Origin of the sequence: Microbacterium ginsengiterrae (assembly GCF_014205075.1) — a bacterium.
Classification (GTDB): Bacteria; Actinomycetota; Actinomycetes; order Actinomycetales; family Microbacteriaceae; genus Microbacterium; species Microbacterium ginsengiterrae.
Genome location: NZ_JACHMU010000001.1, coordinates 56336 through 114006, shown reverse-complemented (window position 1 = coordinate 114006; position 57671 = coordinate 56336). Strand labels below are relative to the sequence as shown.

55 protein-coding genes and 1 pseudogene (2 of these 56 running past the window's edge) are annotated in these 57671 nt (G+C 67.5%); 42 read left to right on the top strand and 14 right to left on the bottom strand.

Annotated elements, in window-relative coordinates; translation table 11 throughout:
• The 3 genes in view from HD600_RS00560 to HD600_RS00550 are tightly spaced (at most 43 nt apart) and all read left to right on the top strand, a layout consistent with a single transcriptional unit that may run on beyond the window.
• On the top strand, positions 1–1783 hold the 3' portion of the coding sequence (locus tag HD600_RS00560; protein WP_184280818.1) for a pyruvate carboxylase. It extends 1625 nt beyond the left edge of the window; 1783 of the gene's 3408 nt are visible here — the last part of the coding sequence; the start codon falls outside the window, past its left edge; its stop codon occupies positions 1781–1783.
• A gap of 43 nt (positions 1784–1826) precedes the next feature.
• On the top strand, positions 1827–3554 hold the full coding sequence (locus tag HD600_RS00555; protein WP_338402252.1) for a MinD/ParA family ATP-binding protein: 1728 nt from the start codon (positions 1827–1829) through the stop codon (positions 3552–3554).
• The gene (locus tag HD600_RS00550) at positions 3554–4045 is read left to right on the top strand and encodes a peptide deformylase (protein WP_144796760.1); all 492 of its coding nucleotides are present in this window, start codon (positions 3554–3556) and stop codon (positions 4043–4045) included. Before HD600_RS00555 ends, HD600_RS00550 begins: the two co-directional genes overlap by 1 nt.
• A 58-nt stretch (positions 4046–4103) precedes the next feature.
• Here HD600_RS00550 and HD600_RS00545 read toward each other — a convergent pair whose 3' ends face one another.
• Positions 4104–5930 carry an AMP-binding protein gene (locus HD600_RS00545; protein WP_184280816.1) on the bottom strand — a complete coding sequence of 609 codons (1827 nt, stop codon included), beginning with the start codon at positions 5928–5930 and terminating at the stop codon, positions 4104–4106.
• A 178-nt stretch (positions 5931–6108) separates the two neighbouring features.
• Here HD600_RS00545 and HD600_RS00540 point away from each other — a divergent pair, with 178 nt between their 5' ends.
• Both HD600_RS00540 and HD600_RS00535 read left to right on the top strand, forming a co-directional pair.
• Positions 6109–6795, top strand: coding sequence for a lysophospholipid acyltransferase family protein (locus HD600_RS00540; protein ID WP_184280814.1), 687 nt, complete (start codon positions 6109–6111; stop codon positions 6793–6795).
• A 38-nt stretch (positions 6796–6833) separates the two neighbouring features.
• Positions 6834–8168 carry a class II 3-deoxy-7-phosphoheptulonate synthase gene (locus tag HD600_RS00535; protein WP_184280812.1) on the top strand — a complete coding sequence of 445 codons (1335 nt, stop codon included), beginning with the start codon at positions 6834–6836 and terminating at the stop codon, positions 8166–8168.
• A 58-nt stretch (positions 8169–8226) separates the two neighbouring features.
• Here the strand turns inward: HD600_RS00535 and pknB are convergent, their stop codons facing one another.
• The gene (gene pknB / locus HD600_RS00530) at positions 8227–10176 is read right to left on the bottom strand and encodes a Stk1 family PASTA domain-containing Ser/Thr kinase (protein ID WP_184280810.1); all 1950 of its coding nucleotides are present in this window, start codon (positions 10174–10176) and stop codon (positions 8227–8229) included.
• A 64-nt stretch (positions 10177–10240) separates the two neighbouring features.
• The gene (locus tag HD600_RS00525; RefSeq protein ID WP_241731694.1) at positions 10241–11203 is read right to left on the bottom strand and encodes a LysM peptidoglycan-binding domain-containing protein; all 963 of its coding nucleotides are present in this window, start codon (positions 11201–11203) and stop codon (positions 10241–10243) included.
• 174 nt (positions 11204–11377) lie between these two features.
• Here HD600_RS00525 and HD600_RS00520 point away from each other — a divergent pair, with 174 nt between their 5' ends.
• Positions 11378–11725: an Rv2175c family DNA-binding protein gene (locus HD600_RS00520; protein WP_184280808.1), complete on the top strand. Its 348-nt coding sequence runs from the start codon at positions 11378–11380 to the stop codon at positions 11723–11725.
• A 3-nt stretch (positions 11726–11728) separates the two neighbouring features.
• Here the strand turns inward: HD600_RS00520 and HD600_RS00515 are convergent, their stop codons facing one another.
• Positions 11729–12817, bottom strand: coding sequence for a polyprenyl synthetase family protein (locus HD600_RS00515; RefSeq protein ID WP_184280805.1), 1089 nt, complete (start codon positions 12815–12817; stop codon positions 11729–11731).
• An 87-nt stretch (positions 12818–12904) separates the two neighbouring features.
• On the opposite strand from HD600_RS00515, the gene HD600_RS00510 reads away from it, so the two are divergent.
• The 19 genes from HD600_RS00510 (at position 12905) to HD600_RS00420 (ending at position 31168) form a co-directional block, all read left to right on the top strand.
• Positions 12905–13294, top strand: coding sequence for a DUF3040 domain-containing protein (locus HD600_RS00510; RefSeq protein WP_184280803.1), 390 nt, complete (start codon positions 12905–12907; stop codon positions 13292–13294).
• 249 nt (positions 13295–13543) lie between these two features.
• Positions 13544–13975, top strand: coding sequence for a division/cell wall cluster transcriptional repressor MraZ (mraZ, locus tag HD600_RS00505; RefSeq protein ID WP_144796742.1), 432 nt, complete (start codon positions 13544–13546; stop codon positions 13973–13975).
• Positions 13976–14075: 100 nt separating this feature from the next.
• Entirely contained in the window at positions 14076–15014 is a 939-nt protein-coding gene (gene rsmH, locus HD600_RS00500) for a 16S rRNA (cytosine(1402)-N(4))-methyltransferase RsmH (RefSeq protein ID WP_184284577.1), read from the top strand.
• Positions 15011–15589 (top strand): cell division protein FtsL, encoded by a 579-nt coding sequence (ftsL, locus tag HD600_RS00495; protein WP_241731693.1) that lies wholly within the window; start codon positions 15011–15013, stop codon positions 15587–15589. Before rsmH ends, ftsL begins: the two co-directional genes overlap by 4 nt.
• A 17-nt stretch (positions 15590–15606) precedes the next feature.
• Positions 15607–17385: a peptidoglycan D,D-transpeptidase FtsI family protein gene (locus HD600_RS00490; protein ID WP_184280801.1), complete on the top strand. Its 1779-nt coding sequence runs from the start codon at positions 15607–15609 to the stop codon at positions 17383–17385.
• 28 nt (positions 17386–17413) lie between these two features.
• Positions 17414–18826 (top strand): UDP-N-acetylmuramoyl-tripeptide--D-alanyl-D-alanine ligase, encoded by a 1413-nt coding sequence (locus HD600_RS00485; protein WP_184280799.1) that lies wholly within the window; start codon positions 17414–17416, stop codon positions 18824–18826.
• Complete coding sequence (mraY, locus tag HD600_RS00480; protein ID WP_144796736.1) at positions 18823–19932, top strand: phospho-N-acetylmuramoyl-pentapeptide-transferase; 1110 nt, start codon at positions 18823–18825, stop codon at positions 19930–19932. Before HD600_RS00485 ends, mraY begins: the two co-directional genes overlap by 4 nt.
• Positions 19929–21458, top strand: a complete 1530-nt coding sequence (murD, locus tag HD600_RS00475) for a UDP-N-acetylmuramoyl-L-alanine--D-glutamate ligase (RefSeq protein WP_184284573.1) — start codon at positions 19929–19931, stop codon at positions 21456–21458. The genes mraY and murD overlap by 4 nt, the downstream gene beginning before the upstream one ends.
• On the top strand, positions 21427–22605 hold the full coding sequence (gene ftsW / locus HD600_RS00470; protein WP_144796732.1) for a putative lipid II flippase FtsW: 1179 nt from the start codon (positions 21427–21429) through the stop codon (positions 22603–22605). Before murD ends, ftsW begins: the two co-directional genes overlap by 32 nt.
• On the top strand, positions 22602–23681 hold the full coding sequence (locus HD600_RS00465; protein ID WP_184280797.1) for a glycosyltransferase: 1080 nt from the start codon (positions 22602–22604) through the stop codon (positions 23679–23681). The genes ftsW and HD600_RS00465 overlap by 4 nt, the downstream gene beginning before the upstream one ends.
• Positions 23682–23707: 26 nt before the next feature.
• Positions 23708–25120, top strand: coding sequence for a UDP-N-acetylmuramate--L-alanine ligase (murC, locus tag HD600_RS00460; protein WP_184280795.1), 1413 nt, complete (start codon positions 23708–23710; stop codon positions 25118–25120).
• A 3-nt stretch (positions 25121–25123) separates the two neighbouring features.
• The gene (locus HD600_RS00455) at positions 25124–26035 is read left to right on the top strand and encodes a cell division protein FtsQ/DivIB (RefSeq protein ID WP_184280792.1); all 912 of its coding nucleotides are present in this window, start codon (positions 25124–25126) and stop codon (positions 26033–26035) included.
• Positions 26036–26275: 240 nt separating this feature from the next.
• Positions 26276–27430 (top strand): cell division protein FtsZ, encoded by a 1155-nt coding sequence (gene ftsZ / locus HD600_RS00450; RefSeq protein WP_184280789.1) that lies wholly within the window; start codon positions 26276–26278, stop codon positions 27428–27430.
• A gap of 8 nt (positions 27431–27438) precedes the next feature.
• Positions 27439–28119 carry a YggS family pyridoxal phosphate-dependent enzyme gene (locus HD600_RS00445; protein ID WP_184280787.1) on the top strand — a complete coding sequence of 227 codons (681 nt, stop codon included), beginning with the start codon at positions 27439–27441 and terminating at the stop codon, positions 28117–28119.
• Between the two features lie 40 nt (positions 28120–28159).
• A complete protein-coding gene (locus tag HD600_RS00440) occupies positions 28160–28642 on the top strand; it encodes a cell division protein SepF (protein ID WP_184284571.1) in 483 nt (160 codons plus the stop codon).
• Between the two features lie 3 nt (positions 28643–28645).
• Positions 28646–28945 (top strand): YggT family protein, encoded by a 300-nt coding sequence (locus HD600_RS00435; protein ID WP_144796720.1) that lies wholly within the window; start codon positions 28646–28648, stop codon positions 28943–28945.
• 106 nt (positions 28946–29051) lie between these two features.
• Positions 29052–29666, top strand: a complete 615-nt coding sequence (locus tag HD600_RS00430; protein WP_184280785.1) for a DivIVA domain-containing protein — start codon at positions 29052–29054, stop codon at positions 29664–29666.
• 9 nt (positions 29667–29675) lie between these two features.
• A complete protein-coding gene (gene lspA, locus HD600_RS00425; protein ID WP_422120164.1) occupies positions 29676–30245 on the top strand; it encodes a signal peptidase II in 570 nt (189 codons plus the stop codon).
• A 2-nt stretch (positions 30246–30247) separates the two neighbouring features.
• The gene (locus HD600_RS00420) at positions 30248–31168 is read left to right on the top strand and encodes an RluA family pseudouridine synthase (RefSeq protein ID WP_184280783.1); all 921 of its coding nucleotides are present in this window, start codon (positions 30248–30250) and stop codon (positions 31166–31168) included.
• A 7-nt stretch (positions 31169–31175) separates the two neighbouring features.
• On the opposite strand, the gene HD600_RS00415 is transcribed toward HD600_RS00420, so the two are convergent.
• On the bottom strand, positions 31176–31775 hold the full coding sequence (locus HD600_RS00415) for a TetR/AcrR family transcriptional regulator (protein ID WP_144796713.1): 600 nt from the start codon (positions 31773–31775) through the stop codon (positions 31176–31178).
• Between the two features lie 108 nt (positions 31776–31883).
• On the opposite strand from HD600_RS00415, the gene HD600_RS00410 reads away from it, so the two are divergent.
• From HD600_RS00410 to HD600_RS00370, 9 genes and pseudogenes are all read left to right on the top strand, one after another.
• The gene (locus tag HD600_RS00410; RefSeq protein ID WP_184280781.1) at positions 31884–32480 is read left to right on the top strand and encodes a DUF6230 family protein; all 597 of its coding nucleotides are present in this window, start codon (positions 31884–31886) and stop codon (positions 32478–32480) included.
• A complete protein-coding gene (locus tag HD600_RS14755) occupies positions 32471–32944 on the top strand; it encodes a DUF6114 domain-containing protein (RefSeq protein ID WP_338402251.1) in 474 nt (157 codons plus the stop codon). Before HD600_RS00410 ends, HD600_RS14755 begins: the two co-directional genes overlap by 10 nt.
• Positions 32941–33693 carry a hypothetical protein gene (locus HD600_RS00400; RefSeq protein WP_184280779.1) on the top strand — a complete coding sequence of 251 codons (753 nt, stop codon included), beginning with the start codon at positions 32941–32943 and terminating at the stop codon, positions 33691–33693. The genes HD600_RS14755 and HD600_RS00400 overlap by 4 nt, the downstream gene beginning before the upstream one ends.
• A gap of 94 nt (positions 33694–33787) precedes the next feature.
• Positions 33788–33943: pseudogene (locus HD600_RS00395) on the top strand (GNAT family N-acetyltransferase); the annotation flags it as partial.
• A gap of 42 nt (positions 33944–33985) precedes the next feature.
• Entirely contained in the window at positions 33986–37504 is a 3519-nt protein-coding gene (dnaE, locus tag HD600_RS00390; RefSeq protein ID WP_184280777.1) for a DNA polymerase III subunit alpha, read from the top strand.
• An 11-nt stretch (positions 37505–37515) separates the two neighbouring features.
• Positions 37516–38520, top strand: coding sequence for a hypothetical protein (locus HD600_RS00385; protein WP_144796705.1), 1005 nt, complete (start codon positions 37516–37518; stop codon positions 38518–38520).
• 1 nt (position 38521) lies between these two features.
• Positions 38522–39850, top strand: coding sequence for a histidinol dehydrogenase (gene hisD, locus HD600_RS00380; protein WP_184280775.1), 1329 nt, complete (start codon positions 38522–38524; stop codon positions 39848–39850).
• Positions 39851–39854: 4 nt separating this feature from the next.
• Positions 39855–40331, top strand: coding sequence for a transcriptional regulator NrdR (gene nrdR / locus HD600_RS00375; protein ID WP_144796701.1), 477 nt, complete (start codon positions 39855–39857; stop codon positions 40329–40331).
• Between the two features lie 10 nt (positions 40332–40341).
• A complete protein-coding gene (locus HD600_RS00370; protein ID WP_184280773.1) occupies positions 40342–41367 on the top strand; it encodes a quinone-dependent dihydroorotate dehydrogenase in 1026 nt (341 codons plus the stop codon).
• Positions 41368–41385: 18 nt separating this feature from the next.
• Here HD600_RS00370 and HD600_RS00365 read toward each other — a convergent pair whose 3' ends face one another.
• Entirely contained in the window at positions 41386–41949 is a 564-nt protein-coding gene (locus HD600_RS00365; protein WP_144796697.1) for a DUF3043 domain-containing protein, read from the bottom strand.
• A 47-nt stretch (positions 41950–41996) separates the two neighbouring features.
• On the opposite strand from HD600_RS00365, the gene HD600_RS00360 reads away from it, so the two are divergent.
• The 5 genes from HD600_RS00360 (at position 41997) to HD600_RS00340 (ending at position 47045) form a co-directional block, all read left to right on the top strand.
• Positions 41997–43406 (top strand): dipeptidase, encoded by a 1410-nt coding sequence (locus HD600_RS00360; protein ID WP_184280770.1) that lies wholly within the window; start codon positions 41997–41999, stop codon positions 43404–43406.
• A 78-nt stretch (positions 43407–43484) separates the two neighbouring features.
• The gene (gene erpA, locus HD600_RS00355) at positions 43485–43847 is read left to right on the top strand and encodes an iron-sulfur cluster insertion protein ErpA (protein WP_184280768.1); all 363 of its coding nucleotides are present in this window, start codon (positions 43485–43487) and stop codon (positions 43845–43847) included.
• Positions 43848–43943: 96 nt separating this feature from the next.
• Positions 43944–44852 carry an aa3-type cytochrome oxidase subunit II gene (ctaC, locus tag HD600_RS00350; RefSeq protein WP_184280766.1) on the top strand — a complete coding sequence of 303 codons (909 nt, stop codon included), beginning with the start codon at positions 43944–43946 and terminating at the stop codon, positions 44850–44852.
• 6 nt (positions 44853–44858) lie between these two features.
• The gene (ctaD, locus tag HD600_RS00345; RefSeq protein WP_144796689.1) at positions 44859–46607 is read left to right on the top strand and encodes an aa3-type cytochrome oxidase subunit I; all 1749 of its coding nucleotides are present in this window, start codon (positions 44859–44861) and stop codon (positions 46605–46607) included.
• Positions 46608–46610: 3 nt separating this feature from the next.
• Positions 46611–47045: a cytochrome c oxidase subunit 4 gene (locus HD600_RS00340; protein WP_144796687.1), complete on the top strand. Its 435-nt coding sequence runs from the start codon at positions 46611–46613 to the stop codon at positions 47043–47045.
• 303 nt (positions 47046–47348) lie between these two features.
• Here the strand turns inward: HD600_RS00340 and HD600_RS00335 are convergent, their stop codons facing one another.
• From HD600_RS00335 to ctaE, 5 genes are all read right to left on the bottom strand, one after another.
• Positions 47349–47768, bottom strand: a complete 420-nt coding sequence (locus HD600_RS00335; RefSeq protein WP_144796686.1) for a rhodanese-like domain-containing protein — start codon at positions 47766–47768, stop codon at positions 47349–47351.
• Between the two features lie 116 nt (positions 47769–47884).
• Entirely contained in the window at positions 47885–49729 is a 1845-nt protein-coding gene (gene qcrB / locus HD600_RS00330) for a cytochrome bc1 complex cytochrome b subunit (RefSeq protein ID WP_184280764.1), read from the bottom strand.
• Positions 49726–50802, bottom strand: coding sequence for a cytochrome bc1 complex Rieske iron-sulfur subunit (gene qcrA, locus HD600_RS00325; protein WP_184280762.1), 1077 nt, complete (start codon positions 50800–50802; stop codon positions 49726–49728). The genes qcrB and qcrA overlap by 4 nt, the downstream gene beginning before the upstream one ends.
• A 35-nt stretch (positions 50803–50837) precedes the next feature.
• Positions 50838–51641, bottom strand: a complete 804-nt coding sequence (gene qcrC / locus HD600_RS00320; RefSeq protein WP_144796680.1) for a cytochrome bc1 complex diheme cytochrome c subunit — start codon at positions 51639–51641, stop codon at positions 50838–50840.
• A 20-nt stretch (positions 51642–51661) separates the two neighbouring features.
• Positions 51662–52357 (bottom strand): aa3-type cytochrome oxidase subunit III, encoded by a 696-nt coding sequence (gene ctaE, locus HD600_RS00315; RefSeq protein WP_144796678.1) that lies wholly within the window; start codon positions 52355–52357, stop codon positions 51662–51664.
• A 137-nt stretch (positions 52358–52494) separates the two neighbouring features.
• Here ctaE and trpD point away from each other — a divergent pair, with 137 nt between their 5' ends.
• Both trpD and HD600_RS00305 read left to right on the top strand, forming a co-directional pair.
• Complete coding sequence (gene trpD / locus HD600_RS00310; RefSeq protein WP_144797133.1) at positions 52495–53559, top strand: anthranilate phosphoribosyltransferase; 1065 nt, start codon at positions 52495–52497, stop codon at positions 53557–53559.
• Between the two features lie 6 nt (positions 53560–53565).
• Positions 53566–54552, top strand: coding sequence for a PHP domain-containing protein (locus tag HD600_RS00305; RefSeq protein WP_184280760.1), 987 nt, complete (start codon positions 53566–53568; stop codon positions 54550–54552).
• Positions 54553–54575: 23 nt separating this feature from the next.
• Here HD600_RS00305 and HD600_RS00300 read toward each other — a convergent pair whose 3' ends face one another.
• Genes HD600_RS00300 through HD600_RS00290 form a run of 3 tightly spaced genes read right to left on the bottom strand, consistent with a single transcriptional unit; the run spans position 54576 to position 56919 of the window.
• Entirely contained in the window at positions 54576–55496 is a 921-nt protein-coding gene (locus tag HD600_RS00300; RefSeq protein ID WP_184280758.1) for a 5'-3' exonuclease, read from the bottom strand.
• A 47-nt stretch (positions 55497–55543) separates the two neighbouring features.
• The gene (locus HD600_RS00295; RefSeq protein ID WP_184280756.1) at positions 55544–56377 is read right to left on the bottom strand and encodes a PKD domain-containing protein; all 834 of its coding nucleotides are present in this window, start codon (positions 56375–56377) and stop codon (positions 55544–55546) included.
• On the bottom strand, positions 56371–56919 hold the full coding sequence (locus tag HD600_RS00290) for a hypothetical protein (RefSeq protein ID WP_184280755.1): 549 nt from the start codon (positions 56917–56919) through the stop codon (positions 56371–56373). The genes HD600_RS00295 and HD600_RS00290 overlap by 7 nt, the downstream gene beginning before the upstream one ends.
• 211 nt (positions 56920–57130) lie before the next feature.
• Between HD600_RS00290 and rpsA the strand changes: the two genes are divergently transcribed.
• A protein-coding gene (gene rpsA, locus HD600_RS00285) for a 30S ribosomal protein S1 (protein WP_144796668.1) crosses the window boundary here: on the top strand, positions 57131–57671 show its 5' portion. It continues 923 nt past the right edge of the window; 541 of the gene's 1464 nt are visible here — the first part of the coding sequence; the start codon lies at positions 57131–57133; its stop codon lies beyond the right edge, outside the window.

Below are 57671 nucleotides of genomic sequence, written 5' to 3'. Positions count from 1 at the left end.
GCTGCTGGCGACGCGGGTCCGAACCCGCGACCTCGTCGCCGCGGCTCCCTACCTCGCCCGCCTGACGCCCGGCCTCCTCTCCGTCGAGGCATGGGGCGGGGCGACCTACGACGTCGCCCTGCGATTCCTCGGTGAGGACCCGTGGGAGCGGCTCGACAAGCTGCGTGCGGCGCTGCCGAACATCAACATCCAGATGCTGCTGCGGGGGCGCAACACCGTCGGATACACCCCGTATCCGACGGCGGTCACCGATGCGTTCGTGAACGAGGCCGCCGCCAGCGGCGTCGACATCTTCCGCATCTTCGACGCGCTCAACGACATCACGCAGATGCGCCCCGCGATCGACGCCGTCCGCGCGACGGGCACCTCGGTCGCCGAGGTCGCCCTCTGCTACACGGGCGACCTGCTCGATCCCGCCGAGGACCTGTACACGCTGGACTACTACCTGCGTCTGGCCGAGCAGATCGTCGACGCGGGCGCTCACATCCTCGCGATCAAGGACATGGCGGGTCTGTTGCGGCCCGCCGCCGCCGCGAAGCTCGTCACGGCCCTGCGCGAGCGGTTTGACCTTCCGGTCCACCTGCACACGCATGACACCCCGGGCGGCCAGCTGGCGACCCTGCTCGCGGCGAGTGCCGCAGGCGTCGACGCCGTGGATGCGGCATCCGCGCCGTTGTCCGGCACGACGAGCCAGCCGTCCCTCTCCTCGCTCGTGGCAGCGCTCGCGCACACCGAGCGCGACAGCGGCATCGACCTCGGAGGAGTCTCCGACCTCGAGCCGTACTGGGAGGCCGTGCGCAACCAGTACGCGCCGTTCGAATCCGGGCTTCCCGGTCCCACGGGCCGTGTCTACCATCACGAGATCCCCGGCGGTCAGCTGTCGAACCTGCGTCAGCAGGCGAAGGCGCTCGGGCTCGCCGGCGACTTCGAACTCATCGAGGACATGTACGCTGCGGCGGATCGCATTCTCGGGCGGGTGCCGAAGGTGACGCCGTCGTCCAAGGTCGTCGGCGACCTCGCCCTGCATCTGGCAGCGGTGAAGGCGGATCCGGCGGACTTCGAGGCGAACCCGGAGAAGTACGACGTGCCCGACTCCGTGGTGAGCTTCATGGCGGGGGAGCTCGGCGATCTGCCGGGGGGATGGCCGGAGCCGTTCCGGTCGAAGGTGCTGGCCGGGCGTCAGGTGCGCCCAGGACTCACCGAGATCTCCGCGGACGACGAGAAGGCTCTCGCCGGATCCCGCACGGAGCGGCGCGACCGCCTGAACACCCTGCTGTTCCCCGCTCCGACGCGGGAGTTCGCTCAGCAGCGCGAACTGTTCGGTGACCTTTCGGTTCTCGACACGGCCGACTACCTCTACGGACTCGTGCAGGGTCAGGAGCACCTCGTCGAGATCGATCGCGGCGTGCAGCTCTACGTCGGGCTGGAGGCGATCGGTGAGGCGGACGAGCGCGGCATGCGCACGGTCATGACCACGCTGAACGGGCAGCTCCGGCCGGTGTTCGTGCGTGATCGCTCGGTCGCTGTGGATGCGCACGAGGTCGAGAAGGCCGACACGTCCAAGCCCGGTCAGGTGGCTGCGCCGTTCTCCGGTGTCGTCACCCTCAAGGTCGAGGTCGGGGCCTCCGTCCGCGCCGGCGAACCGGTCGCGTCCATCGAGGCGATGAAGATGGAAGCGGCCATCACAGCGCCGGTCGGCGGCGTCGTCGAGCGCCTGGCGATCGGTGGCACGCAGCAGGTCGACGCCGGAGACCTTTTGGTCGTGATCACTCCGGAGAAGTAATCTTGTGCGGGCGACACGCTCGCACAGGCTTGGAGTGACAGAAGTGACATCGAAGAACAATCGCGACGACGCCGAGGGCGACGACCTCGGCGTCCTCGACGAATCCGCCTCCCTCGACACGACCTCGTTGGGCGTGCTCGGGCAGACGGCGCAGGTGGCCGTGGTGATGCCCGGGCGCGACGAGGACGACGACCTGACGGAGGATGCCGTCGTCGACGGTGAGATCCCGGCGGCGAGCTTCGAGATCCTGCTCGAGAGCGGTAAGAACCTCGTCGTGGAGCCGTCGCAGTCGGACGCAGAGGAACCAGAGGACGTCGCGCACGTCGAGGAACCAGAGGATGCCGACGGCACCGAGCAGCAGGATGCTGCGGAGGACGACAGCGCCGCGGTCGATGCGGATGTCGTGGACGACGCCGAACCCATCGTGGAGTCCGCTCCAGTCGTGCCCGCCGCACCCGCGGCCAAGGCCGAGCCGGCGGAACCCGCCGCGAAGGCCGAGCCTGCCAAGCCTGCGGTGAAGGCCGAGCCTGCGAAGCCTGCGGTGAAGGCCGAGCCCGCGAAGTCCGCCGTGAAGACGGAGCCTGCCACGCCGGCCGTGAAGGCTGAGCCGGCCGCGAAGGCTGAGCCCGCCGTGAAGGCCGAACCCGTCGCGAAGACCGACGCCGCCGTGCCGGCCCAGGCGATCGCGAAGAAACCGGCGGCGCCGGCTGCGGAGCAGACAGCATCCGCAGCATCCGCACCCGCCGCATCCGCGAGCACGCCCGATCGCCCGGCCGAACTGACGCTCGCGTCGAAGCGACTGGACGACCAGCGCGGCCAGTCCTCCAGGGAGACCGCCGATCTGCTCACGGCCGATCGCCTGCTCACCCCGAGCCCGCTGACCAAGCCGGAGCCGGAGGGCACCTGGAGTCACCTGCTCTACACGGTCTCCGGACGCCGCATCAACATCGGCGACGGCCGCAAGGCACGGGAGCGCAAGGCGCTCACCGCGCGGATCGCCAGCCCGCTGGGTGGGAGCGCGCGCTTCGTGCCGATCCTGTCGCGCAAGGGTGGCGTCGGCAAGACCACCATCACCGCGCTGCTCGGAATGGCCCTCGCGGACGCCCGTGAGGACCGCGTGATCGCCGTCGACGCGAACCCCGACCGCGGGACGCTCGCCGACCGCATCGTCCGTTCGCAATCGGGCAAGTCGGTGCGGGACCTCGTGCGCATCCACGACGAGGTGAAGGGCTATCACGACATCTCCGCGATCGTGGCGCGCGATTCCACGCGCCTCGACGTGCTGGCATCCGACACCGATCCGCGCATCGCCGACGCGTTCAGCGATGAGGACTACCGCAACGTCGCCGATGTCGCGGCGCACTACTACTCCCTCGTGCTCACCGACACCGGCACCGGCATCGTGCACTCCGTGATGGATGCGACGCTGGATCTCGCCGATCAGATCGTCATCGTCTCCGGACTCAGCGTCGACGAGGCGCGGCTGGCATCCGAGACCCTCACGTGGCTGGAGGCGAACGGTCACGAGGACAAGGTGCGCAACGCCGTCATCGTCCTCAACCAGTCCACCCCCGGCAGCCCGCTCGTGCGCCTCAACGAGCTGGAGGCGCACTTCAAGACCCGCGCGAAGAACGTCGTGCGGATGCCGTACGACCCGCAGATCGCGGGAGGCGGTGCGATCGTCTTCGCCAACCTGCAACCCGAGACGCGCACCGCGGCTCGCGAGCTCGCTGCGCTCCTCATCGAGGGCCTTCGGGCGAGGTCCGCCTGATGACCGCTCGCGAGATCCGGATCTTCGGGGACCCCGTGCTCCGAACCGTGTGCGCTCCGATCGACGAGATCGACGACGGCGTGCGGTCCCTCGTGGCCGACCTCATCGACAGCGTGAAACTGCCAGGTCGGGCGGGCGTCGCCGCGCCGCAGATCGGCGTGGCGGTGCGCGCGTTCAGCTACAACATCGACGGTGACGTCGGCTACGTGCTCAATCCCGTGCTGACCGAGGTGCGCGGAGATCCCGTGCCGACGGGGGAGGGATGCCTGTCCGTCCCGAATCTGTGGCACGACGCCCTTCGTCACCCCTGGGCCCGCGTCGAGGGCATCGATCTCGACGGCAATCCCGTCGTCCTCGAGGGGGAGGGGCTGCTCGCCCAGGCCCTCCAGCACGAGACGGATCATCTCGACGGCAAGCTGTATCTGTCGCGTCTGACACCGGAGGATCGCAAGATCGCGATGCGCCAGGTACGCGAGAGCGACTGGTTCTGACACAGAAGAGGCCCCCTGCACTCGGTGCAGGGGGCCTCTTCTGTGTCAGCGTTCGGGCTCAGCCGATCGCGACGTTGGTCGTCTGAACCGGCTCGTCGTAGATCGCGGAGATCTCACCGGCGAAGTCCGACACGATCACGTTGCGCTTGATCGACATCTTCGGCGTGAGGTGTCCGCTCGCCTCGGTCCACTCCGTGCTGAGGATGGTGAACTTTCGGATCGACTCCGCACGCGAGACGTTCTTATTGGCGATGTCGATGGCGCGTTGCACCTCGGCGCGGACCGCGTCGTTCTTCGCGGCATCCGCCAGGGACATGTCCGCCGGGAGGCCGTTGTTGCCCAGCCACGTGGGGAGCATCTCGGGATCCAGCGTCACGAGCGCGGAGATGAACGGCTTCTGATCTCCGACGACGACGACCTGGCCGACGATCGGGTTGGCGCGGATCGGGTCCTCGAGCGCTGCAGGGGCGACGTTCTTGCCGCCGGCGGTGACGATGATCTCCTTCTTGCGGCCGGTGACGGTGAGGAAGCCCTCGGCATCGAAGCTGCCGATGTCGCCGGTGCGGAACCAGCCGTCGTCGAACGCCTCGGCGGTGGCCTCCGGGTTGTTCCAGTATTCCTTGAAGACGTTGACGCCCTTGACCTCGATCTCGCCGTCCTCGGCGAGGCGGACGCCGACGCCGGGGAGCGCGGGGCCCACGGTGCCGATCTTGGACTTGTCGGCGAGGTTCACGGTGGCCGGCGCGGTCGTCTCTGTGAGGCCGTAGCCCTCGAGGATCACGACACCGAGGCTGTGGAAGAAGTGGCCGAGGCGCGCACCGAGCGGCGCGGAACCCGACACGGCGTACGAGATGTTGCCGCCCATCGCCGCGCGCAGCTTGCTGTAGACGAGCTTGTCGAACAGCGCGAACTTGATCTTCAGCCCGAACGGGATCTTCTCGCCGTCCTGGAGGAGTCTCGAGTGCTCGATCGCCGCTGCGGCGGCGGCGCGGAAGATCTTGCCCTTGCCGCCGCTCTCCGCCTTCTGCTCTGCGGAGTTGTAGACCTTCTCGAAGACACGGGGGACGGCGAGGAGGAAGGTGGGCTTGAACGACCCGAGCGCGGGGAGCAGCTGCTTGGTGTCCGGCTGGTGGCCGGTGCGCACTCCCGCGTGGACGTTGAGGATCGAGATGAAGCGTGCGAAGACGTGAGCCGTGGTGATGAACAGCACGGTGGAGGCGCCCGGCGTCTCGACGACGGCGTTGAGGGCCTTCGCGGAGTTGCGGGAGAGCTCGACGAAGTTGCTGTGGGTGAGCACGCAGCCCTTCGGGCGGCCGGTGGAGCCGGACGTGTAGATGAGCGTCGCGATGTCCGAGCCGACCGCGAGGTTGCGGCGACGGTCGATCTCGGCGTCCTCGACCTCGACGCCCGCCGCGGTGAGGGTGTCGATCGCACCGAGGTGCATCTGCCAGACCTCGCGGACGAGGGGAAGGTCGCCGCGGACCTCGTCCACCTTGGCGAAGTGATCGGCCGATTCGACCATCAGGGCGATCGCGCCGGAGTCCTCCATGATCCACTGGATCTGGGCGGGGGAGCTGGTCTCGTAGATCGGCACCATGACCGCGCCGGCGTAGAACAGTGCGAAGTCGATCAGCGACCACTCGTACGTGGTGCGGGCGAGGAATCCCACCTTGTCCCCGGGCTGGATGCCTGCGGCGACGAAGCCCTTCGCGAGTGCGATGACCGCGGTCTGGAAGTCGGCGGCGGTGATGTCGCGCCAGCCCTCGCCGTCGGGAACGGAGAAGAGAGGGCGGTTCGGTGTCGCCTCGACGCGCTTCACCAGCAGATCGCTGATGTTCGCCTCGGGGTCTGCGGGGACGACGGCGGGGACTTCGAATTGGACCACGGCAACTCCTTCGGTACCGGTCGGGCACGGCTTTCCCCGAGTCTAGGGCACAACCTCGCTCGGACTCGGCGATTTTGGTATCCAGTAGCGTATCAAGTGACACTCAGTCGCATGCGCCGCCGAGCGGTCGTCGAGCCGCGATCGAGAGATCGCGGGGCCGGGGATAGACTTCCTGACGATGTTCTACTGGCTGATGAAGTACGTGGTGGTCGGCCCCATCGTCAAGGCGGTCTTCCGCCCCTGGATCGTGGGGCGCGGCAACGTGCCCCGCAACGGTGCGGCGATCCTGGCGAGCAACCACCTCTCGGTCTCCGACTCCATCTTCCTTCCGCTGCTCATCGACCGGCCGATGAGCTTCCTCGCCAAGAGCGACTACTTCACCGGACGCGGCCTCAAGGGGTGGGCGACGAAGAACTTCATGAAGGCCACCGGTCAGATCCCCATCGACCGCTCAGGCGGCAAGGCGTCGGAGGCATCCCTCAACACCGGGCTCCAGGTGCTGGGACGAGGGGACCTGCTCGGTATCTACCCCGAGGGCACCCGGAGCCCCGACGGCAAGCTCTACCGCGGACGCACGGGCATCGCCCGGATGGCACTCGAGGCCAAGGTCCCTGTGATCCCCGTCATCATGGTCGAGACCGACACCGCCATGCCGATCGGCCGCACCATCCCTCGCGTCGTGCGCGTCGGCATCGTGATCGGCGAGCCGCTCGACTTCTCCCGGTACGCCGGCATGGAGAACGACAGGTACATCCTTCGTTCGGTCACGGACGAGATCATGGTAGCCCTGCACCGGCTCGGTCAGCAGCAGTACGACGACGTGTACGCATCCTCCGTCAAGGAGCGGATGCCGCGCTCCGCGTGACGGTCCTGGGGGAGCCCGCATCCCAGTAAGCTGAGGGCATGCCACAGCAGCACGATCTCGACACCTGGCGCGATCTCCCGATCAAGCAGCAGCCCTCCTGGCCGGACGCCGAGCGCGTGTCCGACATCTCCCGCCAGATCGCCACGCTGCCGCCGCTGGTCTTCGCCGGCGAGGTCGACAACCTCCGCGACCGACTCGCCCGTGCGGCCTCGGGCGGGGCGTTCCTCCTGCAGGGCGGCGACTGTGCCGAGACGTTCGCCGGTGCGACCGCCGAACAGATCCGCAACCGCATCAAGACCGTGCTGCAGATGGCGGTCGTCCTCACCTACGGCGCATCCATGCCCGTCGTGAAGATGGGCCGCATGGCGGGACAGTTCGCCAAGCCCCGCTCCAGCGACACCGAGACCCGGGGCGACGTCACCCTCCCCGCGTACCGCGGCGACATCGTCAACGGCTACGACTTCACCGAGGGCTCGCGCCAGGCGGACCCAGGGCGCCTGCTGCAGGGGTATCACACGGCGGCGTCGACGCTGAACCTCATCCGTGCGTTCACGCAGGGCGGGTTCGCCGACCTCCGCGAGGTGCACTCCTGGAACAAGGGCTTCGCCCAGAACCCGGCCAACCAGCGCTACGAGCGCATGGCTGCCGAGATCGACCGCGCGATCAAGTTCATGGAGGCCGCCGGCGCTGACTTCGACGAGCTCAAGCGCGTCGAGTTCTTCACGGGCCATGAGGGCCTGCTGATGGACTACGAGAGCCCGATGACGCGCATCGACTCCCGGACGGACACCCCGTACAACACCTCGGCGCACTTCCTGTGGATCGGCGAGCGCACGCGCGACCTCGACGGCGCGCACGTCGACTACTTCTCGAAGATCCGCAACCCCATCGGGGTCAAGCTCGGTCCGACGACGACTCCTGAGACGGCACTCGCCCTCATCGACAAGCTCGACCCGAACCGCGAGCCGGGGCGGCTCACCTTCATCACCCGTATGGGCGCCGGAAAGATCCGCGACGCCCTCCCGCCGCTGCTCGAGGCCGTCCGCGACTCGGGCGCGACGCCGCTGTGGGTCACGGACCCCATGCACGGCAACGGCATCACCACGCCCACCGGATACAAGACGCGTCGCTTCGACGACGTCGTCGACGAGGTGCGCGGGTTCTTCGAGGCGCACCGCGCCGTCGGCACCTTCCCCGGCGGCATCCACGTCGAGCTCACCGGTGATGACGTCACCGAGTGCCTCGGCGGATCGGAGCAGATCGATGAGCAGGGACTCGCGACCCGCTACGAGAGCCTCTGCGACCCCCGCCTCAACCACATGCAGAGCCTGGAGCTGGCCTTCCTCGTCGCCGAGGAGCTCGAGAAGCGCTGACGCGCAACGACCGAGAATGCATGAACCGCCCTTCCGGATTCCGGGAGGGCGGTTCTGGTCACAGGCCGCTGCTGCGGATGAGCAGGGTCACTTCGCTTCCGGCGCGGCGCATCGCGCCGGCGGACGGGTCGGTGCCCGACACCTCGGTGAGCGCGTTCGGGAACGGCGTCCAGAGCACGTTCCAGGTCGGTTCGAACCCGGCATCCCGCAGGGCCTGGGCCGCCTCGTCGCGGGTCATCCCGGCGACCGACGGCACCTCGAACAGCTGCGGCCCCAGCGAGACGACAAGGGTCATGGTGTCCCCGGGGCGCCAGTTGCCGCCGCCGTCCCGCTCGCCGGTCCGGATCACCCGACCCTGGTCGACGTCGTTGTTGTACTCCTCGATGGTGTTCGTGTCGATCTGCTTCTCGCCGAGGGCGTTGGCGGCTTCGCTCGCCGTCATGCCGACGACATCGGGCAGACCGCCGAGCGAGACGACGAGGTTCACCGAATCGGCCTCGAACGCGTCGCATCCCTCGCCGCAGGCGATGGCGTCGCCGCCTCCGCGCGGGACGACGTCGGCATTGATGACGATGCCGACGTCCGCGCCCGAGTACAGCAACAGGTCGTCGTCGGACACCGTGAGGCCGAGCTCGGCGAGATAGGCGCGTGCATCGTCAGCGGTCCTGCCGTTGAGTGCCTCGATGCTGCGTGGCGCAGGGCCGCTGGAGACGAACACGGTCACCTCGGTACCGCCGTCGAGTCGTTCCCCCTCCGCGGGGTCGGTACGGATCGTGAGCCCAGGCTCGATCTCCACGGAGCTCTCTTCCGCGCGCACGGGCACGAAGCCCTCTTCCGACAGTGCGGCAGCGGCCTGATCGTAATCGAGCCCGGCGACGGCGGGAACGGCCACCAGCGAACCGGGTCCTGAGCCGAACCACCACCCGACGCCGCCCGCCAGCACGGCGAGCAGCAGGACGAGAGCGAGCAGGAACGCACCGCGCGCCCGTCGCTTCGACGTCTTCCTGCGCAGCAGGGTGGCGTTGTCGATCGGCTGCTGTGCGGCGGTCTCATCGGCCGGCTCATCCGCGACCATCGTCGCCGGCATGACCTTGGTCAGGTCTCCGGAGTCCGAATGGGTGCGCATGGGCACCGTCATCTTCGACGTCGAGGCGGGGGAGATGCCGAGCTGCCGCTCCACCTCGCGCAGCCGGTCGAGCATCTGCTGCGCGTCGTCGGGTCGGTCATCGGGCGACTTCTCGGTCGACCACAGCACGAGCTCATCGAGCTGCTCCGGGACACCGGGATTGCGGACGCTGGGACGGGGCACGGATTCGGTCGCGTGCTGGAACGCGATCTGCATGGGCTGCTCGCCCTTGTAGGGCTGCTCGCCGACGAGCATCTCGTAGAGCATGATGCCCAGCGCGTAGATGTCGCTGCGCGCATCGGCGGTGCCACGGGTGACCAGTTCGGGGGCGAGATAGGCGATGGTGCCGAGGAGCTGCTGTCCGGTGGCGGTGTTCGCCGTGGTGGCCCTGGCCAGGCCGAAGTCACCGATCTTGATGCGTCCGTCCTCGGCGAGCAGCACGTTCTCCGGCTTGACGTCGCGATGGACGATCCCTGCTTTGTGCGCGGCGGCGAGGCCGGAGAGGATCGCGTCCATGATCGAGATCGTCTGCGGGACGGACAGGCGCTTCTGCTCGCGCAGGAGTTCGCGCAGTGTGATCCCCGGGAGGTACTCCATGACCAGGTAGGCCAGTTCGCCGTCCTGACCCTGATCGAACACGTTGACGACGTGCGGATCGGCGAGGCGGGCGGCGGCGCGGGCCTCCTGGATGAAGCGGCTCTGGAACACCGAGTCGTCGCTGAGGTGCCCGTGCATGACCTTCAGCGCGATGCGTCGCTCGAGTCGGAGATCCGTGGCGACGTAGACCGTGGCCATGCCGCCGCGTGCGATTCGTGCACGTACGCGGTACCGGCCGTCGACAAGCCGCCCGATGAGGGGGTCGGCCTGCTGATTGGTCGTCACGTACAGATTCTATGGAGAAGTGGGGCGGAGCCCCGGGAACGCCTCACCCTTTGGGCGGGGCTTGTCAGCCGTAGAGTGCGATCCATTCCTGCGCCGCAGACTCCCACGCCGCGTAACGCTCCGGGTGTGCGGAGATCTGCACTGCCTGCGCGGCATCCGCGAAGGACATGCTCTCCCAGCCGGGGACGTCGAGAAGCCCCCGGGTGGTCGTGCCGTCGGGATTTGACGCCCCGAGGAAGAAGGAACGGATGCTGTGGCCGCGGTCCATGATCTGGTCGGGCGTGCCCCAGCCGGTGCTCGGGCGCTGCTGGAACAGGCCGAGCGAGTCACGGTCACCCCAGTCGAGGTTGCGCAACCAGGACTCCACCATGGCGGTTCCCAGCGCGATCATGATGCCGCGGTCCGCGACGCCGAGCTCGCGCCCGATGCGGATGATGAGCGTCGCGTTCTCCGCCTGCGGGGCGTTGAGAGCGGTCGACGGCGCGGTCTCGGATGCTGCGGGTGCGGGTGCGGGTGCGGGTGCGGGTGCGGCATCGGCGATGGCGAGGCTCTGGCCCGGGTAGATGATCGACTGACGGTCGAGCCCGTTCGCGGCCAGGAGCGCATCCACGGTCGTGCCGTGCTTCTGGGCGATCGCGAAGACCGTGTCTCCGGCGACGACCGTGTGCGAGGTCGAGGCGGCTGGTGCTGCGGTCTGCGGCGCCGGGGTCGGGGCCGTGGTCGACGGCGCGAGCGCGATGGTCTGACCGGGGTAGATCACCGAACGCCATCCGAGACCGTTCCACGCCAGGACATCCGCGGTCGGCAGCCCGAAGCGCTCGGCGATCGCCGACACGGTGTCGCCGGACTGCACCGTGTAGGTCGTGGGGGCCGTCACCGCGGGGGTCACGCGGGTCGCCGACGGGGGAGTGGCCGCCTTTCCCGTCCTGGTGGGGACAGGGGCGGTGTCCGAGGTCGCGGCCGCCGGTGCGGGGACCGCGCTCAGGGATCCGGCGAGTACTCCGACGATGGCTGCCGGCGCACTCATCCTGGCGTACCGTGATCGGTTCTGCATTGCGGTGAGTCGCAAGGTGTTCCCCCTTTTCGGACCCCTGCAACGCTGACACGGATGTAAACACGTGTCAACCAGAGTGACTGATGTGACGGAAGTGAATCACAGCCACGATGTGCGTACGAAGAGCGGAGGTGAGATCATCGAGTCGTGTCTGATGCAGGAGAAGCCCCCGCCCTCGAATGGCTGACCACCCCCGATCTCGTCGAGGTCCTCGGCGAACCGCTCGGACGGGTCCGCCGGCTCATCGCCGAGCAGTACCTGGTCGGGTCCACGCGCAACGGTGCGTTCGCCGTGCCGAGCGTGTTCATCGTCGACGGTCATCCGTTGGCGTCGCTGCGCGGCACGATCATCGTGCTCGCGGATGCCGGGTTCACCGACGACGAGATCATCGACTGGCTCCTCACCGAAGAAGAGGAACTGGGGCGCACCCCCATCGCCGCCCTCCTCGACGGACACAAGAGCTCCGTGCGCCGCGTGGCGCGCACCCTCGCCTGAGGCTCAGGCCGTTCGCACCGTCGCCGCCCTGGCGAGGTCGCGCAGGTCGCTGACGGACGCGTTGTCCAGACGCGCACCGACGAGTGCGCGATCGGCCTCCGCGGCATACGCGGTGATCATCTCCTCGACCCTCTCCAGCGCTCCGGATCCCGCGATCGTCGCCTGCAGGGCGGCCACCTGATCCTTGTCCAGCTGCGGGTCGCCGAGCATCTCGTCGATGAGGCGGCGCGCCGAGGCGTCGAGGCGCTCCCTCGTGAGAGCGATCAGCACGGTCCGCTTGCCCTCCCGCAGGTCGTCACCGGCGGGCTTTCCCGTCACCGACTCGTCGCCGAAGACACCCAGCACGTCATCGCGCAGCTGGAACGCCATCCCGATCGGGAGTCCGAAGGCGCGCAGGGCGGCGCTCTGGTCGGCGTCCGCGCCGGCGAACGCCGCGCCGAGGGCCAGTGGTTGCTCGATGCTGTACCTGGCCGCCTTCAGTGAGACCACGCGGAGCGCTCGCTGGGCGTGCTCGTCATCCGGGCTGACCTTCCACGCCGACTCCTCCGCGATGTCGAGGAACTGACCGACCGTCACGTCCCGTCGCATGCGGGCGTAGACGGAGCGCACCTGGGCGGCGAACGGGTGTCCGGCCAGCGCCTGCTCCAGCAGGTCGTCGCTCCACGAGATCAACAGGTCGCCGAGCAGGATCGCCGAGGACCGGCCGAACGCCTCGGGGTCGCCCGCCCATGTCTGCCCCACGTGGCGCTGCTGGAGAGCGCGATGGGCTGCGGGGCGGCCGCGGCGGGTGTCGGAGTTGTCGATGAGATCGTCATGCACGAGCGCGGCGGACTGGAAGATCTCGAGCGACGCGCACAGGTCCCACAGCGGGTCCGTCTCGGTCGCGCCGCGATCCGCGAAGCGGGCGACGGCGCGCCATCCGGAGTGACAGAAACGCGCGCGCAGCCGCTTGCCGCCCTGCAGGGTCTCGTCGGCCGCATCGAGGAAGAGCGCGGCGTCGGGGCCGTACTCCGCCGACTCCGTCCGCAGGCCGTCGAAGAAGCGATCCAGACGGGTGGCGACCGCCTGCTGGACTTGGGTGGAGAGGGGCACGATAATCAGCTTAGGTTCTCAGCGGAACCCTAGCCTCGAAGATGCCGCGGGGCGTAAACTGAAGACACTCGAACCGAGGGGGGCGTCATGCCACTGTCCGAACAGGAGCAGCGTCTGCTCGATGAGATGGAACGCCATCTCCTCCACAACGACGCCGACATCGTCAGTGCGCCGTCAGGCGATCGCGTCATCAGCTATCGCAACCTCGTATACGGAGCCGTACTGCTGCTGGTCGGCATCGGTGCGCTCGTCGCAGGTGTCGCCGCCGGCGGTCAGCTCGGTCCGATCGTGAGCATCATCGTCGGCGTGATCGGTTTCGCCGCCATGCTCACCGGCGTGATCCTCGCCGCGACGCCGACCCGCCGCAGTGGTCCGCCCAGCCCGGCAAAGGGCGCGACGCCCCGAACGCCGCAGAGTTCCTCCTCCTTCATGGACCGCATGAACGATCGATGGGATCGCCGCCAAGACGGTCGCTGACCCTCTCCGCCTTTCAGGCCCGGATGCATGTGCATCCGGGCCTTTTCTGTGTCCGGCGACGTCCTCCACTGATGCTCCACTGTCCTCCACCGGCGTTTAGCACCCTCGAGCCGCATGATCACGCGGGAGTCGTCGTCCTGTCGTCCGAAGTGCGGCATTCTTTTCCCGATTGCTCGTAGGAAAGTGGAGGAAAGTGGAGTAAAGTGGGGGCACACCTCGATCGGGCCGGAATGGAGGGGGTGATGGCCGATGTTGTTGGGAACGCACTCCCCGAAACTGGACGACAAAGGTCGCGTCATCCTGCCGGCCAAGTTTCGCGAGGACCTCGGCGGCGGCATCGTCGTCACGCGCGGTCAGGAGCGCTGCCTCTACGTGTTCAGCACGGCGGAGTTCGAAGCGATGCATGAGCGGATCCGGCAAGCGCCGCTCAGCAACAAGCAGGCCCGCGACTTCCTGCGCATGTTCCTCTCCGGGGCGAGCGCGGAGATGCCTGACAGCCAGAACCGCATCACCATCCCCGCTCATCTCCGGCAGTATGCAGGGCTCGAGAAGGAGCTCGTCGTCACCGGCGTCGGCGCGCACGCCGAGATCTGGGATGCCGCGGCATGGAACGACTACCTCGCAGCAGGCGAGGAGACCTACTCCGATCTCGAGCAGGAGGTGATCCCGGGACTCTTCTGACCTCGGCTGTGATGCCCCGCCGCTCCCGCCCCGACACACTTCCCCGGTGCCGGGTCGAGAAGCGGAGGGGGATCAGGGCCGATGGTCTCCCGACACGATGATGAACCTCCGCGACATCCACACCCCGGTTCTGCTCGAACGCTGCGTCGAGCTGATGGCTCCTGCCCTCACCGCCGATGGCGCCGTCGTCGTCGATGCGACGCTCGGCATGGGCGGTCACTCCGAGGCGCTGCTCGAACGGTTCCCGAACATCCGTCTGGTCGGCCTCGACCGTGACACCGACGCACTGCGCATCGCAGGGGAGCGGTTGGCCCGCTTCTCCGACCGCACCACCTTCATCCACACCGTCTACAACGAGATCGGCCGATACGTCCAGGACGCCTCGGCCATCCTCATGGACCTCGGTGTCTCCTCCCTCCAGCTGGACGAGGCGGACCGGGGCTTCGCGTACTCCAAGGACGCACCGCTGGACATGCGCATGGACCAGACCGACGGGATCACCGCGGCAGAGGTCCTGGCGACCTACAGCGAGGGAAACCTGCGCCGCATCTTCGAGCGCTACGGCGAGGAGAAACTCGCCGCACGATACGCGCGCTTCATCGTCCAGGCACGTGCGGACAAGCCCTTCGTGCGCTCTCAGGATCTCGTCGACGTGCTGCAGGCGGCCACTCCGGCGGCGGCTCAGCGCACCGGCCACCCGGCCAAGCGGGTGTTCCAGGCGCTGCGCATCGAGGTCAACGCCGAGCTGAGCGTTCTCGCCGACGCGATCCCCGCAGCCATGGACGCCCTCGCCGTCGGCGGCCGCATCGTCGTCATGAGCTACCAGTCCCTGGAGGACCGGCTCGTCAAGCAGGCGTTCGCCGCGGCATCCGCGTCCACGGCGCCCGCAGGACTCCCCGTCGAACTGCCGGAGCACGCCCCCCGGTTCCGCACCCTGACCAAGGGGGCCGAGATGGCCGGCGAGGAAGAGAAGGCGCGCAACCCGCGTGCGATCCCGGTGCGTCTGCGCGCCGCAGAGCGAGTGAGGAAGGCAGCATGAGCAGCGCCACCGCCGCAGCGATGCGGCCGAGCATCCAGCCGGAGAAGAGCACCCCTCCCCGGACCGAGCGGCCTCTCCGGCCGGTCACGGCTCCTGCGCCGCGCCGTCGCCCGAAGCTCGCCTACGCGCTGATCGCCCTCGGCGGCGCGGCAACGATCGCCGTCGCGCAGATCGGTCTCTCCCTGGCCATCACGCACGACTCGTTCGTCCTCGCCGATCTCACGTCGCAGCAGCGCGAGCTGAACCTGCAGACCAGTGCGCTGCAGGACGACCTCGCCGGGATCGCCTCGCCTCAGTTGCTCGCGACGAAGGCAGCGGATCTCGGAATGGTCGTCGCGGGCTCCGCGTCCTACCTCCGGCTCAGTGACGCGGCGATCCTCGGTGCGAACAAAGAAGCCGACGGGCGCTCGACGATCGACCCGACCGGAAGCGGTGCGGTGCAGAACGCACTCCTCACAGACGAGGAGGCCGCAGCAGCCGCACAGGAGAACGTGGGCGACAGGGCCGGAGGGGCGCGAGGCCCCGATCTCCCGCCGCCCATCACAGACGGGCTGCCGAGCCCGACCACCCGCTGACAGACACGGAGAGCAGCATGACGACACGAGCAACGCGCGGCCCGCGCCGCCGAACCGTCGTCGCCCTCGCGGTGATCCTCGCCGTCCTCTCCGCCTTCGTCGTCCGACTCGTCGACATCCAGGTGGTCAGCGCCAACGAGCACGTCGAGGACTCGCTTCACGTGGGAAACCTGGGAAGCACCGAGACCATCCACGGCGACCGCGGATCGATCGTCGATGCGAACGGCATCACCCTCGCCTCCAGCGTCAAGGTCTACGACGCCCAGCTGAGCCCGAGCCTGATCATGCAGCTCGAGAGCGACGAGGACCGTCCGCCGAAGGTCTCGTGGCACGAGGCCGCCGAAAGGATCGCGGAGATCGTCGGACAGGACGCCGACAAGCTTCGCGCGGCTGTCGCCGCCAATCTCGAGGAGAACCCTCACTCGCAGTACTACCAACTCGCGAACGGACTGAGCACCGAGAAGTATCTTGAACTGCGCGATCTCGGCCTCGTGTACCTCGCCGCGAAGCCACGCGAGACTCGGGTCTATCCGAACGGTGCCGTCGCCGGAAACGTCGTCGGGTATGTCGACAACGCCGGTGAGGGGCAGGCCGGCGTCGAGCAGATGAACGCCGAGTGCCTCGCGCCGACGAGCGGGGAGCGCACCTACCTCCGCGGCAAGGACGGGGTCGTCATCCCCGGGAGCGAACGGACGGTGGATGCCGTCGACGGCGGCACGGTCCAGCTGACGATCAACAGCGATCTGCAGTGGTACCTCCAGCAGATGATCGCCGAGGAGGCGCAGAAGCAGGCGGCGAAGGCGGGAACGGTCACGGTCGTCGAGGTGGCGACGGGCAAGATCCGCGCGGCCGCGGAATGGCCGTCCCTCGACCCCAACGACCTGGACGCATCATCGCCCGACGACTGGGGGACGCGCGTGTTCGGCACGACATTCGAACCGGGCTCGACGTTCAAGGCCATCACTGCGGCGGCCGCGCTGGACACCGGCGCCGTGGACATGAAGACCACCATCTCCGCCGCCGGCCGGGAGACCTTCCCCAATGGAGCCGTCATCAACGACCCCTTCCGGCACGACACCTATCAGTACACGATCGCCGGGGCGCTCATCGACTCGTCCAACGTCGCGCTGTCCAAGATCGGAACCACGATCGATTCGCAGACGCGCTTCGAGTACATGCAGAAGTTCGGGGTCGGCGACAAGACGATCTCCTTCCCCCGCGAAGAGGGCGGTGTCGTCCACGCGCCCGAGAACTGGGACAGCCAGACGCTGTACGCCACGACGTTCGGTCAGGCGTTCACGGTGACGGCGCCCCAGGTGGCCGGCGCGTACCAGGCGATCGCCAACGGAGGAGAGAAGATCGATCTCTCCCTGCTGGAGTCGTGCACGACCGGAGAGGGCGACGTGGTGACGCCACCCGCACCGCACCGGGAACAGATCATCTCCGAGAAGACCGCCGCTGAGGTGACGCGGATGCTGGAGAACGTGTCGGTGCAGGGCGGTCTGAGCCAGCAGATCGAAGTCCCGGGTTACCGGGTGGCGACCAAGACCGGTACCGCACAGAAGGCCGACGGCGGCGGATACATCGCCGGGAAGTACTTCACCAGCATGGTCGGCTTCGCGCCGGTCGATGACCCGCAGTACGTCGTGGTGGTAACTCTGGACGAGCCGACTAAGGTTGTATCGTCCGCAGCGACAGCTCCTGCTTTCCAGAAGGCGATGACCCAGGTCCTGAAGACCTACCGCGTCTCGCCGTCCACCACCCCGATGGACGAGCTGCTCCCGAAGTACAACTAGCCGGCGTTCCGCCGCGCATGGAGATGTCATGATCGCTCTGTCGTTCGCCGAGATCGCCGCCGTCACCGGTGGTGATCTGCGTGTCGCCGGTACCGACACCGCCCAGACCGTCGCCGACGGCGTCGTGGACACCGACTCGCGGAACATGCGCGCAGGAGGGATCTTCGTCGCCAAACCCGGCGCGGAGACCGACGGCCACCGGTTCGTCGGCGCAGCGGTCGAAGCGGGTGCCGTCCTCGCGATCGTCGAGCACGTCGTCGACGCTCCGGTGTCGCAGATCGTCGTGCCGGATGCCGTCGCCGCTCTCGGTGCACTGGCCAGAGCGGTCGTCGCCAAGGTCAGAGCAGCGGGCGACCTGAAGATCGTCGGCATCACCGGCTCCAACGGCAAGACGACGACGAAGAACCTTCTGCACCGCGTCCTGCAGGAAGAGGGAGAGACGGTCGCGCCGATCAATTCCTACAACAACGAAGTCGGCGCTCCCGTCACGATGCTCCGCGTCACCGAGAGCACCCGCTACCTCGTCAGCGAGTTCGGCGCAGCGGGACCGGGGAGCATCGCACACCTCGCCGGCCTCGTCGAGCCCGACGTCGCCGTGGTCCTCATGGTGGGGCTGGCGCACGCCGGAGGGTTCGGAGGCATCGAGGCGACGGCGAAGGCGAAGGCTGAGCTGATCGCCGCCGCACGGCCAGGGGGAACAGCCATCCTCAACGCCGACGACCCCCGCGTCTGGGCGATGAGGGAGATCGCGCACGACCGCGGGATGAACGTCATCGGTTTCGGCCAGGGCGCGGATGCCGAGGTGCGCGCATCCGGCATCCAGGTCGCCGCCGACGGCACCAGAGCGACCATCACGGTCGCAGGCGAATCGTTCCCGCTCCATCTGCAGGTCCTCGGCGCCCACCACATCTCCAACGCACTGGCCGCGATCGCCGCTGCGCGCGTGCTCGGTGTGCCGGCGGAGGTGGCGATCGCGCGCATCGAGACCGTCGAGGTCGCCGAACGATGGCGGATGCAGCCGATGGGCAGCGACCGCGTGCGCATCATCAACGACGCCTACAACGCGAGCCCCGATTCGATGGCCGCAGCCCTGCGCACGCTCGCGCAGATCACCGGTCCCGATGAGCGCACCGTCGCCGTCCTCGGCGCGATGAGCGAACTCGGCGACAGTGCGGGGGAGGAGCACGACCGCATCGGACTGCTCGCCGTCCGACTCAACATCCGGCGGATCGTCGTCGTCGGCCCTGAGGCGCGGAGGCTGTACCTCGCCGCCGTGGGTGAAGGGTCGTGGGACAGCGAAGCGGTCCACCTGCCCGATCAGGAGGCCGCGTTCGAGTACCTGCGCACAGAGCTGCGCGACGGCGACCGCGTGCTCGTGAAATCGTCCAATTCCGTGGGGCTCCGGCATCTCGGCGATCGTCTGGGAGAATTGTTCTCGTGAGATCACTCCTCATGGCGGCTGCGATATCGCTCGCCTTCACCCTCTTCCTCACTCCCGTCTTCCTCCGGCTGTTCCGTCGCTGGGGATGGGGGCAGGTCATCCGCACGCCCGAGGACATCGCCAATCCGAGCCACGAGGCCAAGCGCGGCACCCCGACCATGGGTGGAGTCATCTTCATCGTCGGCACGATCGTCGGATACTTCACCGGCGTCTACGCCGGGGGGACCACACCGGCGCTGTCAGCGATCCTCGTGCTGTGGCTGATGGTCGGCTTCGGCGCGGTGGGCTTCATTGACGATTACATGAAGGTCCGATCCCAGCGGAGCCTCGGACTGTCCGGCTGGCGCAAGGTCATCGGTCAGCTCGTCGTGATGGTGCCGTTCGGCGTCGTCGCCCTGAACTTCCCCAACCAGTTCGGTCAGACCCCGGCGAGCGGGTCGATCTCGCTGTTCCGCGACATCTCCTGGCTCAACCTCTTCGCGTTCGGCGTCGTCATCGGCTGGATCGTCTACCTGATCTGGATCGCCGTCATCGGGATCGCGACATCCAACAGTGTCAATCTCACCGACGGTCTCGACGGACTCGCCGCCGGCGCCGGGGTCTTCGTCGTCGGTGCGTACAGCCTCATCGCGTTCTGGCAGTTCAAGCAGTCCTGCGCGGGGACAGGGGTCGATCCCGGCGCCCTCGACGCCTGCTACGAGGTGCGCGATCCGTTCAACCTCGCGATCATCGCCGCGTCCTTCGCGGCCGGCCTGATCGGATTCCTGTGGTGGAACGCGCCCAAGGCGAAGGTCTTCATGGGCGACGTCGGGTCCATGGCCATCGGCGGCGTCATCACCGCGATGGCCATCCTCACTCGCACCGAACTGCTGCTGTTCATCATCGCCGGCATCTTCGTGCTCTCCTCCGGTTCCGTGATCCTGCAGCGGGCCTACTTCAAGATCACCCGGGGCAAGCGCCTGTTCCTCATGAGCCCGTTCCACCACCACCTCGAGATGCGGGGTTGGCCGGAGGTGACGATCGTCGTCCGACTGTGGATCATCGCCGGCCTTCTCGCCGTCGCCGCGGTCGGGCTGTTCTACGTCGAATGGTTGACCCTGATATGACACGCCTCGATTCGCTGACGAGCTGGCACGCCGACTGGAAAGGTCTGCGCGTCGCCGTGCTCGGGCTCTCGGTCACGGGGTTCTCGGCCGCCGACACACTGACCGAACTGGGCGCAGAGGTGCTCGTGCTCAGTGCGTCCGCCTCGGACGAGTACGAGCGTCTCATCCCGGTCATCGGCGCACGCCTCGTGCTCGACGACCTGGACGAGGTTCCGCAGGACCTCATCGACTTCGCACCCGACGTGGTCGTCGCCTCGCCGGGCTTCCCACCATCGCACCCGGTCATCCGGTGGGTGCAGGAACAGGAGATCGCGCTGTGGGGCGACGTCGAGCTCGCCTGGCGTGTGCGCGACAAGGTCGTGCGAGCGGACGGAACGCCAGCGGACTGGGTCCTGATCACCGGGACGAACGGCAAGACCACCACGACGCAGCTCACAGCGACGATGCTCGTCGAAGGCGGACTGCGCGCTGCCCCGTGCGGGAACATCGGCGTCCCCGTCCTTGATGCGGTGCGCGACCCGTCCGGGTTCGACGTGCTCGTCGTCGAGCTCTCCAGCCACCAGCTGTGGTACATCGGGCAGAGTGCTCCGGCCGGGCAGCTGGTACCGCATTCCTCTGTGTGTCTGAATCTCGCCGATGATCACCTCGTCTGGCACGGCAGCGCGGCCGCTTATCGCGCCGCGAAGGCGATCGTCTATCGCAACACGCGGGTCGCGTGCGTCTACAACAAGGCCGACATCGCCACCCGCGAGATGGTCGAGGACGCCGAGGTCATGGAGGGTGCTCGCGCGATCGGCTTCGATCTCGGCACACCAGGACCGAGCGACCTCGGGGTCGTTGACGGCATCCTCGCCGACCGGGCCTTCCTGGACGACCGGCGCAACAGCGCCCTCGAGCTGACGACGATCGACGACCTCGCCCAGGTCGGTCTCGCCGCACCGCACATCGTGCAGAACATCCTCGCCGCCAGCGCGCTGTCCCGTGCGATCGGCACCGAGCCCGCCGCGATCCGTCGCGCGCTCCAGTCGTTCAGCCTCGATGCTCACCGCATCCAGGTGATCGCGCGCCATGACGGCGTGACGTGGATCGACGATTCGAAGGCGACGAATCCGCACGCCGCGGCGTCGTCACTGCGCGCCTACCCCGGCGCGGTGTGGATCGTCGGAGGGGACCTGAAGGGTGTCGACCTCTCCGGACTGGTGGGCGACGCAGGCCGTTCGGCCAGCGCCGCGGTGGTCATCGGTGCCGAACGCGGCGAGGTGCTCGCGGCATTCGCGCGACACGCGCCCGACGTGCAGGTGTATGAGGTCGTCTCTGGCGAGACTGAAGATGTCATGACCCGTGTGGTGGAGATCGCCGCAGGAATCGTCACTGACGGGAGCACTGTCCTGCTGGCTCCCGCAGCGGCATCCTTCGATCAGTTCACCGGCTACGCGGATCGAGGTCGCCGCTTCGCCGAGGCGGTGCGGAGCTGGATCGACAGGGGGAGCGCCGATGACGCAGGTGGCTCGCCCTCCTCGATCTGACCCGGCCGGACTCGCCGCACGCGTCTCGCTCGGGCGGATCTTCACGCCGCCCTCCAGCGAGTTCCTGCTGATCGCCTCCACCGCCCTGTTGCTGACGGTGTTCGGCATCGTCATGGTCATCTCCGCGACCAGCGCTCAGGAGTCCGGCGTCATGGACACGGCGCTGAAGCAGAGCATGTTCGCGGCGGTCGGCATCCCGCTGATGTTCCTGGTGAGCCGCTTGCCGATCGCATTCCTCAAGCGGATGGCGTGGCCCGCGCTGATCGCGGCGCTCCTCATGCAGCTTCTCGTGTTCACCCCTCTGGGCGTGGAGGACGGCGGCAACCGCAACTGGATCCGACTGGCCGGCTCGACCGTGCAGCCCTCCGAGTTCCTCAAACTCGCCCTCGCACTGTGGATCGCCTACGTGCTGCTGCGCAAGCGCGCCCTGCTCGGCATCTGGCGGCACGTGTTCATCCCGGTGATCCCGGTCGGCCTCCTGGTCTTCGCCACGGTCATGGCAGGCCATGACCTCGGCACGGCGATGGTGCTCGTGCTCGTGCTCCTCGGCTGCCTCTTCTTCGCCGGCGTCAAGCTCCGGCTCTTCATCCTCCCCGTTCTCCTCGGCATCGTCGGCGTGATCGCCCTCGCCGTCGTCAGCCCCGACCGGATGCGACGCATCACGGCGGTCTGCTCCGACATGACCAATTACGAGAACGACTGCTACCAGTCGATCCATGCGGTGTGGGGCATGGCCAACGGCGGGATCTTCGGGCTCGGTCTCGGCAACTCGCAGGAGAAGTACGGCTGGCTGCCGGCGGCATCCAACGACTTCATCTTCGCGATCGTCGGCGAGGAGCTCGGCCTGATCGGGTGCCTCGTGGTGCTGGCGTTGTTCACGTTCTTCGCGGTCGGGGCCTTCCACGTGATGCGCAAGACTCCCGATCCTTTCATCCGGGTCGCCGCCGGAGGCATCACCGTCTGGATCCTCGGACAGGCTCTCATCAACATCGGTGTCGTGATCGGCGTGCTGCCCGTCATGGGCGTCCCGCTGCCGTTCATGTCCCAGGGCGGCACTGCGCTGTTGGCGGTGCTGCTGGCGTGCGGCGTCCTCCTGGCGTTCGCTCGCACGATTCCCCAGGCTGAGCCGGGTAAGGTCGCGAGGTGACCTCGTACCTCCTCGCCGGCGGTGGCACCGCCGGCCATGTGAACCCGCTCCTCGCCGTCGCCGACGGCCTTCGCGACCGCGACCCTTCCGCGGACGTGCTCGTCCTCGGGACGAAGGAGGGCCTGGAATCCCGGCTGGTGCCCGCGCGCGGCTACGAACTCCTCACGGTCGACAAGGTGCCCTTCCCTCGACGGATCAACGGTCAGGCTGTCCGGTTCCCCGCTCGCCTCAACGCGGCGATCGCGCAGGTGCGCGCGCACATCCGCACCCATCGCGTCGAGGTCGTGATCGGATTCGGCGGATACGCGGCCGCGCCGGCGTACATGGCCGCTCGCCGTGAACGGGTCCCGTACGTCGTCCACGAGGCGAACGCGAAGCCCGGACTCGCCAATCGCCTCGGCGCCCGCGCCGCCGCCGGGGTGGGGATCGCCTTCGCCGGAACCCCGCTGTCGCGTGGCGAGCTCGTCGGCATGCCCCTGCGCCGTGAGATCGTCGACCTCGACCGTGCGGCGCGGCGCGCCGAGGCCGCGGAGATGTTCGACCTCGACCCCGCGCGCCCAGTGCTGCTCGTCTTCGGAGGGTCGCTCGGCGCCCAGCGACTCAACGAGGCCCTCGCGGACTCCTGGGCCGACGTCCTCGCCGCCGGGTGGCAGCTGCTCCACGTCACGGGGGAGCGGAGCGACCTCGTCGACCCCGGCGTACCGGGTTACGCCATGCGTCGATACGTCGATCGCATGGACCTCGCCTTCGCCCTGGCGGACCTGATCGTCTCCCGTGCCGGATCGGCCACGGTGAGCGAGATCAGCGCTCTCGGCATCCCCGCCGTCTACGTCCCCTACGCGGTCGGCAACGGCGAACAGCGCCTGAACGCGGCGTCGGCCGTCGACGCGGGAGCCGCCCTCCTCATGGATGACGCCGGGTTCTCCGGAGACGTCGTCCGTGCGCAGGTCATCCCTCTGCTGGGCGACCGTGCTCGGCTGGAGGCCATGGCGGCAGCGGCCGAGCACGTCGGCACGCGCACGGGTACGCAGAACGTCATCGCGATGATCGACCGCGCGCTCGACGCCGGTCGATGACCCGCGCGATTTAGGATGGAATCGACATGATCAGACCAGACCTCTCCCTCCCGATCCCGGAGTCGATCACCGCAGCCCATTTCATCGGCATCGGCGGCTCGGGGATGAGCGGGCTGGCGAAGATGTTCCTCGATGCAGGCATCCGGGTGTCCGGATCCGACCGCGCCGACAGTGACGCTCTGCGCGCGCTGGCGGCCGCGGGGGCGACGGTCCACGTCGGCCACGATGCCGCCCATCTCGGTGATGCCGACACGGTCGTGCACACGGGGGCGATCTGGCCGGAGAACCCCGAGTTCGTCACCGCGAAGGAGCGCGGCCTGCACGTCATCCATCGTTCGCAGGCGCTGCACTGGCTCATCGGCGGGCGGCGGCTCGTCTCGGTCGCCGGCGCCCACGGCAAGACCACCTCGACGGGCATGATCGTCACGGCGCTGCAGTCGCTGGGTGCCGACCCGAACTTCGTCAACGGCGGTGTGATCGAGCAGCTCGGCACGTCCAGTGCGTCGGGGGCGGACGATCTGTTCGTCGTCGAGGCCGACGAGTCGGACGGGACATTCCTGCTGTACGACACCGCGGTCGCCCTCATCACCAACGTCGATCCCGATCACCTGGATCACTACGGGTCGGAGGACGCATTCCACGACGCGTTCATCCGATTCGCCGACGCCGCACGCGAGGCGGTCGTCATCTCCAGCGACGATCCGGGTGCCGTTCGTGTGCGCGCCGGTCTGTCGCACCGGAACGTCATCTCGTTCGGACTCGCCGATGACGCCGATGTGCGCCTCTCGGAGGTATCGACCGCTGGACCGGCCGGAGCCGTCATCACTCACGCCGACCGGTCCGTCCGCATGCAGTTGGCGGTCCCCGGCACGCACAATGCGATCAATGCGGCCGGCGCGGTGGCCGTGCTCCTGGCCCTCGGATACGCGCTGGAGGAATCGGTCCGCGCTGTCGAGGGCTTCGCCGGCACTGTGCGTCGCTTCGAACTGCACGGCACCGAACGGGGCGTGAGTGTCTTCGACGACTACGCCCACCACCCGACCGAGGTCAAAGCGGCGCTCGAAGCCGCCCGTGGCGTCGTCGGTGAAGGACGGATCATCGCGATCCAGCAGCCGCACACCTACTCGCGGACCCAGCACATGTACCGCGAGTTCGCGGAGGTGCTCGAGGCCTACGCCGATCACACCGTCATGCTCGATGTATACGGAGCCAGGGAGGATCCCGTCCCCGGGGTCTCCGGAGAGCTCGTCAGCGGGGCGTTCGCCGATCAGGGAAACGTCCACTACGTCCCGGACTGGCAGCAGGCCGCCGACTACGCGGCCTCCGTCGCGCAGGAGGGTGACTACGTCATCACGCTCGGCTGCGGGAACGTGTATCTCATCATCCCGCAGGTCCTCGAGGCGCTGCGGCGGAGTGCGGCCCAGAGCTCAAAGGTCTGATTCGTGCGCCGCCCCCCACCGCTCCCCAGTCCGCCGGAGGAGGCGCCGTCCATCCCGTCGCGGCCGCGTCGGGAGATCGGCGTGCCCGCGTCGCCGATCGATCTGCCGGTCGATCCGTCCGGGGACGAGGACGCGGTGGCCGAGAGCCTCGGCTCGGAGGACCTCACCGCTCGTGATGTCTGGCGTGCCGCGCGGGCGCGGCGCAGGCGGCTGCGGGCGGAGATCCGTCGCTTCACCCAGCGATCTCGTCGGCGTCGTCTCATCTGGCTGGGTGTGCTCGGTGCGGTCCTGCTCACGATCGGGGGGAGCGTTCTCGCGGCATACAGCCCCCTGTTCGCGGTCGAGAAGATCACCGTCGTCGGCGCATCAGCGGTCGACGCCGCCGCCGTCGAATCGGCGCTCTCGGACCAGGTCGGTCGTCCCCTCGCCCTCGTCGACGACAGCGAGGTGAAGGCGGCATTGATGGCCTTCCCGCTCATCGAGACGTACGCCCTGGAGGCGAAGCCGCCGCACGACCTGACGCTGCGCATCGTCGAGCGGACGCCGGTCGGCGTGATCGAATCCGATGCCGGGTACACCCTCGTGGATGCCGCGGGTGTCGCGCTGGCGACGACGCCGGAGCGTCCTGACGGCCAGCCGGTGCTGCGTGTCGACGACGGCGTCGGCTCCGACACCTTCGGATCCGTGGGACTCGTCGTGCGTTCCCTGCCCGCCGACGTCCGAGGGGATCTCGTCGAGGTGACGGCCAGCACGCTGGACGACGTCACGCTCTCACTGGGCTCCGGTCTGACTGTCGTCTGGGGGAGTGCGGACAGGTCCGTCGAGAAGGCCGGCACCCTGACCGCCACGATGACGGCCAACCCCGGCGCCCGGACGATCGATGTCTCCTCGCCCGAGGTGGTCGTCGCGGGCTGAGCGTCCCCGTCATGAGTCGGGCCCTGCGATCCGGGACGCATCCGCCCTTTCGGATCGACGGCGGGCGCCGGAAGAGATTGTTTTCGCGCGAAACGTTCGACACGCCCGTGTCGCTGCCTGCGCAGGGCGAAACGGCGCATACCTTCGATCAAGAGAACGCAATACCGGGAAATACTTTACACCTCTACTTGAGGTTTAAGGTTCACATTCTTTCCAGGCTCGACATATCGGAGGCCGGCCATGAGCCAGAACCAGAACTACCTCGCCGTGATCAAGGTCGTCGGCGTCGGCGGTGGCGGCGTCAACGCCGTCAACCGCATGATCGAGCTCGGCCTGCGAGGCGTCGAGTTCATCGCCGTCAACACAGACGCTCAGGCGCTGCTCATGAGCGACGCCGACGTGAAGCTCGACGTCGGACGCGAGCTCACCAGGGGACTCGGCGCCGGGGCCGACCCCGAGGTCGGTCGCCGTGCGGCGGAGGACCACGCCGAGGAGATCGAGCAGGCACTGACCGGTGCGGACATGGTCTTCGTCACCGCGGGTGAGGGCGGCGGAACCGGTACCGGAGGCGCTCCCGTCGTCGCGCGGATCGCGAAGTCGATCGGTGCTCTCACCATCGGTGTCGTGACCAAGCCGTTCTCGTTCGAGGGTCGCCGTCGCCAGAGCCAGGCAGAGGCCGGCGTCGCGAAGCTGAAGGAAGAGGTCGACACCCTCATCGTCGTCCCCAATGACCGCCTGCTCGAGATCAGCGACCGCGGCATCTCGATGATCGAGGCGTTCGCCACCGCGGACCAGGTGCTGCTCGCCGGTGTGCAGGGCATCACGGACCTCATCACGACGCCCGGTCTCATCAACCTCGACTTCGCCGATGTGAAGTCGGTCATGCAGGGCGCGGGCTCCGCGCTCATGGGCATCGGATCCGCGCGTGGTGCGGATCGAGCCATCAAGGCGGCTGAGCTCGCCGTCGAGTCGCCGCTGCTGGAGGCGTCGATCGAGGGTGCGCACGGCGTGCTGCTGTCGATCCAGGGTGGTTCGAACCTCGGCATCTTCGAGATCCACGACGCGGCGGACCTCGTCAAGGAGGCGGCGCACCCTGAGGCGAACATCATCTTCGGAACGGTCATCGACGACACGCTCGGCGACGAGGTGCGCGTGACCGTCATCGCCGCAGGCTTTGACGGCGGAGAGCCCTCGCTGCGACTGGACCCGATGGTCGTCTCCCGTCCCGAGCCTGCCTCGCTGCCCGAGGTCACGCTGTCGGATGACGAGCAGCCGGAGGCGCCGAAGCAGGCCGAGCAGCCCTCGACGCCGCCGGCGTCGACGCGGATCCCCACCACGAGCCTCGAGCCGGCATTCGCGGATGACGACATCGACATCCCCGAGTTCCTGAAGTAGAGGCCGCCTTGGCAGACCTTGCGGCGCGGCTGTCCGCGATCGACGAAGAGATCGCGGACGCCGCGCGAGCAGTCGGCCGGAACGTCGATGAGATCACGCGCATCGTCGTGACGAAGTTCCACCCGGCGTCGCTGGTGCGGGACCTCTACGCACTCGGAGTGCGTGATGTCGGCGAGAACCGGCAGCAGGAGCTCACGGCGAAGCGCGCCGAGATCTCCCTGGACGGGCTTCGCTGGCACTTCATCGGCCAGGCCCAGACGAAGAAGGCCGGAGCGATCCGTCGTGACGCGGACGCCGTGCACTCGGTCGATCGCATCAAGCTGGCGGATGCGCTGCATCGGGTGGCGGAACCGGACGCTCGGCTGGACGTCCTCGTGCAGGTGAACCTCACGGACGACCAGGGGCGCGGTGGTGCTGAGCCTTCAGAGGTGTCCCACCTCGTCGAGCACATCCTCGGGCTGCCGTCCCTTCGGCTGCGGGGGATCATGGGGGTCGCACCTCTCGGTGAGGAGCCCCGTCCGGCCTTCGAGCGTCTCCACCGCATCGGCGCAGAGATCCGAGCCCTCGAGCCGGGAGCGACCTGGATGTCGGCCGGGATGACCGGCGACTTCGCCGACGCCATCGCCGCAGGCGCGACACACCTGCGGATCGGCTCCGCAATCACGGGACCCCGCCCTGACCGGGGTTAACCTCGAAACAGACCAGCCCATGTCGAACACGGAGGACACGATGGGAAACCCGCTGAAGAAGACCATGGTGTATCTGGGTCTCGCTGACGAAGAAGAGGGCTACGAAGAGCAGGTCGCCCCGGCGCCCGCACGGGCCCAGCGCGAGCGCGATCGCGAGCGCGATCAGGAGGAGGCTGCACCCGCGCCGGTGACTCCGCTGCGTCGCCCCGTCGCCGTCCGGCAGCCGTCAGCGGGTTCGGTCAACGAGATCCTCACCGTCCACCCGAAGCAGTACCGCGACGCACAGCTGATCGCGGAGAGCTTCCGCGAGGGTGTGCCGGTCATCATCAACCTCTCGCAGATGTCGGACGCGGACGCCCGTCGTCTCATCGACTTCGCCAGCGGCCTGTCCCTGGGTCTGTACGGCCGTATCGAGCGTGTCACGAGCAAGGTCTTCCTGCTCTCGCCCGAGAACATCGCGGTGTCCGGACACGGCGGCATCGCGCACGCGGACCCGGAGTCCGCGGGCTTCGATCAGTCCTGACCCGTGGGTGCAGTGGTCTCCTGGATCGCATCGATCGTCCATCTGGTCCTGCTGATCTACATCTTCGTGCTGTTCGCGCGACTGATCCTCGATTACATCCCGCTGTTCAATCGTGAGTGGCGTCCGAAGGGCGCCGGTCTGATCGCCGCGGAGGTCGTCTACACGGTCACCGACCCGCCGATCCGCCTGTTCCGACGCTTCATTCCTCCTCTGCGCCTGGGCACGCTGTCGTTGGATTTCGGTTTCACGTTCACGATGCTCGCAGTACTGATCCTCATGTCCATCGTGCGAGGGTTCATCTGATCGGGGCTATGCTTGCACGAGGCGTGCGCCCCGGGTACGCGCCGAATCATTACCCGCCACGTGTCAGACACTGGCAGCACAACTCATCGAAAGAGGAGCCGAGACAATGGCACTGACCCCGGATGACGTCGTCACCAAGCAGTTTCAGCACGTCCGTTTCAAGGACGGCTTCGACCCGGACGAGGTCGATGACTTCCTCGACGAGATCGTCGTGGAGTGGCGAAAGGCGCTCGAGGAGAACGCCGAGCTGAAGGCCAAGCTGGCTGCGTACGAGTCCGGTGAGAAGCCCGCGTCGACGGACACCGCCGAAGAGCCCGCCGTCGTCGACGAGGTGCCGGTTCCTGTCGCCGCCGCGCCTGCGCCGGCCGCTCCTGCTGCTGAGGCCTCCGGATCCACCACGGCGACCGCCGGGATCATCGAGCTCGCGCAGCGTCTGCACGACGAGCACGTCGCCGAGGGTGAGGCGAAGAAGAACCAGCTCATCGCCGACGCCGAGGCCGAGGTCGAGCGCATCCGCACCGAGTCCCAGGCCAAGCAGCGCGAGGAGTCCGCTCGCCTCGAGCGCGAGCGCAACACGCTGGAAGCGCGCATCACCGAGCTGCGCAACTTCGAGCGCGACTACCGCACGCAGCTGCGCGGCTACATCGAGGGCCAGCTCCGCGAGCTCGACGAGAAGTCGGCATCGACTGACTCGACGCCGGTCTCCGCGATCGGGCTGTAAGGCATCTCTTTGACGGCTCGTCGCCCATTTCGTCGGTCGGCGGCCGGCATCACCGTCGCGGTTCTCGCGATGCTGGTGCTGGCCGCCGATCAGTTCGTGAAGTACCTCACGATCGAGCATCTCCCGCTCCACGAGGTCGTCCCCGTTCTCGGCGACTTCCTGCAGCTGTACTACATCCGCAATTCGGGTGCGGCCTTCTCGCTCGGCAGCGAGGTGACCTGGATCTTCACGATCGCTCTGACCGTCGTGGCCGCGATCATCGTCTGGAAGGCGTTCGACGTCCGGTCGCGACTCTGGGCCGTCGTGCTCGGGTGCCTCCTCGGCGGCGTGCTGGGCAACCTGACGGACCGGCTCTTCCGGGAACCGGGGTTCGCCGTCGGCCATGTCGTCGACATGATCTCGATGCCGTGGATGATGCCGGCGATCTTCAACGTCGCCGACATCTTCATCGTGTGCGGGATGATCACCGTCGCGATCCTCGTCGTCCTCGGCATCCGATTCGACGGCACGCGTGAGAAGGATCACCAGGAAGCGCCCGAATCCGTCGCCGAGCCCGAGATCGTCGAGAAGGACGCCTGAGAGTGGAGTCGCGATCTCTTCCCGTGCCTGATGGGCTCGAGGGAGCACGAGTCGACGCCGCGCTGGCGAAGATGCTCGGCTTCTCCCGCACGTTCGCCGCTGAGGTCATCGCAGAAGGCGGCGTCCGGCTGGACGGTGTCACACTGACGAAGTCCGACCGTCTGCACGGCGGGGGATGGCTCGAGGTCGAGTGGCGTCCGAGGCAGGAGCCGACGATCGTGCCGGTGGAGGTCCCTGAGCTGGGGATCGTCTACGACGACGACGACATCGTCGTGATCGACAAGCCGACCGGCGTCGCCGCTCACCCGTCGGTGGGCTGGGACGGCCCCACCGTGCTGGGGGCACTCGCCGGCGCGGGTTTCCGCGTCGCGACGAGTGGTGCCGCCGAACGCGCGGGGATCGTGCACCGGCTGGACGTGGGAACCAGCGGGCTGATGGTGGTCGCGAAGACCGAGTCGGCGTACACCGCGCTCAAACGCGCCTTCAAGGAGCGCACGGTCGAGAAGATCTACCACGCCGTCGTGCAGGGGCATCCCGATCCGTTGGTCGGCACGATCGACGCGCCCATCGGACGGCATCCGAACCACTCCTGGAAGTTCGCCGTCGTACCGGACGGCAAGCCGTCGGTGACCCACTACGAGACCCTCGAGGCCTTCCCCGGCGCGTCGCTCCTCGAGATCCATCTCGAGACCGGTCGCACCCACCAGATCCGCGTGCACATGGCCGCGCATCGTCATCCGTGCGTCGGCGACCCGCTCTACGGGGCAGATCCGACGATGTCCGCACGGCTCGGGCTCACGCGGCAGTGGCTGCACGCGCATAAGCTCGCCTTCACCCACCCCGGCACAGGGCAGTGGGTGCAGTTCGAGTCTCCGTACCCGGCGGACTTCGTCCACGCGCTGGAGATCCTCCGAGGGGACTGACAGGGCGTCAGATCGGGCTCTCCGTCGCGGCCGCCACCGCTCCGTCGAGCGCCCGCACGAGGAAGTCGACCAGTGCGGTGTCATCGGCGAGGTCATCGACGGCCAGGCTCACGAAGACCTCCTCGGCGAAGGACACCCACGCGCGCAGGGCGAGACGGACGGCGCGCGTGTCCGGCACTCCGAGCTCGATGAACGCGGTCCTCAGCTGCTCCGCATTGAACTCGCGCGATTCGTCCACGAGGGATCGGACCGTGGGATCGCCGCTGGCCGTGCCGCGCACCAGCGACAGGAACGTCCCCCGGTGTTCGCGCACGAACCCGGCGAATCGACGAAGAGTGTCGTCGATCCGTTCCCGCGGTGGGAGCTCGGGGCGGGGCTGGGTCGCGTGCTGGAGGCTGTCGCGGGCGGTCGTGACCACGGCGCGTTGCATCCCCTGCTTCGACTCGAAGTAGTGGAAGATCAGGGCTCTGGACACCCCGGCGCGACGGGCGAGTTCGTCCATCGAGAGCGCGTCGAGCGAGTGGTCGGCGAGGAAGTTCACCCCGAGAGCGAGCAATTGAGTCCGCCGGTCGTCGGGCGTCAGACGGCTGCGGCGTTCCTCTGGCATGACGTCAGCCTAGCGATGCGTGACATGCGGCTCGCCTGTTGACTCTGAGTCAATGACAGTTATGCTCGAACACGCGCCGCCGCCGAAGACGGCGAATGAGGAGGATCGATGAAGTTCCCATCACTGACGGAGACCCATGCCGGCCGGGTCACGCTCGCCGCGGTACCGGTCGGTGCCGTCGCCGCCCTGCTGCTCGGAGGAGTCGCCCAGGGCGCTGTGCCCGTCTCGTTCGCGGTGTCGGGCAGCCAGTTCCAGATCTCGGCGAGTCAGCTCGAGGGCACGGGATTCTCGCAGTACGCGGGGGTCGCGACCGACTCCGAGGGCGGTGAGCACACCGTCGCGATCGCGAACATCAAGAGCGCGACCCTCGACGATCTCTGCCAGTCAGTGATCACCGAGACCCCGCTCGGCACCGTCGGTGTGCTGATCAAAGCAGGTGGGGGCGGCAACCCTGCGAGCGCCTCCGACCTGCAGATCGGGATGACGGGGCTGCAGGGCGATGCATCGTTCGGCAACATCCGAATCGGCGTCGATGCGTCCACGGTGCAGACGGAGGCCAAGGGCAGCGGCGGTGACTTCGCTCAGGACGCGGACACGGTCTCCATCGCCAACCTGCAGCAGACCGCATGGAGTACGCAGGCCTCGGTGTTCACGCTCACCGGGATGACACTCGAGCTCACAGACGGATCGACTCCGTGCTTCTGACCCGCAGCGCGCAGGCGCCCGCCGCTCGTCGTGCCGCTCGCGGCACGCGCGGACGTTTCTCAGGGTGGCGCCGTGAGCGGCCGTTCATCGGCGGGCTCCTCGTCGCCGTGTCGGGAGTCGAGATGTTCTTCTCCGGTCAGATGGACCTCGGCCACCTGCACGTGCAGCTCGGCATCGAGGGGCTGCAGGCGACGATCATCCCGATCGCGCTCGTGCTGCTGGGTGTTCTCGCGATCACCATGCCCGCGCACCACGTGTTCTACGGCGTGCTGTCTCTCGCCGTCGGGCTCTACGCGCTCGTCGGCGTCAACCTCGGAGGGTTCCTGTTCGGCACGATCCTCGCAAGCATCGGAGGAGTGCTCGTCGTGGCCTGGATGACGCCGGCGGCGAAGGCCGCGGCGAGGGAACGCGCGTCGTCGACGCCACGGGCGCGACGGGAGACGTCTACAGGGGAGAGCGTGTGACCCTCCGTCGTCTTCGTCCCGTCGCGGTCATCGCCGCCGTGCTCGTCGCTGCCCCGCTCGTCGTTGGTGCGGCGCCTGCGCCGCGTCCAGCCGGGTTCTGCGACTCCTTCCTGTCGTTCCTGTGCCCGAAGCCGGACCCCACCCCGGAACAGACGCCGGCGCCGGACGACGGCCAGTCTCCGGCACCTGAGACGTCGGACCCGGACGACGGGTCCGCGCCCGACGAAGAGGCTGCGCCGGAGGACGAGCCCGGTGCGCAGGACGGCGACGAATCGGAGCAACCGGTCGACCCCGCGGAGACCGAGTCCGTCGAGGCGCAGGTCGACGATGCCGCGCCGGTCTTCACCGGCACCCCTGCATCGATGCGCTCCCAGGGGCTGTCGTTCTCCGGACTCCGCGGCATCAGCATCGTGCGCGTCCCCACGGTGGACGGCAGCGACGTGCGTGCGCTGAAGATCAGTGCGGATTCGATCACGATCGCCGGTTTCTCCCTCTCGGTGCGGCCGCATGAGGAACCAGGACTGGTCACCACCGCCGACACGATGTCGCTGGAGGGGAGCGTCTCGGTGTACCTCGGATCGGTTTCGGCATCCGTCATGGGCGGCGAGCCCCTCACGCTCGGAACCGACACACCACCGTCGCTCGACGAGATCGAGCCCGGTCTGGTGGATGTGACGATGGGGCTGATCGGCAGCACCGCCGACTCCATCTCCTATTCGAACACCGACCAGAACATCGTCCTCCCCTGAGCGGTGGTGGCGGATGTCGGGGGTGTCGGCCACACTTTCGGCATGAGCATCCAGGTGCGCCCTGCGACGGTCTTCGACGACGTCGCGACACTCGTACCCGGTGGACAACCGCGGCGAGAAGGTCGACCTCACCATGATGTACGTCGGCACGAAGGCGCTGTTCGAGAAGGCCGGATTCACGCAGGCGTCCGAGACCGATTCCGTCCTCGACGGGTTCCCGAGGGTGCTCATGCGGCTCGATCTGCGGTGACGCCGGAGGCCCGCGTCGGAAGCCCGACGTAGACTCGAAGACGTGGCATCCGACTCCTTCGTACACCTGCACGTGCACAGCGAATACTCGATGTTGGACGGTGCCGCGAAGATCAACGCGATGACCCAGGCGGCCGCCGATTACGGCATGCCGGCCATCGCCGTGACAGACCACGGCAACACCTTCGCGGCATTCGAGTTCTACAACGCCGCCCGTAACGCGGGCGTCAAACCGATCATCGGTCTCGAGGCGTATGTGACGCCGGGGACGCACCGCAGCGACAAGTCCCGCGTGGCGTGGGGATCGCCGGATCAGAAGAGCGACGACGTGTCGGGTTCCGGCGCGTACACCCACACGACGATGTGGAGCCAGAGCACCGAGGGCATGCACAACCTGTTCCGGCTCAGCTCGCTGTCGAGCCTCGAGGGGTACTACTTCAAGCCCCGAATGGACCGCGAGCTGCTGCAGAACTACAGCAAGGGCCTGATCGCCACCACCGGCTGCCCGTCGGGCGAGATCCAGACCCGCCTGCGACTGGGGCAGTACGACGCCGCGCGAGCCGCCGCGGCGGAGTTCCAGGACATCTTCGGCAAGGAGAACTACTTCGCCGAGATCATGGATCACGGGCTGTCCATCGAGCGCCGCGTGATCTCCGATCTCCTGAAGATCTCGAAGGACCTGAACATCCCGCTCGTCGCGACGAACGACTCGCACTACACGCACCAGCACGAGGCCGACGCGCACGCGGCGCTGCTGTGCGTGCAGTCCGGCTCGACGATGGACGACCCGAACCGGTTCAAGTTCGACGGCGACGGGTACTACATCAAGACGGCGCAGGAGATGCGTCAGCTCTTCCGCGACCATCCCGAGGCGTGCGACAACACGCTCCTCATCGCCGAGCGCTGCGAGGTCGAGTTCAACACTGCGGCGAACTACATGCCGCGATTCCCCGTCCCCGACGGTGAGACCGAGGACAGCTGGCTGGTCAAGGAGGTCGAGGCCGGCCTGCACTACCGCTATCCGAACGGCATCCCCGACAAGGTCCGCAAGCAGGCCGAGTACGAGACCGGCATCATCCTGCAGATGGGGTTCCCCGGCTACTTCCTCGTCGTCGCCGACTTCATCAACTGGGCGAAGGACAACGGCATCCGCGTCGGTCCCGGTCGTGGATCCGGTGCGGGCTCCATGGTCGCGTACGCCATGAGGATCACCGACCTCGACCCCCTCGAGCACGGCCTGATCTTCGAGCGATTCCTCAACCCGGACCGCGTGTCGATGCCCGACTTCGACGTCGACTTCGATGACCGTCGCCGCGGCGAGGTCATCGACTACGTCACCGAGAAGTACGGCTCCGAGCGCGTCGCGCAGATCGTCACGTACGGGACGATCAAGTCGAAGCAGGCACTGAAGGACGCCGGCCGGGTGCTCGGATTCCCGTTCAGCATGGGGGAGCGGCTCACCAAGGCGATGCCGCCGCCCGTCATGGGCAAGGACATGCCTCTCGACGGCATGTTCGACTCGGCGCACCCGCGCTACAAGGAGGCCAGCGAGTTCCGCGCGCTCATCGAGACCGACCCCGAGGCGAAGACGGTCTTCGACCGTGCGCTCGGGCTCGAGGGGCTGAAGCGTCAGTGGGGTGTCCACGCCGCCGGTGTGATCATGTCCTCCGAGCCGCTGCTCGACATCATCCCGATCATGCGCCGCGAGCAGGACGGGCAGATCGTCACGCAGTTCGACTACCCGTCGTGCGAGGCGCTCGGGCTCATCAAGATGGACTTCCTGGGGTTGCGCAACCTCACGATCATCTCCGACGCACTCGACAACATCCGGACGAACCGCGGCGAGGAGCTCGATCTCGAGCATCTCGCACTCGACGACCGTGCCGCATACGACCTGCTCTCGCGCGGAGACTCGCTCGGGGTCTTCCAGCTCGACGGCGGTCCGATGCGATCGCTCATGCGTCTGATGAAGCCGGACAACTTCGGCGACATCTCGGCCCTCATCGCGCTGTACCGACCGGGGCCCATGGGAGCGAACTCCCACACCAACTACGCGCTGCGCAAGAACGGTCTGCAGCCGATCACGCCGATCCACCCCGAACTCGAGGAGCCGCTGAAGGACATCCTCGAGGAGTCCTACGGTCTGATCATCTACCAGGAGCAGGTGATGGCCATCGCGCAGAAGGTCGCCGGCTTCAGTCTCGGCCAGGCAGACATCCTGCGCCGGGCGATGGGAAAGAAGAAGAAGTCCGAGCTCGACAAGCAGTATGCGGGCTTCTCCGCCGGAATGAAGGAGCGCGGATACGGAGAGGGCGCGGTCAAGGCCCTCTGGGACATCCTCCTGCCGTTCTCCGACTACGCCTTCAACAAAGCGCACTCCGCGGCGTACGGCGTCGTTTCCTATTGGACCGCCTATCTCAAGGCGCACTATCCGGCCGAGTACATGGCGGCCCTGCTGACGAGCGTCGGCGACTCCAAGGACAAGATGGCGCTCTACCTGAACGAGTGCCGCCGCATGGGCATCAAGGTGCTCCCGCCCGATGTCGGCGAATCCATCAACTACTTCGCCGCTGTGGGCGATGACATCCGTTTCGGCCTCGGTGCCGTCCGCAACGTCGGCAGCAACGTCGTCGACGGCATCATCCAGGCGAGGGAGAAGGAGGGCTTCTCCTCCTTCCACGACTTCCTCAAGAAGGTCCCGCTCCACGTCTCGAACAAACGGACGGTCGAGTCGCTGATCAAGGCCGGGGCGTTCGACTCGATGGGGAACACGCGTCGCGCTCTGGTGGAGATCCACGAGGACGCCGTCGAGGCGGCCGTCGATCAGAAGCGCAACGAGGCCCAGGGGGCCATCGGATTCGACTTCGACAGCCTGTACGACGAGCAGGAGGAGGCTCCGCCGGCCAAGGTGCCGGAGCGTCCGGAATGGACCAAGAAGGACAAGCTCGCGTTCGAACGCGAGATGCTCGGACTGTACGTCTCGGATCACCCCCTCGCGGGGCTCGAAGTGCCGCTCGCGAAGCACGCGTCCATCTCCATCCACAACCTCCTCGCCTCGGAGGACCTGCAGGACGGTGACCAGGTGACCGTGGCGGGCCTCGTCACGAGCGTCCAGCATCGCGTCGCCAAGGCCAGCGGCAATCCGTACGGCATGATCACCGTCGAGGACTTCAACGGCGAGGTGACCGTCATGTTCATGGGCAAAACGTACACCGAGTACCAGCACACCCTGCAACAGGACGCCATCCTCGCCGTGCGCGGCCGCGTCTCCCGGCGGGACGACGGACTGAACCTTCATGCGCAGTCGGCCTTCACGCCGGATGTCGGATCCTTCGACGCGGCAGGTCCCCTGTCGTTGGTCCTGGCGGAGCAGCGCGCGACGGAGAAGGTGATGCACGAGCTCGCCGAGGTGCTCCGGCGGCACAGCGGCGACACCGAAGTGGTGCTGCGCGTGCATCGCGGGCAGACCGCGAAGGTCTTCGACGTTCCCATGCCGGTGAAGGTCTCCGCCGACCTCTTCGGCGACCTCAAGTCTCTGCTCGGCCCGAGCTGCCTCGGGTAGGCTAGGGACCCATGAGTACGGACGCACCAGAAGAACTCTTTTCCGAAGACGAGGGCGTGCTCTACGTCGAAGAGGTCGCTCCGCAGCACGGAATCGCCGGGATGACACTTCGCGAACTGCTCATCGTCGCGGCGTGGGTGGTCATGTTCGTCACCTCCTTCTTCCCGGTCGGGTGGGCGCCGTCGCTGTGGGTGCAGGGCGTGTCCTGGCTCCTCCCGCTCGGGCTCCCGACGCTGGCGGTCTTCCTCCTCGTCCTGCGTCGTTTCTCGCCTGACGGCATCCGCCGGTTCGGGTCCCTCGGCATCGACCAGTTCGCGTCCGTCGCTTTCTCGGTCGCAGCGCTGTGGTGGGTGCAGACGGTGTGGTCGTTCCTCATCGCGACGTCGCTGGCCGGCGCGGCCGGGCTCGTGTGGGTGCCGTGGGTCCAGCTCGTGACCCTTCTCGTGCTCGTCGTGCTCTCGGTGTTCGCGCCGTTCATCCCTGGTCTGCGCGAGGACTTCCGCGGCCGTCTGGTGACGCTGGCGCACCGCAACGCGAATCCCGTCCGCCCTGTCATCGCCCGCCCGCAGGCGCCGCGCGAGGAGTCCACGGCCCCGGCCGCGACGGCACCCGTCGCTTCCGACGAGACCCACGTGACCGAGGTCATCGTCGATGAGCCCCGCGATGAGACCGCGGTGGACGACACGACTCACGAGACGATCGAGCAGCTCGGGCTCGGCGACAGCGTGCCGCTGACGTCGCACGCCTCGGACGGGGCGCTGGGAACGGCGCCCGAGCTCGACGAGGACTACGTCCCCGGGTACGCCCGCACTCCGCAGGATGCCGCGGCGCAGCCGTTCTGGGTGTTGGCTCCGACCGAGAGAGACGTCTTCGACGAGCAGGGAGCACCGCTGTTCCGGATCGGCCCCGACGCATGGGCTCTCGTGCTCGAGGACCGCGGGGGTGCCTACGTGGTGCGCCACGACGACGGGCGCATCGGATACCTGCACGACATCGCCGACCTCACGAGAGGCTGAAATGCGCACGATCGATCTGCGAGGGCGACGGCTCTCGCCGGCGGACATGCTCGCCGCCGTACCCCGCGCCGCACAGGCACGGGCCGAGGCCCTGGAGACCGCCGCCCGCATCGTCGACGACGTGCGCACCGGGGGAGAAGCGGCGCTGCGCGACCAGGCCGAGAGATTCGACCGCGTCACCGGTCACGACATCCGGGTGCCCGAGGCGCACATCGCCGAGGCCCTCGCCGCGCTCACCCCGCAGATCCGGACGGCACTCGAGGAGGCGATCCGTCGCGTCCGTCAGGCCTCGGCCGCCCAGGTCCCTGAGACCCGTGTCACGCAGATCGGAGACGGGGCGCTCATCACGCAGCGCTGGCAGCCGGTGAACCGTGTCGGGGTGTACATCCCCGGCGGCAAGGCGGTGTATCCGTCGAGCGTGATCATGAACGTCGTCCCGGCGCAGGTGGCCGGAGTCACCGAGATCGCCCTCGCCTCGCCTCCGCAGGCCGACCAGGGCGGCCGGGTCCACCCGGTCATCCTCGCGGCGGCCGGACTGCTCGGCATCACCGAGATCTACGCCATGGGTGGAGCCGGCGCGATCGGCGCCTTCGCCTGGGGTGTGTCGGATCTGGACCTCGACCCGGTGGATGTCATCTCCGGTCCGGGGAACAACTATGTCGCATCCGCCAAGCGTGCTGTCGCCGGCGTGGTCGGGACCGACTCCGAGGCCGGAGCGACCGAGATCCTCATCGTCGCCGACTCCTCTGCGAATGCGCGTCTCGTCGCCGCCGATCTCGTCAGCCAGGCCGAGCACGACGAACAGGCCTCCGCAGTCCTCGTCACCGACGATGCCGATCTCGCTCAGCGTGTCGCGGTCGAGGTCTCCGCCCGCGCGGAGACGTCCCTGCACCGTGAGCGCATCGGCGTCGCCCTGTCCGGTCCGCAGTCGGCGATCGTCCTCGTCGACGACCGTGCGATGGCGGCGGCGTTCAGCAACGCCTACGCGCCGGAGCACCTCGAACTGCACCTCGAGGACGCGCAGGAGGCGGCGGCCGCCTTCACCAGTGCCGGCGCGATCTTCGTCGGTGAGCAGACCCCCGTGAGCCTCGGCGACTACATGGCGGGCAGTAACCACGTGCTGCCCACCGGCGGGCAGGCCCGTTACGCACCGGGGCTCGGCGCCTACACGTACCTGAGGCCCCAGCAGGTGATCTCGTACGACCACGCGGCCCTTGCTGCGGTCAGGGAAGGGATCGTGGCGCTGTCGAACGTGGAGGTCCTCCCCGCGCACGGAGAGGCCGTCGAGGCGCGCTTCCAGGAAGACGCTCAGGGAACGGCTACGCTCTAACACCATGCACTGCCCGTTCTGCCGTCACCCCGATTCCCGTGTGATCGACTCCCGCACCAGCGACGACGGGCTCTCGATCCGCCGTCGCCGGCAGTGTCCCGAGTGCGGCGGACGGTTCACCACCACCGAGACCGCCAGCCTCAACGTGATCAAGCGTTCCGGAGTGATGGAGCCGTTCAGTCGCGAGAAGGTGATCGCGGGCGTTCGCAAGGCCTGTCAGGGGCGTCCGGTCACCGAGGCCGACCTCGCGATCCTCGCCCAACGCGTCGAGGAGGCCGTGCGGCAGACCGGCGTCTCGCAGCTCGATGCCAATGAGATCGGCCTGGCTATCCTCGGACCGCTGCGCGAGCTCGACGAGGTCGCCTACCTGCGCTTCGCGAGCGTCTACCAGGCGTTCGACTCGCTGGAGGACTTCGAGAGCGCGATCACGGACCTGCGGGCCGACCACGCCGAGTCGGAGACGGCACCGGCCGAGCGGTAATCTGGCAGGGATGTATCCCTTCCTCTTCCGCGCCGTCCTGTCGCGCTTCGATCCTGAGTTCGCGCACCACGCCGGCATGGCGGTCATCCGAGTCCTCGGTGTGCCGCCGTTCGCCTGGGTGACGCGAGCGCTGTGCGCACCGCGGGCGGATCGACAGGTCAACGCCCTCGGCCTCACCTTCGACACGCCGTTCGGCGTCGCGGCAGGCTTCGACAAGAACGCCGTCGGCGTCCGCGGCCTCGCAGCGCTCGGCTTCGGCCACGTCGAGGTCGGCACCGTCACCGCGGTGCCGCAGGAGGGCAATCCCAAGCCGCGCCTGTTCCGTCTCGTGGCCGATCGCGCCGTCATCAACCGCATGGGCTTCAACAACGCCGGAGCGGATGCTGCAGCCAAGCGCCTCGCCTCCCTGCGGCGGCGGCGGCGGCCGAAGACCGTCATCGGCGTGAACATCGGCAAGAGCCGGGTCGTCGCCGTCGAGGACGCGACAGCCGATTACGTCGCGAGCGCCACGACGCTGGCACCGCTCGCCGACTACCTCGCGGTGAACGTCTCGTCCCCGAACACTCCGGGGCTCCGCGGTCTGCAGGCCGTCGGGACCCTTGCTCCGCTGCTGCGCGCCGTCAAGACCGCTGCCGGTGCCACGCCGCTGCTCGTCAAGATCGCCCCCGACCTGCCGGATGAGGAGATCACGGCCATCGCACAGTTGGCGGTCGCCGAAGGCCTGGACGGGATCATCGCGCACAACACGACGATCAGCAGAGACGGCCTGCAGACGGATGCCGCGACGGTGGAGGCCGCCGGCGCCGGTGGGCTCTCCGGTGCGCCGCTGCGTGAGCGGTCGATGGAGGTCCTCAAGGTCGTGCGAGAGGCCGTGCCGGCCGATTTCTGCGTGATCTCCGTCGGGGGAGTGGAGACAGCGAAGGACGTTCAGGAACGTCTGGATGCCGGAGCCACGCTCGTCCAGGGGTACACCGCGTTCCTGTACCGCGGGCCGCTGTGGGCGCGCCAGATCGACCGCGGTCTTCGGCGTCGCTGAGCCCCGGAGGGCGGACGGTCAGGCCGGGTACTGCCCGCGCTTGACCTGCGGCTTCGGCAGACGCATGAAGCGCATCTGCAGCGAACGCATAGCGGCGTACCAGCCGAGACCCTTCTCCATGCGCTCCTTGCCGAACTTCGCGGCGGCCTTCCGCTTCACGCGGCCGGCGAGCAGGATCATGTCGAGCACGGCGACGAGGATGAACCCCCAGAGTCCGATGAACGCATAGAACGAGAACATCGCGTTCGGCACAAGTGACACGAGGATGACGACGACCATGAGGGCCATGACCCACTCGGAGACGTGCCAGCCGGCGTCGACGTAGTCGCGCACCCACCGCCGCTGAGGACCCTTGTCCCGCGCGGGAAGGTACTTGTCCTCTCCCGCGGCCATCCCGGCCTGCGCGCGCTCGCGCTGCTCACGGAGCTGTGCGCGTGCGGCGGCCTTCGCCTCCTTGGTGTTGGCCACGAGCGGACGGCGACGTGCCGCCTCCCGCTCTGCACGGCTCGGCGTTGGCCGTCCCTTGCCGACGACCGGCGTCTCGGCGGACTCGTCGTTCGTCGATGGGGTGGTAGCGGCCACGGGTCTCCTCAGATGGTGATTCGGGGTGAAGCCTTAAGATTACTCGCATGACCTCCGTGCCGCCCACCGCAGACCCCGCCGTCGAATCCGCCGTCACCGAGGCGGTGGCCACCGGCATCCCGAAGGCCCTCGCCGATCTCGGCGACCTGGTCCGGATCCCCGGCATGGCCTGGCCCGCTTTCGACCAGTCCCAGCTCCAGCGCAGTGCGGAGCGCGTCGCTCAGCTCGCCGAGGACACCGGCGTCTTCGATGAGGTGCGTGTGCTGCGCGCGGCGGTGCCGGGGACGGACGAGTTCGGACAGCCGGCCGTGCTCGCCACCAGGGCGGCATGCAACGGCAAGCCGACGATCCTCCTGTACGCGCACCACGACGTGCAGCCCCCGGGAGACGACGCACTGTGGGAGACGCCTCCGTTCGAGCCGACGGTGCGCGACGGACGCCTGTACGGCCGTGGGGCGGCGGACGACAAGGCGGGCATCATGACGCACATCGCGTCTCTGCGTGCCGTGCGGGAGGCCGTGGGCGACGACCTCGATCTCGGCATCTCCATGTTCATCGAGGGGGAGGAGGAGTACGGCTCTCGCTCGTTCGCCCAGTTCCTCTCCGACAACGCCGACGCCCTGCGCGCGGACGCGATCGTGGTGGCCGACTCCGGCAACTGGGATTCGACGACTCCCGGTCTGACCGTCTCCCTGCGCGGGAACGCCCGATTCACGCTCACGGTTCGCACCCTCGACCATGCCTCCCACTCCGGGATGTTCGGCGGTGCGGTTCCCGACGCCATGATGGCCACCGTCCGTCTGCTCTCGACGCTGTGGGACGGCGACGGCGCCGTCGCCGTCGCCGGATTGACCGAACGCGACGCGCCGACGCCGGAGTACTCCGAAGAGACGCTCCGCGATGAGGCGGGCCTGCTGCCAGGGACGACGCCGGTCGGCCGGGACAGCATCCTCAGCCGCATCTGGAACAAGCCGGCCGTCACCGTCATCGGCATCGACGCGACGAGTGTCGCGGCGGCATCCAACACGCTCCTCCCCGAAGTGACCGTCGTCATCAGCGCGCGCGTCGCCCCAGGCCAGAGCGGAGCCGACGCATACGCCGCCCTCGAGCAGCATCTGCGCGCCCACGCCCCCTTCGGCGCGGAGCTGACGTTCTCCGATGTCGACCTCGGCGACGGATTCCTCGTCGACACCAGCGGCTGGGCGGTGCAGCTCGCGCGCGGCGCGATGGCCGACGGCTACGGCGTCGACCCCGTCGACCTCGGCGTCGGCGGATCGATCCCCTTCATCGCGGACCTCGTGCGCGAGTTCCCCGAGGCGCAGATCCTCGTCACCGGCGTGGAGGATCCGCACTCGCGCGCGCACAGCCCCAACGAGTCGCTGCACCTGGACACCTTCCGCCACGCCATCGCGACGGAGGCGTTGATGCTGGCGCGGATGAACGGCGCCACCGACTGATCCGGGCCCGTACGCAGGCTGCGGCGGTAGAATCCAGAGGACAGCTGCGTTCCGGCGCGGCGTGAGAGAAGGAGCGACATGAGCGACACCATCACCACCCCCGAGACCACCGCCGCCCACGGCGTCACCCTCACTGAGGCCGCCGCCACCAAGGTGAAGAACCTGCTCGAGCAGGAGGGCCGCGACGACCTTCGCCTGCGCGTCGCAGTGCAGCCGGGCGGATGCTCCGGCCTCATCTACCAGCTCTACTTCGACGAGCGCTACCTCGACGGTGACGAGACCGTCGACTTCGACGGCGTCGAGGTCATCGTCGACAACATGAGCGTGCCCTACCTCGACGGCGCAGCCATCGATTTCAAGGACACGATCTCGGAGCAGGGCTTCACCATCGACAACCCCAACGCAGCGGGAAGCTGCGCCTGCGGCGACAGCTTCCACTGAGCATCAGCCGTGTCCGACCTGCGTGGTTGGCATGAATCAGGTGTGAGCTTGCCCTAGACTGGGATACGCCCTGTCCGCGATCTTGAAAGGTGTATCGTGCCCTCGAAACGCCGCCTTCGTTGGGTCGCAGTTCCTGCGGGAATTGCGGCAGCTGTGGCCCTGGCGGGATGCACTCCCACAGAGCTCCACGGATTCCTCCCGGGCTTCGTGGAAGACGGCACTGCCGCCACGAACCAGACCGACCGTGTCGCGTCGCTCTGGGTCAACTCGTGGATCGTCCTTCTCGCCGTCGGCGTGATCACCTGGGCGCTGATGGGGTGGGCCGCTGTCGCCTACCGTCGCCGCAAGGGCCAGACCGGCCTGCCGGTGCAGATGCGCTACAACATGCCCATCGAGATCTTCTACACGGCTGTGCCGCTCGTGCTGGTCCTCGGTTTCTTCTTCTTCACGGCGCGTGATCAGGCGGAGATCGAGACGCAGTGGGGCGATGAAGCAGACGTCGAGATCACGGCGATCGGCAAGCAGTGGGCCTTCGACTTCATGTACGCCGGCGAGGACGACGACCTGTCCGACGCCGTCTGGACCATGGGTATCCAGGCGCAGCCCGACGCGGAAGGCAACGTCGACCAGGAGAAGCTCCCCACGCTGGTGCTCCCTGTTGACCAGAAGGTGCACATCAGCCTTCAGTCGCGCGATGTCATCCACTCGTTCTGGATCATCGACTTCCTCTACAAGAAGGACATGTACATCGGGAAGGACAACTCCTGGTCCTTCATCCCGACGCGCGTCGGCGAGTACGCCGGAAAGTGCGCCGAGCTCTGCGGTGAGTACCACTCGATGATGCTCTTCAACGTGAAGGTCGTCGAGCAGGACGAGTACGACGACTACGTCGAAGCACTGCGCGAAGAGGGCAACACCGGCGACATCGCCGACGCCTATGACCGTCTCGGCAACTTCCCGGGCACGGGTGCCCCGGGAACGGACTCCGAGGAAGAGGGAGAGTAACACCTCATGTCGACCACCACTGAGGCCCCCAGCCACGACGCCGGAGCTCGCCCCACCGCGATCCCCGCTCGTCAGGCGGCTCTGCTGAGCTCCTCGCGCACAGAGCAGAAGGGCAACATCGTCGTCAAGTGGATCACGTCCACTGACCACAAGACCATCGGGTACATGTACCTGATCACCTCCGTGCTCTTCTTCCTGCTCGGCGGTGTGATGGCTCTCGTCATCCGCGCCGAGTTGTTCGCGCCGGGAATGCAGATCGTCCCGACGAAGGAGCAGTACAACCAGCTGTTCACGATGCACGGCACGATCATGCTGCTGATGTTCGCGACCCCGCTGTTCGCCGGTTTCGCCAACGCGATCCTGCCCCTTCAGCTCGGTGCGCCGGACGTCGCCTTCCCGCGACTGAACGCCTTCGCCTTCTGGCTCTTCGGATTCGGCTCCATCATCGCGATCGCCGGATTCCTCACCCCGCAGGGTGCGGCCTCGTTCGGATGGTTCGCCTACCAGCCGCTCGCCAACGCGACCTTCTCGCCCGGTGCCGGCGGAAACCTCTGGATGGTCGGACTCGGCATGTCCGGTTTCGGAACGATCCTCGGTGCGGTGAACTTCATCACCACGATCATCACGATGCGTGCGCCGGGTATGACGATGTGGCGCATGCCGATCTTCTCGTGGAACACGCTCATCACGAGCCTTCTGATCCTCATGGCGTTCCCGGTCCTCGCCGCGGCGATCTTCGCCGCCGCCGCCGACCGCATCCTCGGTGCGCACGTCTACGACCCGGCCAACGGCGGTGTCCTGCTCTGGCAGCACCTGTTCTGGTTCTTCGGACACCCCGAGGTCTACATCATCGCGCTGCCGTTCTTCGGCATCGTCTCCGAGATCTTCCCGGTGTTCAGCCGCAAGCCGATCTTCGGATACAAGACGCTCGTCTACGCGACCATCGCGATCGCGGCGCTGTCCGTGGCCGTCTGGGCGCACCACATGTACGTCACCGGCTCGGTGCTGCTGCCGTTCTTCGCGCTCATGACCATGCTGATCGCGGTGCCGACGGGTGTGAAGATCTTCAACTGGATCGGTACGCTCTGGCGAGGCTCGGTCACGTTCGAGACCCCGATGGTGTTCTCGCTCGGCTTCCTCGTGTCGTTCGTCTTCGGCGGTCTGACCGGTGTCATCCTCGCGTCGCCTCCGCTCGACTTCCACCTCAGCGACTCGTACTTCGTCGTGGCGCACTTCCACTACGTCGTGTTCGGTACCGTCGTGTTCGCGATGTTCGCCGGGTTCTACTTCTGGTGGCCCAAGTGGACCGGCCGCATGCTCAACGAGCGCCTCGGCTACGTGCACTTCTGGATGCTCTTCATCGGCTTCCACATGACGTTCCTCATCCAGCACTGGCTGGGTGTCGACGGCATGGTCCGTCGCTACGCCGACTACTCGGAAGCGGACGGCTGGACCTGGGGCAACCAGGTGTCCACGATCGGTGCGGTCATCCTCGGTGCGTCGATGCTGCCGTTCTTCCTGAACGTGTGGATCACGGCGCGCAAGGCACCGAAGGTCACCGTCAACGACCCGTGGGGTTACGGCGCGTCGCTCGAGTGGGCGACCAGCTGCCCGCCGCCTCGCCACAACTTCACGTCGATCCCGCGCATCCGCAGCGAGCGGCCCGCATTCGACCTGAACCACCCCGAGGCCGCAGAGCACCCCGTCGGTGTCTCCGTGTCCGATGCCCCGTCTGAGAGCGGAGAGGGCAAGTAAGCCATGCGTTCGAACGTAATCCTGTGGTGGCTCCTCGCCGTCTTCTTCGCCCTGGTCGGCGCCACCTACACCGTCTGGCACATCATCGCGTACCCCGATCTCGTCGGAGCGATGCGAGTCGAGTGGGTAGGCACGGTCGCGCTGTTCTTCGGCGCCTTCATGTCTGCGATGATCGCCGTCTACCTGCAGCGCACGCACAAGGCGCAGGGTGGCGAGCTGCCCGAGGACATCTTGACCTCGGACATTGACGACGGAGATCCCGAGCTCGGTGAGTTCAGCCCGTGGTCCTGGTGGCCGCTGGTCCTCGCGGCATCCGCCGGTGTCTTCCTCGTCGGTATGGCCGTCGGCACGTTCCTCCTCCCCATCGGTGTGGCGATCTTCGCCGTCGCGATCGTGGGCTGGGTCTACGAGTACTACCGCGGAAACTTCGCACGCTGATCTGCAACTGAGAAAGGGCCGCCGGATTCGTCCGGCGGCCCTTTCTCTTTCCCGCGAGCGGGGTCAGTCGAGTTCTGCCGTCATCTGCAGCCGTGGTCCTCATCGGCCGGCCGTTCCTCGGCTCGTCCGTGTCTGCCGTGTGCCGGGAGCACCGAGACCGTTCCAGATGGGGGTTCTCGACGTCCGTGATCACCTGGGCGAAACCGATCGTGCCGTGGCGGGCGTGGTGGCCGACGAGCGTGTGTCGCTCGCTCGCTCGTGGGCGCGGAGCGGATCGTGAAAGGGTGCTGCGGCGCACCGTCGTCAGACACGTGTGCGGACGCGGGGGACACCGGTGAGGGGATCGATCGGGCGCCGGTGCACGCCGTCGCGGTCCTCGACCGGGTAGCCCTCGCGCACCCAGTACTCGAAGCCGCCGATCATCTCGCGCACCTGATAGCCGAGCGTGGCGAACTCCAGCGCAGCCTTGGCGCCGGCGTTGCATCCAGGACTCCAGCAGTACACGACGACGTCGACGTCGCGAGGGATCTCGGCCGGCGCACGGGTGGGAATCTCCGAGTAGTGCATGTGTACGGCCCCGGCGACGCGTCCCTGCGCCCATGCCTCGTCCGAGCGGACATCGACGACGGTGACGGCTTCTCCGGCCTTCTGACGGGCGTACAGGTCGCTGGGGTCGGTCTCGTACGCCAGCTTGGCGGCGAAGAACTCTGCGCGATCGATCATGGCCCCAGACTAGAGCGTCCGGCGCGTATGCCACCGACTATGACCGGGGGAGTGCACGCAGAACGAGGAAGGCCCCGATGCGAGTGCATCGGGGCCTTCCTCAGGGAAGGAGCGGGTTACTTCCCGTCCTCTTCGTCCTTGTCGTCCGTGGCGGCTGTCGTCCGGTTCTCGCGGACATCTTCCGCCGGCTCGGTGGCGAGCACCGTGCTGGGGGTGTTCGCTGTTTCGGGGACGTGCGTCTCCGGGTTCGGCGTCAGCGGTGCGTCGGGGACCCCGGCACGCTCGTGCGCGCCCTGGATCTCCGCGGCCTCAGCCTCGTCCATGTCGGCCGTGACGTGGTGCTGGTGTGCATCAGCGGCAGCCACCTCCGCCTGCGTCAGGGGAGCGAGGCGGTCCTCGTAGAACCAGCGGGACAGCGAGGAACGCAGGTTCTCCGTCCACGGGATGCGGCCCTTGTCGTTGGGGCGCACCACGAGGGGCTCGTAGTTCTCGACGTCGATGAGCTTCCAACGGTCGTACTGATCGACCGGCTGGTGGACCTCGATGAACTCGCCACCGGGAAGGCGCACGATGCGTCCCGACTCGTAGCCGTGCAGGACGATCTCGCGGTCCTTCTTCTGCAGAGCGAGGCAGATGCGCTTGGTCACGAAGTAACCGAGGATCGGACCGAGGAACAGCAGGGCCTGCAGCGTGTGGATGACACCTTCCATCGTGAGGTGGAAGTGCGTCGCCATGAGGTCGGAGGATGCCGCCGCCCACATGACCGCGTAGAAGATGACGCCGGCGACGCCGATCGCGGTGCGGGTGGCTGCGTTACGAGGACGCTCGGCGATGTGGTGCTCGCGCTTGTCGCCGGTGATCCACGCCTCGATGAAGGGGTAGATCGCGACGAGGACGATGAACAGACCGAGCACGGCCACCGGGACCAGGATGCCGAACGACCAGGTGTGGTCGAGGAACACGATGTCCCAGTTCGACGGTGCGAGACGCAGGGCGCCGTCCGCGAAGCCGATGTACCAGTCGGGCTGGGTACCTGCGGACACGGGGGACGGGTCGTACGGACCGTAGTTCCAGACCGGGTTGATCTGGAAGAAGGTCGCGATGAGGACGATCGCGCCGAAGACGATGAACAGGAATCCGCCCATCTTCGACATGTAGACCGGCATCATCGGGTAGCCGACGACGTTGTCGTTCGTGCGGCCGGGGCCGGCGAACTGGGTGTGCTTGTTCACGATCATCAGCATGAGGTGCACGGCGATGAGGCCGATCACCAGCAGCGGAAGCAGCAGGATGTGCAGCGTGTACAGGCGTCCGACGATGTCGGTTCCGGGGAACTCGCCGCCGAAGAGCAGGAACGAGGTCCACGTGCCGATGAGGGGGAGGCCCTTGATCATGCCGTCGATGATGCGGAGACCGTTGCCGGAGAGCAGATCGTCGGGCAGCGAGTAGCCGGTGAAGCCCTCTGCCATCGCGAGGATGAAGAGCACGAAGCCGATCACCCAGTTGAGCTCGCGCGGCTTGCGGAACGCACCGGTGAAGAAGATGCGCAGCATGTGCACACCGATACCGGCGACGAACACCAGAGCAGCCCAGTGGTGGATCTGACGGACGAGCAGACCGCCGCGCAGGTCGAACGAGATGCGCAGGGTCGACTCGAGGGCCGCGGACATCTCGATTCCACGCATCGGCGCGTAGGCGCCGGTGTAGTGGGTCTCGACCATCGACGCCTGGAAGAAGAACGTCAGGAACGAGCCGGAGATGAACACGACGACGAAGCTCCACAGAGCGATCTCGCCGAGCATGAACGACCAGTGGTCAGGGAAGATCTTGCGTCCGAGCTCCTTGACGAAGCCCGACAGGCTGGTGCGCTCGTCGATGTAGTTCGACGCGGCGCCGACGAAGCGGCCGCCGAGGGGCGCCTTGTTGTCCTTGTCCTCTTTGGACAGCGTTGCGGTGCTCAATGGCGCTCCCAGAAGCTCGGGCCGACAGGCTCGGTGAAGTCGCTGCGTGCGACGAGGTAGCCCTCGGCGTCGACGGTGATCGGCAGCTGCGGCAGGGGACGTGCGGCCGGGCCGAAGATGACCTTGGCGTGGTCGGTCACGTCGAACTGCGACTGATGGCAGGGGCACAGCAGGTGGTGCGTCTGCTGCTCGTACAGGGCGACAGGGCATCCGACGTGCGTGCACACCTTGGAATAGGCGACGATCCCGTCGTACGACCAGTCCTTGCGGTCCTCGGCCTCGATCAGCTGCTCGGGGCGGAGACGCATCATGAGGACGATGGCCTTGGCCTTCTCCTCGAGGTAGCCGTCGTGGTGCGAGAGGCTTGCGAGGTCCTCGGGGATGACGTGGAAGGCGGAGCCGAGGGTGACGTCGGCAGCACGGATCGGGGTGCCGTCCGGGTCGCGGACGAGACGCTGTCCCTCAGCCCACATCGTGTGCTTGAGGAGAGCGACCGGGTCGCCTGCCGTGGGGTCGTCCGGCGTGCTGTGCGGCGCGAGGCCGCGGAACAGTGCGACGCCGGGGACGATGGATGCCACGATCGCAGCGATCAGCGAGTTGCGGATCATCGTACGGCGACCGAAACCGGACTCCTCGTTCGCGTCGGCGAACGCCTGGATGGCGGCTTCGCGAGTCGAGTCCTTGCCGCGGGTCGGGTGCCGGTGCTCGATGTGCTCCTTGTCGCTCATGAGCGCCTTGGACCAGTGGATCGCTCCCACACCGATCGACAGCAGCGCCAGGGCGATGCCGAGACCGATGAAGAGGTTGTTGTTGCGGACTGCCGCCAGCGACCCGTCTTCGATCGGGAACAGCATGTACGCCGCGACGGCCCAGATGCTGCCGGCGAGCGACAGGTAGAACAGCGTGTAGACCGTGCGGGCAGCGCGCTTCTCAGCCTTCGGATCCTTGTCCGTCATCCGCTCTCGGTGCGGCGGCAGGCCGGGGTTCTGCACGGGATCGCTGACTGCGACACCCAGCCCGGGGGAGGGCTGGTAGGCCCGATCAAGGGCCTGTGAGTCGTCGTCGTGTGCCATGGTGCTCCTCGTACGTTCCTCTTCGTGAATATGCGTCAGTTGGACTTCGCCGTGATCCACACGGTTGCGCCGATGAGGGCGCCGATGCCGAAGATCCAGATGAACAGGCCCTCGGACACCGGTCCGAGAGATCCGAGCGTGAAGCCGCCGACCTGGACCTCCTCCTGCTGGAACAGCAGGGCGGAGATGATGTCGCGCTTGTCCTCGTCGGACAGGTTCATGTCGCCGAACACGGGCATGTTCTGCGGGCCGGTGACCATGGCGGCGTAGATGTGCAGTGCGCTGGTGGTCGTCAGCGGCGGTGCCCACTTGCCCTCGGTGAGCGCTCCACCTGCTGCGGCGACGTTGTGGCACATCGCGCAGTTGATGCGGAACAGCTCGGCGCCGTGCGCGACGTCGCCTTCGCCGTCGAGGATCTCGGCGGCGGGGTAGCTCGGGCCGGGGGCGCTGTCCTGGACGTACGCGGCCATGGCCTCGATCTGGTCCTGCGTGAACTGCACCGGCTTCTGCGGAGCCTGGGGGCCCTGCATCTGCAGCGGCATGCGTCCGGTCGCGACCTGGAACTCGACCGCGAGCTCGCCCACGCCGTACAGGCTGGGGCCGGCGTCGGTGCCCTGGAGGTCGAGGCCGTGGCAGGTCGCGCAGTTCGCCTGGAACAGCTTCTCGCCGTCCTCGACCGTCAGCTGCGTCTGCGCTGTCGTCTGGGTGTCGTTCGCCGCCATCGCGGCGGATGCACCGGCGTAGATGCCTCCGGTGATCAGGAGTCCCGCTCCGATGAGAGCCGCAGCGGCCAGGGGGCTACGGCGTCCGTTCGAGCGACGCTTCTTCTCTCGTGCCATTTCGCAGGTCAGCTCCGCTCTTATTTCAGGAAGTAGATGACGAAGAACAGCACGATCCAGACGACGTCGACGAAGTGCCAGTAGTACGACACGACGATCGAGGAGGTCGCCTCCTTGTGTGCGAAGTTCTTCACTGCGAACGCGCGTCCGATGACGAGCAGGAACGCGATGAGTCCGCCGGTGACGTGGAGGGCGTGGAAGCCCGTGGTGAGGTAGAACGCCGATGCGTAGGCGTCAGCCTGGATCGGCATTCCCTCGGCGACCAGCTGGGCGTACTCCCAGACCTGGCCGGAGACGAAGATCGCGCCCAGCGCGAAGGTGACCCAGAACCACTCGACCATTCCCCAGCCGAAGAGGCGACGGCGACCTGCGCCGTTGAGCTGCCCCTTCTTGATGCGGTAGGCCTGGAGGTCCTCAGCCGCGAACACACCCATCTGGCAGGTCACGGAGGAGAACACCAGGATGGCCGTGTTGACGGCGGCGAACGGAACGTTCAGCAGCTCGGTGCTGGCCGCCCAGAGCTCGGGGGACGTGCTGCGCAGCGTGAAGTAGATCGCGAACAGTCCCGCGAAGAACATCACTTCGCTGCCGAGCCACACGATGGTGCCGACAGCTACCGGATTCGGGCGCTTGATCGTTCTTGCCGCCGGGGCATAGGTCGCTGAGGTGGTCACCCCTCCATTATGGCCGATCCGCGAGCGTGATTCTTGCACCATGGGCCCCCGATTCGCCTTCCTGAGACTTAGGAGACCCTAAGAAAACACTGCGAATGTCCGGTGAATGCACGGGAAATCAAGGAAGGGGCACGATCCGGCATCCGAATGTCCGACCTGTTCTCGCAGATATGATCGCAATCATGGATTCCCTCACCTGGCCCGATGTTCTCGCGCAGCTGCTGGAGCGGCACGATCTCAGTGTGTGGGAGTCGACCTGGGCGATGCGGCAGATCATGCAGGGCAAGGTCTCCGACGCGCAGATCGCCGGGTTCCTCGTCGCCCTGCGCGCCAAGGGGGAGACGATCGACGAGATCGTCGGATTCCGCGACGCGATCCTCGAGTCCGCCGTTCCGCTGCCCGTGTCGCCGGACGTGCTCGACATCGTCGGCACCGGCGGCGACCGCGTCGGCACCGTCAACGTGTCGACGACGGCGGCGATCATCATCGGCGCCACTGGGATCCCGGTGGTCAAGCACGGCAACCGTGCGGCCAGTTCCGCGTCCGGCTCTTCTGATGTGCTCGGGGCGCTCGGCCTCGAGATCTCGCTCTCTCCCGCGGACGTCGCGGCGGTCCTCGACCGCACGGGCATCACGTTCGCCTGGGCGGCGGCCTTCCATCCCGGCTTCAAGCACGCCGGCGCCGCCCGCAGCGAGCTCGGCGTCCCGACGGTGTTCAACATGCTGGGGCCCCTGTGCAATCCGGCCCGAGCCGAGGCGAACGCGGTCGGTGTCGCACAGCTGGAGCGCGTGCCGCTGATCACGGGTGTCTTCCGCACACGCGGTGCGACCGCGCTGGTGTTCCGTGGCGACGACGGTCTGGACGAATTGACGACGACCGGTCACAGCCGCATCTGGGAGGTCTACCGCGGCGACGTCCACGAGCACGACCTCGATCCGAGGGATCTCGGGATCCCCACGGCGGATCTCGCCGACCTGATCGGTGGAACGCCCGATCACAACGCCGGAGTGCTGCGCGACACCCTCACCGGCACGAAGGGGGCGGTGCGCGACATCGTGCTGCTCAACGCGGCGGCCGGGATCGTGGCGTTCGAGCTCTCGAAGGACGCGACCCAGGCGACCCGCCCCATCCTCGAACGGCTCAAGGAAGGATACGAGCGCGCAGAGGCTGCGATCGACGACGGGAGAGCGGCGGCGAAGCTCGAGGACTGGATCGCGGCGACCAAGGAACTCGCCACGGCGTGAGCTGACATGGACCCGATCGACGCGCTGCTCGAGATCGCCACACTTCTCGAGCGTGAGCGCGCATCGCGGTACCGCGCCAAGGCGTTCCGCCAAGCGGCTGCGACCCTGAAGGCTCTGCCCGCAGATGTCGTGAACGACCCGTCGCGACTACGCGAGACGAAGGGGATCGGAGCGTCGACGTTCGCCGTCATCCAGCAGGCACTGGCGGGCGCGGTGCCCGACTACCTGGTGGATCTGCGCGGCGAAGTGGAACCCGAACGCACGTCGGCTCTGCGCGCGAAGCTGCGGGGCGACCTGCATGCGCACACCGAGTGGTCGGACGGCACGACGCCGATCGATGTGATGGCGGATGCGGCCAGGGCCCTCGGGCACGAGTACCTTGCGATCACCGATCATTCCCCGCGGCTGCGGGTCGCTCGCGGGTTGTCGGCGGATCGGCTGCGCGCTCAGCTTCCTGAGGTCCGTCGCGCATCGGGGCGCGGGCTCACCCTGCTCACGGGGATCGAAGTGGACATCCTCGACGATGGGGCGCTCGACCAGGAGCCAGAGCTCCTCGCCGAACTGGACGTGGTCGTGGCATCCGTGCACTCGAAGCTGCGCATGGAGTCCCGCGACATGACGAAACGGATGCTGGCGGCGGTGGCCCAGCCGCACGTGAACGTGCTGGGGCACTGCACTGGCCGTCTTGTGCAGGGCGAACGCGGGACGCGCCCGGAATCGGAATTCGACGCCCGCGCGGTGTTCGACGCCTGCGCGGACAACGGTGTCGCGGTCGAGATCAACGCTCGCCCCGAGCGGCAGGATCCGCCCGATGAGCTCATCGCCGTCGCACTCGAGGCCGGCTGCCTGTTCTCCATCGACTCGGATGCGCACGCTCCCGGTCAGCTCTCGCTGCTCGACTACGGAGCCGAGCGCGCCGAGAAGGCGGGGGTTCCTGCGGAGCGGATCGTCACGACGTGGGGCCTGGAGCGGCTTCGGGCGTGGGCGGACTGACCGGAACGAGCTGACCTCGCCGGTCAGTCGGAGAGCGCCGCGATCGCCCGATCCATCGACGAGCCGAGGTTCCACCGGGCGGCGAGGTCGCGTGCCGCGTCCGCCATGGCGGGGTCGAGCGGGCGGGTCGGCACCGTCGGGGCTTCGATGTCGAGGTCTCGCGCGACCTCGACGACGGTCGGTGCGACATCGAGGTAGTCCGAGGCTGCGGCGATCTTCGCGCGCACGCCGGTGCTCATCCCTTCTCCTGCGGCGGCGGCCGCGCGGATGCCGTCGAGGTCGCCGTGCGCCTTCAGCAGGGTGGCGGCCGTCTTCTCTCCGACGCCCGCGACGCCGGGGAGTCCGTCCGAGGTGTCGCCGCGCATGGTCGCGAAGTCCGCGTATTGAGACGGGAGGACGCCGTACTTCGCGACGACGGTCTCATCGGTGACGATCTCGAGGTTGCTCATCCCTCGTGCGGTGTAGACGACGCGGATGCCGCGGTCGTCGTCGACGAGCTGGAAGAGGTCTCGGTCGCCGGTGACGATGTCGATGGGCCCGGTGGCACGGGTGGCCAGCGTGCCGATCACGTCGTCCGCCTCGTGCTCGGCGGCACCGATGATCGGGATGCCGAGGGTGGTGAGTGCCTCGCGGATGAGGGGGAGCTGCGCCTCGAGAGGGTCGGGCACCTCCTCGACGTCCGGACCGGTGGAGACGACTTCGACGACCCGGTGCGTCTTGTAACTCGGGATGAGGTCGACCCGCCACTGCGGCCGCCAGTCGTCGTCCCAGCAGGCGACGATGTGCGAGGGGTCGTACAGGCTGACGAGCTTCGCGATGATGTCGAGCAGGCCGCGGGTCGCGTTGACCGACGTGCCGTCCGCTGCCTTCACCTTGTCAGGGATGCCGTAGAAGGCGCGGAAGTACAGAGACGCGGTGTCCAGCAGCATCAGCTTGTCGCTCATGCGTTCAGCTTGGCACAGGCCGCCGACGCGGCCGCGGGAGCATGCGGTCAGCAGCCGGGGGAGGTGGGAGCCTGCGCGCACGTGTACGCGACGAGCGCCGTGTGGGCCTGGAAGATACGGATATCCCGTGCAGGGCCGGGTGCGGTGACTTCACCGTCGACGGGGAACCAGCCGACGCCGAGGTCGACCTCGGCGGTGTATCGGACATCGACCCTGGCCGTGTACGTGCCGCGTTCGGTGTAGGTGTGGCCGGTGTCGGTCGGTGTGAACTGCGCCTGCCCGAGGCTCTCCCACGTCGCGCCGCCCGACGACGCGGTGAGCGTTGTGCCGTCGCCGAAGGAGAAGTCGTACGCGGACGGGGTGAACCGTACGGAGATCGGGAATCCGAAGAGTGACGCATCGACCGTGTGCACGGATGCCGCGGCCACGAAGTTCATCGGCAGCCCGACGACGCCGACGTCGTCCGGCTCGCCGTGGATGACGGAGCCTGCGGGTGCGAAGCGGACGAGATCGGAGATGGTCACGGCCGGTATCGCCGGGGCGTCATCCTCCTCCATCTTCTCCTCGGCCTCTTCCGATGCGCGGAAGCAGTGGATGTAGGAGTCCCAGTCGATCAGGCACTGGTCGAAGTCGAATGGCTTCTGCGGGGACCACGAGTCGTCCGTCGGCGGTTGCCAGCCGACATCGATGGGGGAGGAGCCGGGGTCCCCGCCCGTCTCCTGCGACCCGTCGATGATGATCTCCGTGCCGGTGTTGTTGTCGCACAGCCCAAGAAGGGCCAGCTCCTTCGCGCATTCGGCACCCGATGAGACCATGTGGATGGGACTGAGGGTCGCAGCGAGGCTCATGGCGACAGTCGCGCCGATCTTGACTGTCAGCATCGCGGATCTTCCGCGAGCTCTTCAGCGGCTATGAGCAAGTCGTCCCCGACTGCAATGAAAGTAACTGTCTGAGCCACTTTCGATGCTCGCTCGGGCGGTGTGACGTCGTCGCCGTGACTATCACGAACGACTGCCTGACTTGCGTCGAGGCAAACAAGGCCTACTACCTGCGGTGGGTGCTCTGTTAGCGACACGCTAATGCCGTCAAAGAGCTCCAACTCCACCCGACCGTCAAGTCGCAGGCCCGATTCACGAAGCTGGTTCAGCGCTTCGATGTCGCCTTCAAGAGCTGAGCCCAGAAGAAAATCCTGCGGGTTAGGTGTGGCGAGACCATCCCGGCGCGCGTTCCCAGCGTCGTTGTACGCGCGGTAGGTCTCCTCGGCCGCGGTGAAGGCCTCTTCCTCGCTGGCGAACGCCGCCGTCGGGGTGGGCGTCGGCTCCGCCGCCGGGCCGCATGCGCTCAGCGCGACGGCGGCGACGGCGGCGACGGCGAGCAGCGCTGCTGCGCGAACCCGGCTCATCGTCGATCGGCGGAAAGTCACGCGCCAACGCTAACGTGAACCGCCACGGCGGTGCGCAGTTATCCACATGGTCATCCGGGGTGGATCTCTGGTAATCTGAAGTGTCACTCGTGACGCGTACACGCGCGCCCGAGTTTCACCAATCAAAATCCATTCGCTCCTCCGGCTGGTCCACGCGTGCGTGAACGAACGGAGAAGCCCGAGTTACCACCCAACAAGGACAACCCACTACATGACTACCGCAACGACCGCCCCGGCCACCAAGCAGGTCGCCATCAACGACATCGGATCTGCTGAGGACTTCCTGGCCGCGGTCGAGAAGACTCTGAAGTTCTTCAACGACGGCGACATCATCGAAGGCACGATCGTCAAGATCGACCGCGATGAGGTTCTGCTCGACGTCGGATACAAGACCGAGGGTGTCATCCCCTCCCGCGAACTTTCCATCAAGCACGACGTCGACCCCAACGAGGTCGTCAAGGTCGGCGACGTGGTCGAGGCCCTCGTTCTCCAGAAGGAGGACAAGGAAGGCCGACTGATCCTCTCCAAGAAGCGCGCCCAGTACGAGCGTGCATGGGGAGACGTCGAGAAGATCAAGGAAGACGACGGCGTCGTCACCGGAACCGTCATCGAGGTCGTCAAGGGTGGCCTCATCGTCGACATCGGTCTCCGTGGCTTCCTGCCGGCCTCGCTCATCGAGCTGCGTCGCGTCCGCGACCTGACCCCGTACCTGGGTCAGGAGATCGAGGCGAAGATCCTCGAGCTGGACAAGA

Coding starts and splice junctions, on each gene's coding strand:
- HD600_RS00550 (WP_144796760.1), top strand. CDS start 3,554: ATGACCGCTCGCGAGATCCGGATCTTCGGGGACCCCGTGCTCCGAACC.
- HD600_RS00540 (WP_184280814.1), top strand. CDS start 6,109: ATGTTCTACTGGCTGATGAAGTACGTGGTGGTCGGCCCCATCGTCAAG.
- HD600_RS00535 (WP_184280812.1), top strand. CDS start 6,834: ATGCCACAGCAGCACGATCTCGACACCTGGCGCGATCTCCCGATCAAG.
- HD600_RS00525 (WP_241731694.1), bottom strand. CDS start 11,203: ATGAGTGCGCCGGCAGCCATCGTCGGAGTACTCGCCGGATCCCTGAGC.
- HD600_RS00510 (WP_184280803.1), top strand. CDS start 12,905: ATGCCACTGTCCGAACAGGAGCAGCGTCTGCTCGATGAGATGGAACGC.
- mraZ (WP_144796742.1), top strand. CDS start 13,544: ATGTTGTTGGGAACGCACTCCCCGAAACTGGACGACAAAGGTCGCGTC.
- rsmH (WP_184284577.1), top strand. CDS start 14,076: ATGAACCTCCGCGACATCCACACCCCGGTTCTGCTCGAACGCTGCGTC.
- ftsL (WP_241731693.1), top strand. CDS start 15,011: ATGAGCAGCGCCACCGCCGCAGCGATGCGGCCGAGCATCCAGCCGGAG.
- HD600_RS00490 (WP_184280801.1), top strand. CDS start 15,607: ATGACGACACGAGCAACGCGCGGCCCGCGCCGCCGAACCGTCGTCGCC.
- HD600_RS00485 (WP_184280799.1), top strand. CDS start 17,414: ATGATCGCTCTGTCGTTCGCCGAGATCGCCGCCGTCACCGGTGGTGAT.
- murD (WP_184284573.1), top strand. CDS start 19,929: ATGACACGCCTCGATTCGCTGACGAGCTGGCACGCCGACTGGAAAGGT.
- ftsW (WP_144796732.1), top strand. CDS start 21,427: ATGACGCAGGTGGCTCGCCCTCCTCGATCTGACCCGGCCGGACTCGCC.
- murC (WP_184280795.1), top strand. CDS start 23,708: ATGATCAGACCAGACCTCTCCCTCCCGATCCCGGAGTCGATCACCGCA.
- ftsZ (WP_184280789.1), top strand. CDS start 26,276: ATGAGCCAGAACCAGAACTACCTCGCCGTGATCAAGGTCGTCGGCGTC.
- HD600_RS00440 (WP_184284571.1), top strand. CDS start 28,160: ATGGGAAACCCGCTGAAGAAGACCATGGTGTATCTGGGTCTCGCTGAC.
- HD600_RS00430 (WP_184280785.1), top strand. CDS start 29,052: ATGGCACTGACCCCGGATGACGTCGTCACCAAGCAGTTTCAGCACGTC.
- HD600_RS00415 (WP_144796713.1), bottom strand. CDS start 31,775: ATGCCAGAGGAACGCCGCAGCCGTCTGACGCCCGACGACCGGCGGACT.
- HD600_RS00410 (WP_184280781.1), top strand. CDS start 31,884: ATGAAGTTCCCATCACTGACGGAGACCCATGCCGGCCGGGTCACGCTC.
- HD600_RS00385 (WP_144796705.1), top strand. CDS start 37,516: ATGAGTACGGACGCACCAGAAGAACTCTTTTCCGAAGACGAGGGCGTG.
- hisD (WP_184280775.1), top strand. CDS start 38,522: ATGCGCACGATCGATCTGCGAGGGCGACGGCTCTCGCCGGCGGACATG.
- nrdR (WP_144796701.1), top strand. CDS start 39,855: ATGCACTGCCCGTTCTGCCGTCACCCCGATTCCCGTGTGATCGACTCC.
- HD600_RS00370 (WP_184280773.1), top strand. CDS start 40,342: ATGTATCCCTTCCTCTTCCGCGCCGTCCTGTCGCGCTTCGATCCTGAG.
- HD600_RS00360 (WP_184280770.1), top strand. CDS start 41,997: ATGACCTCCGTGCCGCCCACCGCAGACCCCGCCGTCGAATCCGCCGTC.
- erpA (WP_184280768.1), top strand. CDS start 43,485: ATGAGCGACACCATCACCACCCCCGAGACCACCGCCGCCCACGGCGTC.
- ctaD (WP_144796689.1), top strand. CDS start 44,859: ATGTCGACCACCACTGAGGCCCCCAGCCACGACGCCGGAGCTCGCCCC.
- HD600_RS00340 (WP_144796687.1), top strand. CDS start 46,611: ATGCGTTCGAACGTAATCCTGTGGTGGCTCCTCGCCGTCTTCTTCGCC.
- HD600_RS00335 (WP_144796686.1), bottom strand. CDS start 47,768: ATGATCGATCGCGCAGAGTTCTTCGCCGCCAAGCTGGCGTACGAGACC.
- qcrA (WP_184280762.1), bottom strand. CDS start 50,802: ATGGCACACGACGACGACTCACAGGCCCTTGATCGGGCCTACCAGCCC.
- qcrC (WP_144796680.1), bottom strand. CDS start 51,641: ATGGCACGAGAGAAGAAGCGTCGCTCGAACGGACGCCGTAGCCCCCTG.
- ctaE (WP_144796678.1), bottom strand. CDS start 52,357: ATGGTGCAAGAATCACGCTCGCGGATCGGCCATAATGGAGGGGTGACC.
- HD600_RS00305 (WP_184280760.1), top strand. CDS start 53,566: ATGGACCCGATCGACGCGCTGCTCGAGATCGCCACACTTCTCGAGCGT.
- HD600_RS00300 (WP_184280758.1), bottom strand. CDS start 55,496: ATGAGCGACAAGCTGATGCTGCTGGACACCGCGTCTCTGTACTTCCGC.
- HD600_RS00295 (WP_184280756.1), bottom strand. CDS start 56,377: ATGCTGACAGTCAAGATCGGCGCGACTGTCGCCATGAGCCTCGCTGCG.